51 protein-coding genes (1 of these 51 running past the window's edge) are annotated in these 57,671 nt (G+C 59.5%); 31 read left to right on the forward strand and 20 right to left on the reverse strand.

Going from position 1 to position 57,671, the window contains the following annotated elements:
- The 3 genes from rfbC to HZR20_RS12980 all read left to right on the forward strand — a co-directional run.
- A partial coding sequence (rfbC, locus tag HZR20_RS12970) for a dTDP-4-dehydrorhamnose 3,5-epimerase (RefSeq protein WP_220132789.1) occupies positions 1-552 on the forward strand: 552 nt, incomplete at its 5' end.
- A 62-nt stretch (positions 553-614) separates the two neighbouring features.
- Positions 615-1,844: a DegT/DnrJ/EryC1/StrS family aminotransferase gene (locus tag HZR20_RS12975; protein ID WP_181687165.1), complete on the forward strand. Its 1,230-nt coding sequence runs from the start codon at positions 615-617 to the stop codon at positions 1,842-1,844.
- Positions 1,845-2,732, forward strand: a complete 888-nt coding sequence (locus HZR20_RS12980) for an SDR family oxidoreductase (RefSeq protein ID WP_181687166.1) — start codon at positions 1,845-1,847, stop codon at positions 2,730-2,732.
- Positions 2,733-2,756: 24 nt separating this feature from the next.
- On the opposite strand, the gene HZR20_RS12985 is transcribed toward HZR20_RS12980, so the two are convergent.
- The 3 genes from HZR20_RS12985 to HZR20_RS12995 form a co-directional block, all read right to left on the reverse strand.
- Positions 2,757-3,674: a glycosyltransferase family 2 protein gene (locus HZR20_RS12985; protein ID WP_181687167.1), complete on the reverse strand. Its 918-nt coding sequence runs from the start codon at positions 3,672-3,674 to the stop codon at positions 2,757-2,759.
- 64 nt (positions 3,675-3,738) lie between these two features.
- Entirely contained in the window at positions 3,739-4,629 is an 891-nt protein-coding gene (locus HZR20_RS12990; protein WP_181687168.1) for a hypothetical protein, read from the reverse strand.
- 89 nt (positions 4,630-4,718) lie between these two features.
- Positions 4,719-5,588, reverse strand: a complete 870-nt coding sequence (locus HZR20_RS12995; RefSeq protein ID WP_181687169.1) for a hypothetical protein — start codon at positions 5,586-5,588, stop codon at positions 4,719-4,721.
- A 103-nt stretch (positions 5,589-5,691) separates the two neighbouring features.
- Here HZR20_RS12995 and HZR20_RS13000 point away from each other — a divergent pair, with 103 nt between their 5' ends.
- The 4 genes from HZR20_RS13000 to HZR20_RS13015 all read left to right on the forward strand — a co-directional run bounded on the left by HZR20_RS13000 (position 5,692) and on the right by HZR20_RS13015 (position 8,679).
- Positions 5,692-5,901 carry a hypothetical protein gene (locus HZR20_RS13000; protein ID WP_181687170.1) on the forward strand — a complete coding sequence of 70 codons (210 nt, stop codon included), beginning with the start codon at positions 5,692-5,694 and terminating at the stop codon, positions 5,899-5,901.
- Positions 5,888-6,085, forward strand: a complete 198-nt coding sequence (locus tag HZR20_RS13005) for a hypothetical protein (protein ID WP_181687171.1) — start codon at positions 5,888-5,890, stop codon at positions 6,083-6,085. Before HZR20_RS13000 ends, HZR20_RS13005 begins: the two co-directional genes overlap by 14 nt.
- Positions 6,085-7,002: a hypothetical protein gene (locus tag HZR20_RS13010; protein WP_181687172.1), complete on the forward strand. Its 918-nt coding sequence runs from the start codon at positions 6,085-6,087 to the stop codon at positions 7,000-7,002. The genes HZR20_RS13005 and HZR20_RS13010 overlap by 1 nt, the downstream gene beginning before the upstream one ends.
- A gap of 93 nt (positions 7,003-7,095) precedes the next feature.
- Positions 7,096-8,679, forward strand: a complete 1,584-nt coding sequence (locus tag HZR20_RS13015; protein WP_181687173.1) for a glycosyltransferase family 39 protein — start codon at positions 7,096-7,098, stop codon at positions 8,677-8,679.
- Here HZR20_RS13015 and HZR20_RS13020 read toward each other — a convergent pair.
- Both HZR20_RS13020 and HZR20_RS13025 read right to left on the reverse strand, forming a co-directional pair.
- Positions 8,676-10,112: an oligosaccharide flippase family protein gene (locus HZR20_RS13020; RefSeq protein ID WP_181687174.1), complete on the reverse strand. Its 1,437-nt coding sequence runs from the start codon at positions 10,110-10,112 to the stop codon at positions 8,676-8,678. The genes HZR20_RS13015 and HZR20_RS13020 overlap by 4 nt on opposite strands.
- On the reverse strand, positions 10,112-11,422 hold the full coding sequence (locus HZR20_RS13025) for a sulfatase (RefSeq protein ID WP_181687175.1): 1,311 nt from the start codon (positions 11,420-11,422) through the stop codon (positions 10,112-10,114). Before HZR20_RS13025 ends, HZR20_RS13020 begins: the two co-directional genes overlap by 1 nt.
- 183 nt (positions 11,423-11,605) lie before the next feature.
- Between HZR20_RS13025 and HZR20_RS13030 the strand changes: the two genes are divergently transcribed.
- The 5 genes from HZR20_RS13030 to HZR20_RS13050 all read left to right on the forward strand — a co-directional run bounded on the left by HZR20_RS13030 (position 11,606) and on the right by HZR20_RS13050 (position 19,537).
- Positions 11,606-14,680 (forward strand): oligosaccharyl transferase, archaeosortase A system-associated, encoded by a 3,075-nt coding sequence (locus HZR20_RS13030; protein WP_181687176.1) that lies wholly within the window; start codon positions 11,606-11,608, stop codon positions 14,678-14,680.
- 5 nt (positions 14,681-14,685) lie between these two features.
- Positions 14,686-15,669, forward strand: coding sequence for a DUF368 domain-containing protein (locus tag HZR20_RS13035; RefSeq protein WP_309484937.1), 984 nt, complete (start codon positions 14,686-14,688; stop codon positions 15,667-15,669).
- Positions 15,670-15,733: 64 nt separating this feature from the next.
- Positions 15,734-16,804, forward strand: a complete 1,071-nt coding sequence (locus HZR20_RS13040) for a glycosyltransferase family 4 protein (protein ID WP_181687177.1) — start codon at positions 15,734-15,736, stop codon at positions 16,802-16,804.
- An 81-nt stretch (positions 16,805-16,885) separates the two neighbouring features.
- Complete coding sequence (locus tag HZR20_RS13045; protein ID WP_181687178.1) at positions 16,886-18,361, forward strand: sulfatase; 1,476 nt, start codon at positions 16,886-16,888, stop codon at positions 18,359-18,361.
- A gap of 150 nt (positions 18,362-18,511) precedes the next feature.
- Positions 18,512-19,537: a hypothetical protein gene (locus HZR20_RS13050; protein ID WP_181687179.1), complete on the forward strand. Its 1,026-nt coding sequence runs from the start codon at positions 18,512-18,514 to the stop codon at positions 19,535-19,537.
- Positions 19,538-19,547: 10 nt separating this feature from the next.
- Here the strand turns inward: HZR20_RS13050 and HZR20_RS13055 are convergent, their stop codons facing one another.
- Both HZR20_RS13055 and HZR20_RS13060 read right to left on the reverse strand, forming a co-directional pair.
- Positions 19,548-19,706, reverse strand: a complete 159-nt coding sequence (locus HZR20_RS13055; protein WP_181687180.1) for a hypothetical protein — start codon at positions 19,704-19,706, stop codon at positions 19,548-19,550.
- A gap of 73 nt (positions 19,707-19,779) precedes the next feature.
- The gene (locus HZR20_RS13060) at positions 19,780-19,962 is read right to left on the reverse strand and encodes an HEWD family protein (protein ID WP_181687181.1); all 183 of its coding nucleotides are present in this window, start codon (positions 19,960-19,962) and stop codon (positions 19,780-19,782) included.
- A 133-nt stretch (positions 19,963-20,095) separates the two neighbouring features.
- Here HZR20_RS13060 and HZR20_RS13065 point away from each other — a divergent pair, with 133 nt between their 5' ends.
- The 5 genes from HZR20_RS13065 (at position 20,096) to purM (ending at position 25,153) form a co-directional block, all read left to right on the forward strand.
- Positions 20,096-20,671 (forward strand): class I SAM-dependent methyltransferase, encoded by a 576-nt coding sequence (locus HZR20_RS13065; RefSeq protein WP_181687182.1) that lies wholly within the window; start codon positions 20,096-20,098, stop codon positions 20,669-20,671.
- Between the two features lie 26 nt (positions 20,672-20,697).
- Positions 20,698-22,203, forward strand: a complete 1,506-nt coding sequence (locus HZR20_RS13070; RefSeq protein ID WP_181687183.1) for a TraB/GumN family protein — start codon at positions 20,698-20,700, stop codon at positions 22,201-22,203.
- Positions 22,204-22,205: 2 nt separating this feature from the next.
- Entirely contained in the window at positions 22,206-22,823 is a 618-nt protein-coding gene (locus HZR20_RS13075; RefSeq protein ID WP_181687184.1) for a metalloprotease, read from the forward strand.
- 63 nt (positions 22,824-22,886) lie between these two features.
- Positions 22,887-24,056 carry a GNAT family N-acetyltransferase gene (locus HZR20_RS13080; RefSeq protein ID WP_181687185.1) on the forward strand — a complete coding sequence of 390 codons (1,170 nt, stop codon included), beginning with the start codon at positions 22,887-22,889 and terminating at the stop codon, positions 24,054-24,056.
- A 47-nt stretch (positions 24,057-24,103) separates the two neighbouring features.
- Positions 24,104-25,153: a phosphoribosylformylglycinamidine cyclo-ligase gene (gene purM, locus HZR20_RS13085; RefSeq protein WP_181687186.1), complete on the forward strand. Its 1,050-nt coding sequence runs from the start codon at positions 24,104-24,106 to the stop codon at positions 25,151-25,153.
- Positions 25,154-25,323: 170 nt separating this feature from the next.
- Here the strand turns inward: purM and HZR20_RS13090 are convergent, their stop codons facing one another.
- Together HZR20_RS13090 and HZR20_RS13095 are read right to left on the reverse strand one after the other, a co-directional pair.
- The gene (locus tag HZR20_RS13090; RefSeq protein WP_181687187.1) at positions 25,324-25,866 is read right to left on the reverse strand and encodes a CBS domain-containing protein; all 543 of its coding nucleotides are present in this window, start codon (positions 25,864-25,866) and stop codon (positions 25,324-25,326) included.
- 49 nt (positions 25,867-25,915) lie between these two features.
- Positions 25,916-26,290 (reverse strand): DUF555 domain-containing protein, encoded by a 375-nt coding sequence (locus tag HZR20_RS13095; RefSeq protein WP_181687188.1) that lies wholly within the window; start codon positions 26,288-26,290, stop codon positions 25,916-25,918.
- Positions 26,291-26,561: 271 nt separating this feature from the next.
- Here HZR20_RS13095 and HZR20_RS13100 point away from each other — a divergent pair, with 271 nt between their 5' ends.
- Together HZR20_RS13100 and psmB are read left to right on the forward strand one after the other, a co-directional pair.
- Entirely contained in the window at positions 26,562-26,738 is a 177-nt protein-coding gene (locus HZR20_RS13100) for a hypothetical protein (RefSeq protein ID WP_181687189.1), read from the forward strand.
- Positions 26,739-26,816: 78 nt separating this feature from the next.
- Positions 26,817-27,539 carry an archaeal proteasome endopeptidase complex subunit beta gene (gene psmB / locus HZR20_RS13105; RefSeq protein ID WP_181687190.1) on the forward strand — a complete coding sequence of 241 codons (723 nt, stop codon included), beginning with the start codon at positions 26,817-26,819 and terminating at the stop codon, positions 27,537-27,539.
- Positions 27,540-27,564: 25 nt separating this feature from the next.
- Here the strand turns inward: psmB and HZR20_RS13110 are convergent, their stop codons facing one another.
- From HZR20_RS13110 to gyrB, 4 genes are all read right to left on the reverse strand, one after another.
- Positions 27,565-28,728 (reverse strand): NAD(P)/FAD-dependent oxidoreductase, encoded by a 1,164-nt coding sequence (locus HZR20_RS13110; protein WP_181687191.1) that lies wholly within the window; start codon positions 28,726-28,728, stop codon positions 27,565-27,567.
- A 125-nt stretch (positions 28,729-28,853) separates the two neighbouring features.
- Positions 28,854-29,387 carry an Rrf2 family transcriptional regulator gene (locus HZR20_RS13115; protein WP_181687192.1) on the reverse strand — a complete coding sequence of 178 codons (534 nt, stop codon included), beginning with the start codon at positions 29,385-29,387 and terminating at the stop codon, positions 28,854-28,856.
- A 443-nt stretch (positions 29,388-29,830) separates the two neighbouring features.
- Entirely contained in the window at positions 29,831-32,302 is a 2,472-nt protein-coding gene (gene gyrA / locus HZR20_RS13120) for a DNA gyrase subunit A (protein ID WP_181687193.1), read from the reverse strand.
- Positions 32,299-34,212, reverse strand: coding sequence for a DNA topoisomerase (ATP-hydrolyzing) subunit B (gyrB, locus tag HZR20_RS13125; RefSeq protein ID WP_181687194.1), 1,914 nt, complete (start codon positions 34,210-34,212; stop codon positions 32,299-32,301). Before gyrB ends, gyrA begins: the two co-directional genes overlap by 4 nt.
- Before the next feature lie 271 nt (positions 34,213-34,483).
- Here gyrB and HZR20_RS13130 point away from each other — a divergent pair, with 271 nt between their 5' ends.
- The 3 genes from HZR20_RS13130 (at position 34,484) to HZR20_RS13140 (ending at position 39,160) form a co-directional block, all read left to right on the forward strand.
- Positions 34,484-35,545 carry a TrmB family transcriptional regulator gene (locus HZR20_RS13130; protein ID WP_181687218.1) on the forward strand — a complete coding sequence of 354 codons (1,062 nt, stop codon included), beginning with the start codon at positions 34,484-34,486 and terminating at the stop codon, positions 35,543-35,545.
- A gap of 70 nt (positions 35,546-35,615) precedes the next feature.
- Entirely contained in the window at positions 35,616-38,051 is a 2,436-nt protein-coding gene (locus HZR20_RS13135) for a DNA topoisomerase VI subunit B (RefSeq protein ID WP_181687195.1), read from the forward strand.
- The gene (locus HZR20_RS13140; protein WP_181687196.1) at positions 38,048-39,160 is read left to right on the forward strand and encodes a DNA topoisomerase IV subunit A; all 1,113 of its coding nucleotides are present in this window, start codon (positions 38,048-38,050) and stop codon (positions 39,158-39,160) included. Before HZR20_RS13135 ends, HZR20_RS13140 begins: the two co-directional genes overlap by 4 nt.
- Positions 39,161-39,166: 6 nt before the next feature.
- On the opposite strand, the gene HZR20_RS13145 is transcribed toward HZR20_RS13140, so the two are convergent.
- Positions 39,167-41,602, reverse strand: coding sequence for a DUF7282 domain-containing protein (locus HZR20_RS13145; RefSeq protein WP_181687197.1), 2,436 nt, complete (start codon positions 41,600-41,602; stop codon positions 39,167-39,169).
- Position 41,603: 1 nt separating this feature from the next.
- Complete coding sequence (locus HZR20_RS13150; RefSeq protein ID WP_181687198.1) at positions 41,604-43,268, reverse strand: type II/IV secretion system ATPase subunit; 1,665 nt, start codon at positions 43,266-43,268, stop codon at positions 41,604-41,606.
- Positions 43,269-43,473: 205 nt separating this feature from the next.
- Here HZR20_RS13150 and HZR20_RS13155 point away from each other — a divergent pair, with 205 nt between their 5' ends.
- From HZR20_RS13155 to HZR20_RS13175, 5 genes are all read left to right on the forward strand, one after another.
- On the forward strand, positions 43,474-43,890 hold the full coding sequence (locus HZR20_RS13155; protein WP_181687199.1) for a DUF5793 family protein: 417 nt from the start codon (positions 43,474-43,476) through the stop codon (positions 43,888-43,890).
- Between the two features lie 121 nt (positions 43,891-44,011).
- The gene (sucC, locus tag HZR20_RS13160; RefSeq protein WP_181687200.1) at positions 44,012-45,157 is read left to right on the forward strand and encodes an ADP-forming succinate--CoA ligase subunit beta; all 1,146 of its coding nucleotides are present in this window, start codon (positions 44,012-44,014) and stop codon (positions 45,155-45,157) included.
- Positions 45,154-46,023 carry a succinate--CoA ligase subunit alpha gene (gene sucD / locus HZR20_RS13165; protein WP_181687201.1) on the forward strand — a complete coding sequence of 290 codons (870 nt, stop codon included), beginning with the start codon at positions 45,154-45,156 and terminating at the stop codon, positions 46,021-46,023. The genes sucC and sucD overlap by 4 nt, the downstream gene beginning before the upstream one ends.
- A gap of 83 nt (positions 46,024-46,106) precedes the next feature.
- On the forward strand, positions 46,107-46,274 hold the full coding sequence (locus HZR20_RS13170; protein ID WP_181687202.1) for a hypothetical protein: 168 nt from the start codon (positions 46,107-46,109) through the stop codon (positions 46,272-46,274).
- A gap of 53 nt (positions 46,275-46,327) precedes the next feature.
- A complete protein-coding gene (locus HZR20_RS13175) occupies positions 46,328-46,990 on the forward strand; it encodes a glycerophosphodiester phosphodiesterase (protein WP_181687203.1) in 663 nt (220 codons plus the stop codon).
- Between the two features lie 44 nt (positions 46,991-47,034).
- Here the strand turns inward: HZR20_RS13175 and HZR20_RS13180 are convergent, their stop codons facing one another.
- Entirely contained in the window at positions 47,035-47,772 is a 738-nt protein-coding gene (locus tag HZR20_RS13180) for a hypothetical protein (protein WP_181687204.1), read from the reverse strand.
- Positions 47,762-49,201 carry a serine/threonine protein kinase gene (locus HZR20_RS13185; RefSeq protein ID WP_181687205.1) on the reverse strand — a complete coding sequence of 480 codons (1,440 nt, stop codon included), beginning with the start codon at positions 49,199-49,201 and terminating at the stop codon, positions 47,762-47,764. Before HZR20_RS13185 ends, HZR20_RS13180 begins: the two co-directional genes overlap by 11 nt.
- Before the next feature lie 149 nt (positions 49,202-49,350).
- Between HZR20_RS13185 and HZR20_RS13190 the strand changes: the two genes are divergently transcribed.
- Both HZR20_RS13190 and HZR20_RS13195 read left to right on the forward strand, forming a co-directional pair.
- Positions 49,351-51,618 (forward strand): methyl-accepting chemotaxis protein, encoded by a 2,268-nt coding sequence (locus tag HZR20_RS13190; RefSeq protein ID WP_181687206.1) that lies wholly within the window; start codon positions 49,351-49,353, stop codon positions 51,616-51,618.
- Between the two features lie 3 nt (positions 51,619-51,621).
- Positions 51,622-52,335 (forward strand): bacteriorhodopsin, encoded by a 714-nt coding sequence (locus HZR20_RS13195; protein WP_181687207.1) that lies wholly within the window; start codon positions 51,622-51,624, stop codon positions 52,333-52,335.
- Between the two features lie 419 nt (positions 52,336-52,754).
- On the opposite strand, the gene hisD is transcribed toward HZR20_RS13195, so the two are convergent.
- The 3 genes from hisD to fer form a co-directional block, all read right to left on the reverse strand.
- Positions 52,755-54,029, reverse strand: coding sequence for a histidinol dehydrogenase (gene hisD, locus HZR20_RS13200; protein WP_181687208.1), 1,275 nt, complete (start codon positions 54,027-54,029; stop codon positions 52,755-52,757).
- 90 nt (positions 54,030-54,119) lie between these two features.
- Entirely contained in the window at positions 54,120-54,731 is a 612-nt protein-coding gene (locus HZR20_RS13205; protein WP_181687209.1) for an ArsR/SmtB family transcription factor, read from the reverse strand.
- Positions 54,732-54,857: 126 nt separating this feature from the next.
- The gene (gene fer, locus HZR20_RS13210) at positions 54,858-55,490 is read right to left on the reverse strand and encodes a ferredoxin Fer (protein WP_181687210.1); all 633 of its coding nucleotides are present in this window, start codon (positions 55,488-55,490) and stop codon (positions 54,858-54,860) included.
- A gap of 594 nt (positions 55,491-56,084) precedes the next feature.
- On the opposite strand from fer, the gene HZR20_RS13215 reads away from it, so the two are divergent.
- Together HZR20_RS13215 and HZR20_RS13220 are read left to right on the forward strand one after the other, a co-directional pair.
- A complete protein-coding gene (locus tag HZR20_RS13215; RefSeq protein ID WP_181687211.1) occupies positions 56,085-57,071 on the forward strand; it encodes a PLP-dependent cysteine synthase family protein in 987 nt (328 codons plus the stop codon).
- Positions 57,068-57,671: the 5' portion of a cystathionine gamma-synthase gene (locus HZR20_RS13220; RefSeq protein WP_181687212.1), read on the forward strand. Its footprint extends 578 nt past the window's final position; only the first 604 of its 1,182 coding nucleotides appear in the window; it begins with the start codon at positions 57,068-57,070; its stop codon lies off the right edge, out of view. The genes HZR20_RS13215 and HZR20_RS13220 overlap by 4 nt, the downstream gene beginning before the upstream one ends.

Here is a 57,671-nt window from a genome sequence, read left to right on the forward strand (position 1 = left end):
CGCATGGCGTTTGAATTCAAATCTCTGTCATTGCCAGGAGTACAAGTCGCTATTCAAGATGTCTACAGAGATGAGCGTGGATATCTCCTTGAATCGTTTGATAAATCAGTGTTTTCAGATGCTGGAATTGGAGAAGAATTCGTCCTTGACTTTTATTCGAAGTCTCAGAAGAACACCATTAGAGGACTTCATATTCAGGATGGACCAGCTGCGCAAGCGAAGCTTGTTCACGTGATTGAGGGGAAAGTGTTTGATGTCATCGTAGATGTCCGGCGGGATTCGAATTGCTTCGGTGAGTACATAACGCGAACGCTTTCAGGGAAGAACAAGGAAGTGATCTATGTCCCTGAGGGGTTCGCGCACGGTTATCTAGTACAGGAGGACGATACCATCGTCCACTATAAAGGATCTCATGAGTACACGCCAAAGCACATCTGCGGACTCGCCTGGGACGATCCGTATCTCGATATAGAATGGCCGATAGACTGTGAGCCTATTGTCTCTGATCAGGATGCGAACTGGCCCACATTGGAAGAATGGCGTAATGATTAGCTGAAAGTTCAGCAATGATACTTTCGGAATATATTTAGGTGAGCCATAGACACGAATGAGCTATGCCTGATGAATCCAACGCGTCAACTGACACGGATATAGAAGGCGTATTATACGCGAAGGCGACATATGGAGAAGAAGAGAAGCAAGCAGTTCAAGATGTCCTCGAAAACCCCGAGCAGTTAGTCGGAGGAGACTATACTGAGATGTTTCAAGAGGAAATCGCAACTGAATTTGGGAAAGAACACGGAGTCATGACTAACTCGGGGTCGTCCGCCAACATGCTGGCGATAGAATCTCTTTCACTCCCCGAAAATTCAGAGATAATCACTCCTGTCACTACATTTTCAACGACGGTTGCACCGATCGTGCAGAACAACCACGTTCCCGTTTTTATCGATATCAGTATAGGGGATTACCAAATTCAAGTCGATAAGGTCAAGAAAGCAATCACAGACGAAACAGCAGCAATTATGGTCCCCGCATTAGCTGGAAATATCCCGAACTGGCCACGCCTTCGCGAAATCGCGGATGAACATGATTTATATCTGATTGAGGACTCTTGTGATACGATCGGAGCAACAATTCAAGGGAAGCCCACAGGGAAATTTACTGACGTGTCTACTACCAGTTTCTACGGTTCACACGTGATCACTGCATTTGGCGGTGGCGGAATGGTTAGTTTCAACGATGTAGAACATGCCAACAAGGCCAAGAAGCTCCGTGCGTGGGGACGAAAGTCTGCGGTTGATGAAGACATCACTATTGATGAACGGCTTGAAACTCAGTTGGGAGACATCACCTATGACTCCAAGTTTGTCTTTGATGAGGTTGGATATAACTTCTTGCCGCTAGAAGCGAGCGCCGCTTTCGGCCTCCGTCAACTGGAAAAACTCGAAGGCTTCGCAGAAAAACGCAGATATAATTTCAAAAAGTTGACGAAATTCTTTGAACAGTATAATGACTGGTTCATCCTCCCAGATGAACGAGAGGATGTTAAAACTGCCTGGCTGGCATACCCACTGACGATTACCGAGGAGGCTCCATTTGACCGTGTTGATGTGATTAAACATCTCGAAAGCAGAAACATCCAGACTAGGTCCCTCTGGACAGGCAACATCCTCCGGCACCCTGGATTTGAAGACATCACGCATCGGGTCCCATTCGACATCCCGAACGCCGATATCGTAATGAAGAATGCGTTCGTCATTGGCTGTCATCAATCACTCACCGACGAAAAGATAGCATACATGGAGCGAGCGTTTGAGGATCTCTTCGAAAAGAAGGCATAGATGAGGATTCTCGTAACTGGGGGTTCGGGGCTTGTCGGATGGGATCTAGTAAAACGTGCAAGTGAGAAAGGGCACAAGGTTTTCTCCACATACTATTCAAGTGATCCTGATACAAATATTGGTGAGCGACTTTACAAGCTTGACGTACGTGACCAAGCGACAGTTCGTCAAGTCGTTTCGTCGGTCCAACCCGACGTGGTTGTCCACTCCGCTGCGATGACTGATGTTGACGCCTGTGAACGCAATAAGGAGAAAGCAGCTGAAGTAAACGTTAATGGTACGAAGAACGTAGTGAGGGCCTGTGAAGACACTGAATCCCACCTTCTATTTTTCTCGACAGGATTCGTGTTTGATGGTGACCAAGAGATTTATGACGAGCCGGATTCCCGAAACTCTGTCAATGTTTATGGAGAGACAAAAATCACAGCCGAGAACCTTGTCTTCGATTCTGATATCCGGCATACCGTTTGTCGTATCGATCAGCCGTTCTGCTGGTCAAAGCCATGGCAATCCAAGACGTTCGTTGAGTGGACACTGGACCGGCTGAGACGAGGGGAGCCGTTCCCAGTATTCGAAGACTGGCACAACACGCCAGTGTACGTCCCGGACTGCAATGAAATGGTCCTTGATCTTCTCGAAGATGCCAAGACAGGGACTTGGCATGTCGTTGGTCAGGAATTCTTGAGTCGCCACGAGTGGGCAAGGATTATCGCGACATCATTTGGCTACGATCCGGACATGGTGCAACGCGGCCACTCCGACAAGGCATCACTCCCGGCAAGTAGACCGAGTAACCACCTCACAAACGGCAAGTTGGAGCGCGCGACAGGTCAAACGATGCGATCAATTCACGACGCTCTTGAGACCATGGTCACGATCCAGCCATAGTCGCGGGCACACGATTGACACAGCTTAAGTCGCTTGCTGGAGTATCTTTACAGGGAATACGATGGTCCGGCGGAGAGTAAATAAGGGCGCCAATTGGAGCGCCGATAGGTATGAGCTAGCCGCGGCCCCAAGTTCTCCGTCTGCGAGGTCCGCCCGAAACATCAGTAACAAGAGAAACGCTGCGCGTTTGTCGTGATACTGCTCCAGCCACGGGTGGTGATTGAGGACCTTGTCCGTTAAATGTAGCCGATCCGTTAGCAATTTCCGACTTGCATTGGAGGCATTTTTCTCGTGGTAACGTTTGTCGAGTAGAGGAGAATTGATAACTGAGACATCATATTCAGCGGCGACCCGGAACAGGAACTCTCGGTCGTTGGCCCCATAGAGGCTCGTATCGTAACCACCCATTTCGTCATAAACTTCAGATCGGGTAAGTTCAGTCGTCAACGGGAGCGGCCCCGCTTCCGTTGTCCAACATCTATATAGTTCTCTGACGAGCTCTTCGGTTGATTCCGAATCGATCCCGTCGCGAAGGTCTCGGATCCGGATTGGTACTCCGTCTGCATTGATGTGACGGACGTTCGTAAGCGTCATCCCAAGCGATGGTTCCTCCTCCATCCGCTTGACCTGAGCGGCGATCTTCTCCGGATGCATTGCATCGTCTTGGTCAAGGATCGTCACGTAATCCCCACGCGCCGCGTTTACCCCGGTGTTCCGAGCGGCGGAAATTCCCCGATTCTCGTCATGCCGAAGCACGCGTAGCGGTACGTCAAGGTCGTCTCGAACACCTTCAAGAACTTCGGTGGCAGGCGTTCTCGATCCATCGTCAATCACAACAATTTCGATTTCGGAGTGGGTCTGGGCATCCACACTCCGGAGTGCAGATTCCACATACGCTTCGCCCTGATAATAGGGCAAAACGACGCTCACAAGTGAGACCATTCAGGCTGACGTTCTACTCGCCGATTTATAGGTTTCCGGGTTACCTTCCGACCATACTCGATCTTCAGTTGAGGATCCAATTGTATAGCCGTTCCAGCATGTGTTCCTCGTTTAGGGGCAGTGTCTTCCGCTTCGCGTAACGCCATACGCCAGAAATATACGAGTAGTCTGTCTCCTGTACCAATTCCCAGAGGTCAATATCCCGCATAAACTTCTCGTATCGACTGGCCTTGTGTAGGTTCGCGAAGGCATGGTAATGGAGGACGACAAGGTCAGCAGGGGCGCGCAGACGGAGATGGAGCGGGTAATTGTAGCGGTTGTCCAGCGTTTCCACATCGCACTCCTGTGAGAGCAATCCGAGGGTAACCTGATCTGTGTGCCACTCGTAGGGGATATCCGGATAGATTGTGTCAACGGCTTCCATCCATCGCCGCCCGAAGTCGCCGGTACGTGTGAGAACGAATCCGGCGTTCCAGTAGGGAGGGATTGAACGGTGATCGAACGTGCTCTCGTGGCTCCACTTCGGGGCAGGGAGGGCGAGATCGCCAGCGAGGGCACGCCATGTCGCTTCGGACTGTGATTTCCGTCCCCAGAACTGCTGGCCCACATCCACGGGCTTGAGGTAGAGATCGGCGCCACTTTCGTGAGCGGTCACTTCGTCCAAAACGAGCGTATCAGTATCTAGCAGCAGCAGATAATTCTCATCAGCGATCTCTTCTGCGGCAGCCAGCGCATCGATCTTCGTTGAGATGCCATAGTCGGGAATTGTCTGTTTCCCCTGGATGACTGTGCCGAGATCCCGGAGGTCGTCCTCGTGAGCAGGCGATTCCGCCTCAGGCACGAACGCGTATATTTCGGCGTCGGGATTGGTACGGGCAATAGAGCGAGCGAGATAGAGTCCTTGCTCGTCGTATGTCCCCTCACCGGCGGCAAAGACGAAGGCCAACGATGTCATTAGTTAGACTCTATGATGAGAGTGTTTATTGCTGTTGCCTTCATCGGTGTCGATGCTATAATTGCCCCTAGACGTCTTACTCGCCCTTCTCACAGATCATCAAGGTCCGGATGACTTGTCACTTTCTTTTTCCGTCCAGCGCGATTACGGTTCTCCATCCACTTCTCGTGACGGACTAACACGACAATCGGGACTTGGGGTATCTCCGCAACTTTCGCAATCGCAAGTCTGTGTCGCCCGTCAACGAACAATAGTTCTCCATCTCGTCCGATATCTACGGCTATCTCGTGGGAGAACCGCTCAAGAAACCCCTTTGGATCACCTGAGTTATTGAACCCTGGATCAACAGTGTCAGACTGCTTTCTGAGATCCATTTGTGTCATATACCCGTTTTTGATGATCTCTTCGTAGAGCGCGTCCAGTGATTCGTATCGTTCTCGGAGATCTCTTTCAGATGTTGGCCAGTCGTATGACTCGTTGTCAATCCGATCCCGGACTCGTTGGTACAACTCAGTTTCTTCCCACGGCATTCCAGACCGAAAGTGGTTCTTGAAGGACTGATAGAGGACAGAATTTGAAAAACGATCCGCGATGGAAGCAGACTGTGCCGCCTTCGGATTATCTCTTGGGTCTTGTCGGTCCCACTCACCATTTTCTACTCGGCCGAAATGATATTCTCGATGCTCCCACGGGGGGAATTGACGGCCAGTGTATTTCTCGATTTGATCGGGACATACCCACAGAATTTTGAATGGGTCTGGTGGATATTCGTATTGGCGGAGGTTCTGTCCAAACTTCCAGCGATAATATGACGGTGCGAGACGCCAATAGAGATTGGCAGCGGGAGTGACAAAATTGAGTGGTGAGGTTCCGATGAAGGCCCGCTCGTATAGACGAATAGCCAGCAAATCGGACCCCCCATGGTCAAGATTTTCTCGGAGCCAGCGTTGTATTTTCATGAAAGCCTAAAAACTATGACAACGCAAGAGGATTTCGCTATCAGCATCTGTCCGATTCGGTTCGTTCCGAAGACTCTATAACCCATATTGATCAACTAGGACCGTGAACGTCCTCGTATTCGAACTTGCGAAAACTGAGAACGCGGGGTTGGATTTGATTTCCCGTGATGAGATCATCGTTGAGGACAATGTTGGGGAAGGAGTCCATGTTCACTGGCGAAATATCCGCGTTGAGATGTCGATTGATGACTTCGGTACGTTCACTGAGGAACTTACAACGGCGCTAAGGAGGCTAGACGATGGGAATTATTGAGGAAACTTTAGCGGAGTTTGAACTTTCCGACGGTACCGAGTACACGGTTGAGTATAACGCGGACGGCACGATTCACATGCATATTGATAGTCTTCGGATCGTGTTTTCGACCGAAGAGTTTGAGCGGTTCGTACGGACTGTATCCGAGGGGCATACAACCCTCGACGAGATGAAAGAAGAATAATGACTGAGTTTGACGTCGACGACCAGTCGAAAATAATCGAACTCTTCAATGCGCTTGAGGACGAAAACGTGCAGTACGTCGTTCCGCGTGGGTATAGAAATCTCCCCAAGCAAGTCCCTGGAAACGATGTCGACATCGTCGTGGCCGAAGACGACTACGATCAGGCAAAGATAGCCAGTCGGTCAGTAGGGTTCGAAGATCGCTCTATTGTAAAGGGAGGAATGAAAGGTCTTCTCTCTGGAATTCTCTCGGATCCGATCGGTGCAATTCGGTTCGCGTACCGTAACCCAAGAAATGTGTTCGGAATTCTCAACCAGACGCTAACTTCAACTGAGAATACACCCGCGTCCGGGAAGCTTTCACGAGTTTTCGAAACAGTACGGATTGCTCGAAATAATCCACGAGAGACTGCTGAGCTCGTTCTGAGATCACCTGGTAGCGCTCTCGTAAAACTCAAAGAGCGTTTGATTGACGGAGAGGAGAAAGGGACAATAGGCGGGGGATATTCGAGCATCAAACTCCGGAGCGGTGATGTAACGCTTCACTACGTCAATCATCTCGTGTACGAATCCCCGATGGACGGGTCGATGGTTCGCGTCGATCCACGTCTTGAGACTGCTCTCTTTGAAGGGCGAAAGCGGACAGATGCGGGATTTTTTGTCCCCTCTCCGCCCGACGAACTTTTGCATCTCGTTTGTAGAGGGCTCTTTGACTATGGAGGGGAGTTTCCAGATTACTACGTTGAGCGCTGTGATACACTAAAAGACCAGGTTATCCGGAGTCAGGTTCTAAACCATGACTTCAAAGATCGCCTTGATTTGGCCTTTTTTGGGGCAGCTCCTGTGGTATACAACCATATTTCGAATGGCGACTATGACGAGCTACTGGAATCGTTGATTCAATATGACGAATACTAACGTGGCGTCCGACATCTCGAAGCAAACACCATGATGAGACCGGTACGATGTACAACCAGCAGCGTCGTCCAATCGATACGAGGCCATGGCGAAGTGTACGCGATTACGGCGCTGCTCGCGTTACGATATGCGACAGTCCTTGAGGGCGGCGTGACGATGGACGAAGTGTTCTACGCCCAGTCTGGCCTATCTATGTTCGAGGGGTATATGTATGGTAACCCAACGCACATGCATGCTCCTCTCGCGAAATATTTCATCGGCCTCTCACAGGCCATCTTCGGGGCGTCAACAACCGCGATTAGAGCCCCGGTCGCTATCTTTGGAATCGCTTCTGTCGCCGCGACCTACTGGGTTGGGCGGTACGCAGTCGGCCGGTCTGTAGGGACCATCGCCGCTGCGCTACTGGCGCTGTTGCCTGCGTACAATTATTACGCAACTATGGCGATGCTCGACGTTCCACTCGCGCTGATCGTGACCCTACTGTTCGGGGCAACTGTTTGGTGGGTCCGGAACTCTTCGGGGTGGCGCGGTGCTGGACTTGTCGGTGGGCTGACTGTCCTAGCCGGTGCGACAAAGGTCCAGGGAGCGATTTATGTCTTCGGTGCCGTCGCAGTGGTCGTGTGGATGCTCATCAAACAACGAGAAGAATGGCGCGCGATCGCAGGGGGGTTCACTGTCGGCGCCACGCTGACCTTCCTCATCGTGTACTTCCCGTTCGCATTCTCACCTGCACCCGGGTACTACGGCGGGGCTGATCCGCCGCAGATAGCACAGTCGTTGTTCTCAATCCCTTGGATTGGCGGTGTTTCGTTCGCATTCGCAGCGGCGATCGTACACAACCTCGATCACCTTGCGAACGGCCACCGGACGATAGTCGCAGGCCAGGTGTATTACTATCCACCAGTGTGGGCTTTCGTGTACTGGATTACTTCGTACGGCGGCGTTCCGTACTTAGTAGGGCTTGTAACCGCGGTAACGGCCCCCCCAAGGCGGTTCGGTGATCGTGGTGTTCGGATCGGGTTAGCTGGGTTCCTTCTCGGCCCGCTTCTCATACATACGCTATTGTCTGTGAAACTGGAGCGCTATCTTGTCCCGCTGTATCCCTTACTTTCGATAGCCGCGGCTTGGGGAATCGTTCAAACTGCAAATACGCTCGTTGACGTCAGACAAGATTGGTTTGACGTACTTCCATCTGTGCGGTCCATGACAACTGCCGCTGTCATCATCCTTTTCGTCGCCGCTGTATTTCCGCCCGCTTTTGCGACGACCGTGATTAGTGATCCAATCCAAACGAATACGGGGATTGATGACGCATCTGATACAATCGTAGAGAGTGCTGACCGACACGAATCATCGACTGCGGTTGTCTCGAATCCTCTCCCATACCGGTGGCATCTAGGCGAGCACCGAGTTAGCCGGTTCACCAAGAATGTTCACGAAACAAAGCAGTTCGATACAGAGAACCGACCAGTGACACTCGTCGGAACCGACTACAACGATATCGAAACTGTCCTCAACGAATCGCAGCCGTGTGTGGTCGCTGTCTCAAAGCCATGGATTGAGAAGACCCCTGAAACAAATCCTGTCAACAGATATCTCCAGGGACACGAGCCCGTCAAGTCGACAGGAGATATTAGAGTTTTCGAGACCTGTTCACGGACGTCTAATGCCCGCTAGGTGAGGTACTGAGCACGCGCATCAGAGAGAATTTGCCTGGCGGTATGCATGAAGATATCCGAGAGAGAAACGAGTACAACTGCGTAAATCACTGCTCCGAGGCCGACGAGAGCGAGGAGATCAAACCAAGACGCAACGCCCCACCATTGATGAATCATCTTGACGACTATGAACATCACACCTCCTGCGATAGCTTCGTAGACAACCGGCCTTGGGAGGGGGTCGTACGCTACTTCTTTGCGCGCGACAGCTGTCATAGTACCGAATTTTGTCCCTTCAGCAACGATAGTTGCTGCTACAACACCGATTACCCCGATTTGATAAACGAGAGCGATACCCAGCGTTAGGTTCACTACAAGCGTCACGCCGTTGAGGTAGAGCATGAGATCAGGACGGTCAATCCCCTCAATAACTGACGATATCTGTGAAGACTGCGTTCGGATTATTTGGTATATCATTAGGCCGACCAACAGGGGAGCGGCATGTCGATATTCCGACCCAAACACAGTAACAACTATCGACTCAGGCATCGCAAGTGCACCGAAGAACATTGGTATTGCAAGTAACGATGCGAATACTACGTTGTTCGTCACTTGCTGGGCGATTTCTTTATCTTGGCTTTCCCTAGAACTCACTTCTGAGAGGAGTCCAGTTCCCATCACCATTGACAGAAGAGTGGCGGGGAGCGAGAGTTGGAGGGCGATTTTGTACTGGCCAGACGCGCCCGACCCCAACACGGCCCCGAGGAGAAGAATGTCAAGCTGGCCGTACGCAGATCCGATGAATCCATTTGGAATCGAGAACTTCGCGTATGAGAGAACATCACGAACTGTCTGTCTACTCGGTATTGATAGCCTCGTATTGAGGACATATAGCGAGATAGGGACCATTGCTAGCGAAGCAACAGCAAGCCCATACACCATGCCGGCGACACCCAACCCGAACGAGACAAGGAACAACTGTAATGGGATTGTGAATATCGACCGGACCATGTCGAGAACTATTGACGTTCCGAAATGTCCAGTTCCTGAAATTAACGGCTGAAGAATTTTGAAAAAGATAAGTCCTATGAACACAATTCCGGCTAAAACCGTGCCGTTTTGAATATCAAATACATCAAGATACGGACTGGCTACAAACAATATACCGACGGTCCCAGCACCGATTAGTGTGGTACCACCAAGGCCGATCGTTAGTATTGCCCCGTTGTCGCGGTCGTGTTCGGAAATCCGCTTCTGGCAAGCAGTTCCGAGGCCGCGAATAGGATTATCAAGGATGTTCGCGACCGACACCAGAACGTGGTACGCGCCATAAACTGCGGGGCCGAGCGTGCGGGCGAAGACGATACTGCCAAGGAATCCAATGACCATCAGGATGACTTTCGCCACAAACCCCTTGGATACTTCTAGCCCAAAACCACCCTCTCGACTCATTACTTGTATCCTAAGTGCTCAAGTCGATTGTTCAGGTCGTCACCAATCTCTACACGGTCGCTGGCAGTCGAATCATGCTTAATGGCCTCAACGAAGTCATCGACAGCTTGGAGATGCTCATCGGCATCGCACTTACCGTACAGGTTCACCTGTTCATCGGAATCTGTGGTGAGATCGTACAGTTCTTCAGTGCCGGCCGCTATATCTCGAATGTATTTTTCGTCATCTGTCCTAGTCATTAATCGTGCGCTGTCAAGGTCGGTTCCCTTGTTACCGGCCCAGCCGCCGAGGACTTGGTCTCGGCTGCTCTCGCGGAAATCTTGACCGCGATAGGTATCAGGGGCGTCAACACCAGCAATGGACAGCAAGGTTGTAGGGACGTCGTTCAGGCCGACGAGTTGGTCATGGACATCGTTCCCTTCTGTACCACCGAGGAGGAGCGGGACGTGAATATGTTCCTCGTAGAATCGGTTCTTGTGCCCGAAATTCTCGTGTTCATAGAATTCTTCACCGTGGTCAGCGGTGACTATCCACGTTGCGTTTCTGATTCCGTTAATCAATCGACTGATCTGAGCATCGGTATATCGAATCTCACTATCGTACAGCGCGATCAGATCATCCCAGTCGTCCTTCGTGAGTGAATCTGGATTATCAAGGACTTGTTGCCGGAGGCGTACACCGCGCCGCTGAGAGAGATCCTCACCGAACACCTGGTGTTCCTCCGGTGGAACGTAAGGGTGGTGGGGGTCCATATAGTGCACCCATAGAAACCATGGTTCCTCTGCAGTTTCCACCCACTCTAGAGCTTCGTCGGTGAGTTCTGTTGCATTCTGATAGTACGATCCTACATCGATCCCTGTGTGTTTTTCCGTCTTCTCATGAGCCCAAGAAAAGAAATCGTGTATCGGTCCGCTGAGGTTATTAGAAACATATCTTCGGAGACTGGCTAACTTACTGGGGTCTTCCTCAAGGTCACTGAATGTGTCGAACCCTCGACCATACCCGAATTTCGAGGATAGATATGGATTCGAGTGAAATCCTCCCGTTGAGTAACCGTTCTCGGACAGCGGTTCAGCAATAGGTACCTGTTTGTTTGAGAGATGGTCAAAACCTCCGTACAGCAGTCCGTGTGTAGACGTCATAATCGATGGGAAAGAAGGGCGTGTCGCACATGCGTGGGAAAACGCATTAGTGAATTGGTGCGATCGAGACGCTAAATCGTCAATATTTGGTGTTGTCTCACGTTCGTACCCGTAACAACTCATGTGGTCGGCACGGAGGGAATCTACAGTGACGAGAGCAAGATTCATTGTTAGACTCGTAGCACTCACCAAACTTATTACCTGCTGAATCCCACGGGATATCGCTGGCCTTCGGTGGTCCCGCCGATTTTGCGATCGACAACTAACTGGGGAGCTTCCATCGACTTCATAAGGCTTATGCGCGCGTTAGCAGTTTCTCCGTCCAATGAGTCCTCAGAGGGTTCTCGCTCCATGAGTGTGGCTGATGAGTGGTTCGACGAAGAAGCGCCCGCCGGACGAACCCTGAACTGGCTGTTGAGTTGGTATCACGTACTCGTCGTCGCTGGCCTGTTCGGGTTTATGTTCTGGCTGCGGGCGCGAACGTGGGAGAGCTTCATCGTCAACGGCGACGTGCTCTTTAGTGGCAACGACGCGTGGTACGAACTCCGCGAAGTCGGCTACACGGTCGCAAACTGGCCGAATACGATGCCCTTCGACACGTGGACGCAGTTCCCAACTGGCGTCGTCGTCACGCAGTTCGGGACCTTTTACGACCAGATCATCGCCACGACTGCACTGATCATCGGCCTGGGCAACCCGAGCGAGCACCTCGTTCGACTCGTCCACCTGTTCTTCCCGGCCCTTCTCGGTGCAGCAGTCGTCGTTCCGACATATTTCCTCGGGAAGGCAGTTGCCGATCGCCGTGGCGGGATCATCGCCGCAGTCTTGGTCGCCCTCTCGGGCGGGGAATTCCTCCGGCGGAGTCTCGTCGGCTTCACCGATCACCACGTCGCGGAAGTGTTCTTCCAGGTCGTCGCCATTCTTGCGATACTCATAGCCCTTCGCGTCGCCCAGGAGGAAAAACCGATCTACGAGCTGTTCGTCGACCGAGACTGGGAAGCGCTGCGACGGCCCCTCAGTTGGGCCGCTATCGCGGGAACGGCACTCGCCCTCTACATTTCAGTCTGGCCGCCGGGCGTCCTGTTGATCGGTCTGCTCGGCGTCTACGTGACGATCCAGCTGCCGATCACGTACCTTCGCAACGAAAGTCCGGAACACATCTCGATCGTCGCTTCAGTGATCTTCCTCGTTGCCGCAGTCCTCTCGCTGGCTTCGATCGACGAGGTCGGCTTCGGGATGATCTCACGCACGCTGGCACAGCCTGGACTCGCGATTGCCGGTGCTGTCTGGGTCGGCGTGCTTTCATGGCTGGCCCGTACGTGGGACGAGCGTGACGTGTCCCGCTGGGGATATCCGGCCGTCGTCTTCGGGAGTCTCGTCATTGCCGTGCTCGTCGTCGCCCTCATCCTCCCCGATTTCTTCAAGTACTTCCTCAGACAGGTCCTCCGGTTCGTCGGCTTCGCGTTCAACCCACACACCGATGCCGCAGTCACGATCGGCGAGGTCCAACCGCTTCCGATCGGACAGGCCGACACATTGATTTCCTGGCTGGGGGTGACACCGATCGTCGGTGGGATCGGCGTTCTCCTCGCGTTCGTCCACCAGTACGTCGCCGACGAACTCGACCCGGCGTATCTCTTCGTCGCGCTGTGGTTCGCCTTCTTCGTCGCCGCAACGTTCACCCAGCAGCGCTTCGCCTACTACCTCACCGTGCCGGCGGCCGTCATGACGGCGATGGTCGTCGTGCGGCTGTTCCGGTACCTGCGATCGATCAGCGACACCGACGACGTCGAGACCTACCAGGCGCTGCTGGTCAGCGGCGTCGTCTTGTTGCTCGTCGTTCCGATGGTGTTCCCCGCCCCCCTCGCGATCAACGCCTCGGCGAACAACGGCCCAGGTGGTGTGATGGGCTGGCAGAGCAGTCTCGAATACATGGAAGACGAGACGCCAGCGGTCGGTAACTTGGGCGGGGCTGGCAACGCTGAGGAGATGGACTTCTATGGCACCTACGAACGCACTGACGACTTCCAGTATCCCGACGGTGCCTACGGCGTGCTGTCCTGGTGGGACTACGGCCACTGGATTACCCAGGAGGGCGAACGTATTCCGGTCGCCAATCCGTTCCAGGCTAACGCGCAGGAGGCAGCCTCGTTCCTCGTCGCACAGAACGAGACCGACGCCGAGGACGCGCTCGCCGTCGTCGGCGAGTCCGAAACGGACGCAAAGACCCGCTACGTCATGGCCGACTGGAAGATGGCGACGACCAACGGCGGCTTTGGCGGCTATCGCTGGGGCAAGTTCTTCGCGCCGCCGAACTTCCTCGATGACGTCGACGAATCGACGTACTTCCAGCGCGTCCGCGCGCCTGCCCAGACCCAGCAGGGCCTCCAACTGACGAACCGATACTTCACGCTCCAGAAACAGCCGTATTACGAGTCGATGGTCGTTCGCCTCTACCGGTATCACGGCAGTGCCGCCTCGCCGACGGATGTCCCAGGCCTGGAACTCGGCGGCGCAACGGTGGTCACGGACTGGCAAAACTACCGGGGCGCCGCACTCCCAGAGATCTCGCAAAATGGAACCGGTCAGACGGTGAAAATCTTCCAGAACCGGAGCGCCGCCGAGGAATTCGTCGCGAACGATAGCACCTCTCGGATCGGTGGCATCGGCAAGATTCCGAGCGAACAGGTCTCAGCACTACAACACTACCGACTCGTCCAGGCGAGTGATCCGACAGTCGGACTGTTCTACGGCCAGTTCAGCCAGTTCATGGCGAGTCAACCGGGCATGGCCGTCCTCGCACAGAACCAGCAGATCCAGACGGGCATCGGAATGCGGGCACTCGGTCTGGCACGCGAACCGTTCGACTCTCACACGAAAGTCTTCGAGCGTGTCCCGGGCGCGACCGTCGAGGGTGACGGCCCGACGAATACGACCGTCACTGCGTCGGTCGAAATGGAGATGCCAAACGCCAACCAGACGTTCACCTACAAACAGCACGCCGAGACCGACGCGGATGGTGAGTTCACAATGAGGTTGCCGTACTCGACGGACGGTTACGAGAACTGGGGGCCCGAGAACGGCTACACGAACGTCTCCGTCCGCGCCAATAGTTCCTATCAGTTCAGCACGTCGACGTCCTTCAACGAGAGTGGCTCCATCTACCGCTACACCGCGACTGAGAACGTCTCCGAGGCACAGGTCATCGGCGTCGACGAGGAGCCAGTCGAAGTCGACCTCGAACGCCAGGTACTCGGCGAGTTCGATGACGAAAACAGCAGTGACGCCGGCAACGAGAGTGCCGAGTCACTGACACCGCTGCAGTCGCCGGATGACGACCCCAACGATTCGCCGACGGAGCCAACAGACGGGGCACAGCCTCCAATCCCTGCCCTGGACGCTCGTAACGCACCTGCTGGTCTCTGAGAGCCGTGACCGACCAAACTGCCACCGATGGCCGGGCCCAAGAGGAGACTACTCTCGAAGCCTGGGTCGTCGTCTATCTGAAAGGCATCGCCATGGGCGCGGCCGATTCAGTCCCCGGCGTCTCGGGCGGGACGATCGCATTGATCACCGGCATCTACGAGCGACTGATCAGTGCGATCGCATCCTTGGATCCACGTGCCGCAAGACACCTGCTGCGCGTCCACCGGACGAGCGGCCGCCGGGCGCTGAAAACGCGGCTGCTCGCGATGGACGTACCGTTCCTGATCGTTCTGGGGACAGGGGTTCTGTCGGCACTGGTCCTCGTTTCGCGGGTGATGCATACGGCGATCACGACCGCACCGGGGCTGACCGGGGCCTTCTTCTTCGGGCTCATTGCAGCCTCGGTCGTCGTCCTCCGGGAGCTATTCGCTCTGGACTCGCCCGGCAGGATCGCCGGTGGCGTTGTCGGGTTCGGGATGGCGTTTCTCGTTGCCGGAGCCACCCGCGACACTGGCGGAGGCGATCCGCTCCTTCCGGTCGTGTTCGGCGTCGCGGCGATCGCCGTCTCGGCGATGATCCTGCCGGGGGTCTCGGGGGCGTTCTTCCTGTACCTGTTTGGCCTCTATGAACACCTCACCGGCGAACTAACGGCGTTCGTCGACGGCCTCATCGGACTCGTAACCGGGACCTGGACGGTCGAGGGCGTCATCGCACCGGCGACGTCGGTGGCCGTGGCCGGCGTCGGTGGGCTTCTCGGACTGTTAGCCTTCGCACGGGTGATTCGATGGGCACTGGATACCTATCGGGCAGCGACGCTGACGTTTCTCATCGCCCTGATGGTGGGCTCACTTCGCAAACCAGCCGGTGACGTGCTCGGGGCCTCGGCGGGCGCAGGACCGACATGGCTTGCAGGCGTGCTCGTCGCTGGCGGCGTCGGGGGCGGTGCTGTCCTGGCGCTCGATTACTACACCGAATCGCTGGCGTACTGATCGGTGAAACCGTTTTCGAGCACGAGTCGGTAGGATTTTCCCACCACCCTGCCTGCCAGGGGACATGCGCGCGCTGAACTACCTCGATATCGAGCGGTATCTCGGCTCTAGCGGAATCACGACGGCAGCCAGCCAACAGCGAAAAGCGTTGACCGAGCAGGGCGTGACCGTCGAGACGTCCCCCTGGAACGGCCGAAATCCGTTGACTGCCGGCCTCTCGAATCTCGGCGAGGATTCACTGTGGGCCGAGTTCGACGTGGCTCACTGCAACCTCGTCGGGCCGGGGTCGATCGCCGTCGCCAGACACGCCAAGCGACACGACATTCCGCTGATCCTCCACTCACACGTCACTCGCGAGGACTTCCAAGAGAGTTTCCGCGGTTCGAATCAGGTTTCGAAACCCTTGGGCTGGTATCTCCGATGGTTCTACTCGCAGGCTGATCTCGTCCTCTGTCCGAGCGAATACACGAAAGACGTGCTCGAGTCGTATCCTGTCTCCGGGCCGATCCGCCCGATTACCAACGGCGTCGATCTGGACGCTCTCGAGGGCCACGAGAAGTTCCGTGCCTCGGCTCGCGAGAAACACGATCTCGACGGCGTCGTCGTCTTTTCGGTCGGCCAGGTGTTCGAGCGGAAAGGCTTGACGACGTTCTGTCGCGTTGCCCAACAGACCGACTACGACTTCGCGTGGTTCGGGCCCTACAGTACGAGCCCGCTGGCCTCGGAGACGGTAACGCGCTGGACAGCCGATCCGCCAGCAAACGTCACCTTCACGGGATGGGTCGAGGATATCCGTGAGGCCTTCGGCGCCGGGGATATCTATCTGTTCCCGACCAAAGCCGAAAATCAAGGGATCGCCGTGCTGGAAGCGATGGCGGCCGAGAAGGCAATCGTTCTCAGGGACATTCCAGTCTTTCGAGAGTACTTCACCGACGGCGAGGATTGTCTGATGGCCAGTACCGACGCGGAGTTCCGCGAGGCAGTCGAGCGGCTGGCCGAGGACCCCGATCTCCGGGAGCGCCTCGGCGAGAATGCCCGCGAGACGGCAGCAGCGCACAGTCTCGATCGGGTCGGCGAACAACTGGAATCTATTTATCAGGGCTTGCTTGACGGACGCGATCCAGCGACGCTTTGAGGGGCAGGTCGACAGTAGTCGAACGTCACAGCGGAACCCGGATCGCGATTCTCAAGTGGCCCCGCCCACTTTGCACGGCCGATGAGCACCGGTGGGCCCCAGAACGTCCTGTTCGTGGTACTGGATACGGTCCGGAAGGACCACCTCACTGTCTACGGGCACGATCGACCGACGACGCCGAATTTGGACGCCTTCGCCGAGGAAGCCCGGATTTACGAGGAGGCCGTCGCGCAGGGGCCGTGGACGGTCCCCTCCCACGGATCGATGTTCACCGGCACGTACCCAAGCGAACACGGCGCGACCCAGGAGAACCCGTATCTCGAAGGCGAGCAAACGCTGGCCCAATCGCTCGCTGGGGCCGGCTACGACACCGCCTGTTACACCTCGAACGCCTGGATCACGCCATATACCCACCTCTCGGACGGATTCGATCACCAGGACAACTTCTTCAAACTCCTGCCCGGGGACTTCTTGTCTGGCCCGCTGGCTCGGGGCTGGAAGGCACTCAATGACTACGACGCTCTCCGGAAAGCCGTCGCCGGCCTGATCAACGTCGGCAACTACTTCCACAAGTACTTCGAGAGCGGGGACGGCGACTCGAAGACGCCACGGGCGATCGAACGGACGAAATCGTTCATCGACGACGCTGAAGGCCCTTTCTTCTCGTTCGTCAACCTGATGGATGGCCACTTGCCGTATCACCCACCCGAGGAATACCGCGAGGAATTCGCGCCCGGTGTCGATCCCGACGAGGTCTGCCAGGACACGAAACTGTACAACGCCGGGGCTTACGAGATCGACGACGACGAGTGGGCGGACATCCGGGCGCTGTACGACGCCGAGATCGCCTACATGGATCACCATCTCGGGGAACTGTTCGATTGGCTCAAGGAGACGGGTCGCTGGGAGGAGACGACCGTGATTGTCTGTGCCGACCACGGCGAACTGTTCGGCGAACACGACGTCTACAGCCACGAGTTCGCCCTGTACGAGCCGCTGATCAACGTCCCGCTGCTCGTCAAACACCCCGAGATCGAACCGGGCCGCGACGAGGAGACGCAGGTCGAACTGCTCGATCTCTATCACACGATTCTCGACGCGACGGGTGTCGATCCACTGGGGACGAGCGTCGAATCGACGCGATCGCTGCTGTCCGCCGATTATCGCGAGTTCACGGATGGCGAATTCTCGTTCGCCGAGTACCATTTCCCCGTCATCGAGTATCGCAACCTGCAGACGAAGGCCTCTTCAGTCGGCGTCGAGATCCCCGAAAACTCCCGATTCGACTCGCGGATCCGGGCCGGCCGTCGCCCCGACGCGAAGTACATCCGCAACGAGTGTATCCCGGACGAAGCCTATCGGATCGACGGCGATCCATACGAGGAGAGCAACGTGATCGACGACGACGATCCGGCGATCGAAGCCGTCGAGGCGGCTCTATCCCGCTTTGAGGAGGGCGTCGGTGGCGAGTGGTCGGCTGTCGATGCTGAAGACGTACTCGAAGACGTGGGTGAGGAAGCCAGAGAGCAACTCGACGCGCTGGGCTACGTCGAGTGACACGGATTGGGGGCGGACGAGGGGCGGTGTGGGAACGATCCTGAACGCGACGGATAGTCAGTACTAACTACATCGCCGCGGTCCACCGACGCATGTGGCCTTCGAGCAACGCAGTCACGCAGGTGTATCGTCGCCAGTGGGGAGGGACGGATGGTCGCTGACGCCGGCCTGTTCGCGCTTGACGTCCTATTGGTCGCGTTCGCCGGCGGGGCGATCGGTGCCACCGTCGGCGCGCGAGCGGCATTGAGCCTGGCCGGCCTGACCATCGTCGTCGGCGAAGTCGGGAACTTCCTGACAGGGGCCGCAACTGGATCCCCAGCAGGGACCACAATCACCGCGCTGATCGGCTACGGCCCGGCGCTCGGTCCCCACGTCGCCTTCGCCGGCGGGGTGGCGGCCGCTGCGTACGTGGGGCGCGCCCAAGCCCCCGAGCCGTCGTTTTCCTACCATCGCGCGAAGGATCTCTCGACGGCCATCGGGGTGCGACCGGACGCTATGCTTGCCGGCGGGGCCTTTGGCGTGCTCGGGTACTGGATCGCGACGCTGGCCCGAACGGCGGCGCTCCCGGTCGAACCAGTTATGTTCAGCGTGGTCCTGACGGGCCTCCTTGCGCGGGTCGCCTTTGGCTACCCACTGTTCGGTTCGCTTGCCACTGGCCTCCTTGACATGACGCCCTATGAGCGAGGCGAGATCAGGACGGCACTGGCTGACCGCACTGACGACGAGAGCGAAACCACCAGATTGGCCGTCGAACCCTGGACGCCACAGCAGTACGGCTGGCAACGACAAGCTGTCCTGGGACTCGTCGTTGGACTCTTTGGGGCGTACGTTGCCCACGTGACGGCCAGCTACTATCTCGCCTTCGGAATTGCTGCTGCCTCGCTACTATTCCTGGTTGCGGGCCAGGAGCAATTTCCAGTTACACACCATCTCGCGCTGCCCGCGAGTATCGCTGCGCTGTCGCTTCCCGGCGCGGACCCAGAACTCGTGTTGCTGGTCGGTGCAGTCTTCGGAGTCATAAGCGGGTTGACCGCAGAATTCGCCCAGCGAGTGCTCTACGCTCACGCGGACACGCACGTCGATCCGCCGGCGATTGCGATCGTGGTGACGACACTCGCTATCGGACTACTGACCGGGATCGGCGTCTTCGAACAGGGACTGATCCCGCCTCTGTAGGCGTCGGTGTTCAAATCTCCTGTGCACCGATCCACCGCTCGCCGTCGCCCGTCGGACACCAGGGTTCGTGATTGTCGGCACAGGTTTCGTCCAAGGCCCACCCGCACGTACAGTGTGTGCGGGTCGACTGATCGAGTCGGTGTCGACACAGCTTACACTTTGCTACCATGTCATGTCGTACAAACTCCTCGAATATAATACTAACCTAACAAATCAATAGAGTAGTATAACGCGAGGGTGATTCAGGCGTCAGCGATGGGACTGTACGTGCCGTTGATGTCCCATTCGTGCAGACAGTGGGCTCGCCCGACTTTTCGATCTCCGTCTTCTTCCAGCGCCCGCCAGACCTGGCGACCCACGTCCCAGACTTCCCGCCGACCACACCGTTCACACGCCCGCTCACGCGGTGGCTCGATTTTGGTCATAGCTGAATCAACGTGACACGTCCATATGAATGTCGCGACAAGGCTCGTCGGACCGTGTCCGGATCGGCCCGAATCACGATCACCGACGATTGGTAGCCCTTGGCTTTTGAATGTGGCCTCCGAATCGCTATGTATGGGTCATCACACGTTCGATCCAGCGGGGGCCAGGCGACTCGAAGACGACACCCGGTATGCGTATCTCTCGGTCGACGAACTCCTCGCGCTCTTCGAGCCTGACCCTGCCGACGTCGTGGCGGATTTTGGGAGCGGCACGGGATTTTATACGCGTTCGATCGCACCACACGTCGCACGGATCGTTGCGGCTGACCTCCAGCCGGCGATGCACGCGGCCTTCGCGGAGTTCGGGATTCCGGAAAACGTCGATCGCGTCACGGCGACAGCCGGCCAGATCCCGATCCGGACCGATCAGCTGGATGCTGTCTATTCGACGATGACGTACCACGAGTTCGCGGGTGAGGCGGCACTAGCCGAACTCGCTCGCGTCCTCGCGCCCGGTGGCCGACTCGCGATCGCGGATTGGTCGGCCGAGGGGGCTGGACAGCGTGGCCCGCCGGTCGAAGAGCGCTTCGACGCCGAGACCGTCGTCGAGCAGCTCAGCGAGGCCGGATTTACCATTAATCGCACAGCGGATCGCCGCGAGACGCTGGTCGTCGCTGCCCGCCTCCCGGAGACATCCCGACAATCGTAAGGAACTCCGGGGCGGTAGGGTGGACGATGAGCGATCACGCGGGACCGGCGACGAGCGAGGCCGGGACGGGATCGATTCGCCTCGTTGGGACAGCACACGTCTCCGAAGAGAGTGCCGAACGCGTCGAGGCGGCCGTCGCCGAGGACAAGCCTGACGTCGTCGCGGTCGAACTCGACGAGGGTCGATACCGACAAATGAAAGGGGAGACGCCGGAGGACATCGAACCCGGCGATCTCCTCGAAGGCAATACGGTCTTTCAATTTCTGGCCTACTGGATGCTCTCGTACGTCCAGGCGCGGCTGGGCGATCGATTCGACGTCTCGCCCGGTGCAGATATGCTGGCCGGCATCGAGACGGCGGAAGAACGCGGTATCGACGTAGCACTGGTCGATCGAAACATCCAGACGACGGTCCAGCGCTTCTGGCGACGGCTCACGACTGGCGAGAAACTCAAACTGTTTGGCAGTATGCTTGTCGGGATCGCTGGGCCCTGGACGGCTGCCTGGACGATCGGACTGACCGTCGGGATTTTCGGGGCAATTGTGGTCTCGGTGCTCGGTGGCGTCTCTGTGCTGGGTGGGGCTGCGTCGCTCCTCGGTCCGTTCGCAAGCGTGGCGAACTTGGCGATGTTGGCCGCCGTATTCGGCGGTGCGATCGCCCTCCCGTTGGTGTTCGTATTTACCCGCGTTGGTGAGGCCGAGGAGGATGTCGAGGAGTTCGATATCGAGGATCTGACCGATACAGATGTCGTCACGGCGATGATGGAGGAGTTCCGGCGGTTCTCCCCAGGCGGTGCGGAGGCGCTGATAGACGAGCGTGACGCCTATATCGCTCACCAGCTTGTCGGCCTCCGGGAGGCAGGCGCGTCGGTTGTGGCCGTCGTCGGTGCTGGCCATCGTGAGGGAATCCAGCAGTATCTCGACGATCCCTCGACGCTGCCGCCGATGGAGGAGTTGACGGGAACGATTTCACGCAGTCGCTTCTCGTTGTATCGCCTGTTCGGGTATCTGTTCACGGTCGGATTTGCGGCGTTTTTCGGCTTGCTACTATTGGGTGGGGCCGAACAGGGCTGGTTGCTCCGGCTGTTCGCTCTGTGGTTCGTCGTCAATGGCGTGATCGCTGCGGTGCTTGCCAGACTGGCCGGAGCCCACTGGACGAGTGCCGGCGTCGGCGGTGCCGTCGCCTGGCTGACCAGCGTCAATCCGCTGCTGGCACCGGGCTGGTTCTCGGGGTACGTCGAACTCCGGTATCTGGACGTCAACATCGGTGATATCAACCGCCTCAACGAGTTGCTGGACGACGAGGAGTTGCCGATCCGGGAACTGCTCGCCCGAATGCGTGAGGTGCCACTGTTCCGGCTGATCTTGATCGTGGCGCTGACGAACGTCGGCAGCTTCATCGCCAGCGTCCTGTTTGCGACCACTGTCCTTCCCATCATGTTCGCCGAGGTCGGTGGCGTCGATCAGGTCGCCGCCCACATGCTCGACGGCGCACGGAATGGCGCTGAACTGCTCTGGAGTCTCGTCTCGTGAGCATGCAGCTTCGATTCAGTCGTCGTGAATTGCTTGATCTGTTTGCCGCCTGGGTCGCACTGAGTGTCGCGTTCACGCTGTTTCTCAATCCGTACTTGCTGCAGGGCGCGACGGTCGGACTCGTCGATGACGTGCTCGGGGAGTTCACTCGCCACTTCGTCACGAGCCTCGGCACGGTCGGCGTCGCGTTCGTCGCCCACGAACTCGCCCACAAAGTCGTCGCCGTCCGCTTTGGCCAACTCGCCGCGTTCCGGGCAGATTACGGGATGCTCCTGCTTGCGGTCGTCTCGGCGCTGGCCGGATTCATCTTTGCCGCACCCGGAGCAGTCGTCCACCGTGGACGGATCACGCGTCGGGAGTCCGGCCTGATATCGCTTGCCGGACCAGTGACGAATCTCGTGCTCGCTGCCGCATTTTTGCCAGTGGCACTGATCGCCGGCCCGCCGATCGCCGACGCCGCAGCACTGGGTGTCACGATCAATCTGCTGCTCGCCGGGTTCAACATGGTTCCGTTCGGGCCGCTCGACGGCAAGACCGTCCTGGCGTGGAATCGGATCGTCTACGTAGCTGTCGCCGTGCCGTCGATCGCGCTCGCCGTAATCTCTCTGTTTGGCCTGTAAACGGGCCCTCGACGATCCGGCGTCGAACGATGCGCTCTTTTTGCCCGCCTGCAATCGTTGGGCATGGTCGAGTATCGCCCAGTGGCCGGCGAGGACATGGATGCCATGCGACGAATCCGTCAGTACGGCTTCCACGCCGAAGCCGGTCCAGCGCCCGACGATGACGGGCCGACGATCGGGAAACCGTTCGGGCTCTACGACCACGATTCCCTCGTGAGTATCGCCCGCCACTACACGTTCGAGGCGCGACTCCGAGGTGAGTGGATCGACCTGGCTGGGCTCGGTGCCGTCGCCACGCCGCCGGAACACCGCGGCGAGGGGTACGCCAGCCAGTCCCTTCAGGCGTCTGTCGATCACCTGGCCGAGGAAGGGATTCCGCTGGTCGCACTCTGGCCGTTCAAGACGGCCTTCTACCGACAGTTTGGGTGGACGACGGCGAATTACGTCCATCACTTCGAATGTGAGGCTGACACCCTCACCGATCTCGAATCGGGCGGCGGGAGCTTCGTTCCCGTCGAGCCTTCCGACTGGGAGACACTCAAATCAGTGCACCTGGCTGCTGGCGAGGGTGAGACGCTATCGTTGGACCGGAGCGAACAGTGGTGGACCGATCGGATTCTCCGCAGCTGGGAGCAAGATCGTCGCCACGCGTATCGCTACGATCGCGACGGGGCGCCGGCCGGGTATCTCGTTTACGAGGTCGAGGATGGCACGGTGTCCGTGACGTACATGGGGGCCGTCGATCACGATGCATTGAGGGCACTGCTTTCCTTTCTGGGCCGTCACGGGGCACAGGTCGGCGACGTCGCCTTCGAGCGGGTCGAGGGGGCCGAACTGCTCGACGTCATTTCTCAGCCCCAGGAAGTCGAGTGCACACTGAAACCGGGGCCGATGGTTCGCGTGACAGATGTGACGATGGCCCTCGAACGGACGCCCTATCCCGACGCCGTCGAGGCCGACCTCACGCTTTCCGTGACGGACCCACTCGTCCCCGATAACGAGGGGTGCTACCGCCTGCACGTCGCTGATGGCACTGGCGTCGTCGACCCCGCACCCGACAATGACCCGGATGTCCGGCTTGAGGTCGGTGCACTTTCGGGCCTCATTGTCGGGGCCAGAGACGCGACGGAAACGGCACGTGCCGGCACTGTCGAGTTCGTACGGCCAGGTGTCGATCGAACGCTCGACAACCTATTTCCCACGGAACGCGTCTATCTTCGAGAATTCTTCTGAGGCCGACAAACGGTGGGCTTTTGCGGCCGCCGCGCACTCACTCGGGTATGACCGACGACGAGACAAACACGGGGACCGACGACGATGGGGCACCGGCCGACACAGCTGAGGATCCACCGGCAGAGTCGACCGACGAGGGATTGACCTACGCCGAGACGGGCGTCGATATCGACGCGAGCGAGGCCGCCACGTCTGCATTAATCGGGGCCGCGGGTGACTTCGACGGTGATTTCGCCGGACTCGTCGACATCGGCGAGCAGTACCTCGCGCTGGCGACCGACGGGGTCGGGACGAAACTCCTCGTCGCCAACGCACTCGACGATTATTCGACGATCGGCATCGACTGCATGGCGATGAACGTCAACGATCTGGTCGCGGCGGGCATCGAACCGGTCGCATTCGTCGATTATCTCGCCGTCGAGGAGCCGGACAGCCAGGCCAGTGAGCAGATCGGCGAGGGACTGGGAATCGGTGCCGAACTCGCCGACGTGGCGTTAGTCGGCGGCGAGACAGCCGTCATGCCCGAGGTGATCGACGGTCTGGACATCGCGGGGACCGCCGCCGGCCTCGCGCCGAAAGACGCACTCTTTTCGGGGGAAGCCCAACCGGGCGACGCGATCGTTGGGTGGCCATCCAGTGGCATTCACTCGAACGGGTTGACACTCGCCCGCGAGGCCGTCACCCGCAAGCACGAGTACACCGATCCATTCCCACCGACCCCCTCGAAATCCATCGGTGAAGAATTGTTGGAGCCGACCCGCATCTATACGGACGTTCTCGGGCCACTCCGCAAGCACGGGGCCCACGCGGCCGCCCACGTGACCGGTGGCGGCTGGACGAACCTCACCCGGATGGGACCCAATCGGTACGAGATCGAGGAACCCTTCGAAGCCCAGCAGATTTTCCAGTTCGTGCAGGCCGAAGGCAACATCGAGGATAGCGAGATGCACCGGACGTTCAACATGGGGACTGGATTCGTCGCAACATTGGATCCGGACGATGCGATGCGTGTCGTCGAGGCAACTGATGGTCGAATCATCGGCCGCGTTGTCGAGGACGACCACGCAGTGTCAATCCGGGGCCTCGAGCTACTCTGACGCCGCCGCTTTTCGGCTCGCAGTCACTGGACGGCGATTACGTCCAGTAGTCTCGTCGCGTCCCGTAGGGTATGACGTCAGCTCGCCCGACTTGCCGTTGGTCGAGGAGTCGCTTTCTCTGTCTTCAATGCTTGCGGATTATCGAACTGAAAAATGGCAGATGGTGACCGTTAGCTGACGTGGGCCGCGATGTCCGCGTCGGTGATGATGCCGATCGTTGCTCCGCTTTCGACCACCAGAACTGCGTCGTGGTGATCGAGGTAGGTGTCGACCTCGTCGAGCGTCGCGTCGCGTTCGACTGTCGTGATCGACTCGTGCATCACTTCCGCAACAGGGAGTTCGCCGACGTTGTCTTCCGGTCGCTGGCGGATGTCGCCGTTCCCGATGAGGCCACTCGGTCGGCCATCCCGGATAACTGGCACTTGCGAATATCCTTCGGCATCCATCAACTGTTTTGCCTCGTGGACGCTGTCGTCCGGCGCGACGCTGACGATCGGTGCGTTCATCAGATCGTCTGCACGGAGGACGCCGCCCTCTGCTTCACCAAGCGCGTTGACGATCCGCCGCAATGTCGAGAGGCGTGGGTCGACATCGCCACCTTCGATGCGGGCGATCAAGGGCTGAGAAACGTCGGCCTTGTCTGCGAGTTCGCTTTGGGTAAGTCCGAGATCAGTCCTGCGCTCGCGTAGATCATCCGGCGTTGGCAGATCCATACCCGCTAATAACCGAAAGTAATACAAAAAACCTCCGACGGAACCCGCCTCAGGCGTCGGTCGCTGTCGGATCCTCGGCGTCGTCCTCGAATTCGACCGTCTCGACGACTTTCAGCGGGACGTCTCTGAGTGCGCCGCCGATTTCGCTCTTGGCGATGCGCTGGGCGTGTTCGATACTTTCGGCGTTGAAGACTTTCATCTCCAAGACGAGACCCACCAGTGCTGTATCGGCAGCGATGAACGCCGAGTCGAATGGTTCGCCACAGGCGGGACAGGTCGTGGCACCGACTTCGACTTCCACGTAATCCATATCTTGGTCGTTGAGCCGCTTCCCTGCTTCGCTGACGGCAACGCCGATTGCGTCATCGATCTCCTCGACATCACGAACCAGCCAGGCTGCTTCCATTGCCACGAGGTAGTTCATGTATGAACCCAACCGGCGCGCCTATTCGTGCTTTTTGATTTCCCCCCACCGCGCACGTCACGCCAATAATGATCATAACTTATGGATACGTCGTTGTGCGCCAATCACCCTATTATATATCGCCACCGGCTGATTCCTATTGAGTTGGACCGAATCCAAGCTAGGTTTAATCGCAATACGGCAGCCCTCTTATCCGTCATTATCTATCCAACTACCATCGATACGGCAATAACGCTTTTATATTATCAAGGAGCCACCTCAGACGAGGACAATGGAAACGTACCTGTACCGCGCCAGCCTGTTCGTGCTGTACCAACTGACACTGCTCGTTGGCATCCTCCTGTTGCCGATCGCACTGCTCGCTCGGCGCGTCGGATTCAATCTGCCAGTCGACCGACTCGTCACTCGCGTCGGGAACGCTTACGACCGAGCTGCCGACAGGTCGTGATCCACGAACGCAACCGGTACGTGAACGCAGCTAGGCTAAAGCGTGGTTTTATGACCGCCGGGACGGTAGGCGGTCGGTATGCCCGGACATGGCTTCGACCCTGATTTCTCACTCGACAGCTCTAGACAAACCCCTGGCATCGGGACGCCAGTCTACGAACCGGAACTCGGGTCACTCCCTGAATCGGGTGCCAACGGTGACGTCAACGAGACGGGGACGACGACAATCGGTATCACGACGTCTGAAGGCGTTGTCGTCGCGACCGACATGCGAGCTAGTCTCGGTGGGCGATTCGTCTCGAACAAGCGCGTCCAAAAAGTCGAACAAATCCATCCGACAGCGGCTCTCACCCTCGTTGGGTCGGTCGGTGGTGCCCAGTCGTTTATCCGGTCGCTCCAGGCTGAGGTCAACCTCTATGAAGCTCGCCGGGGCCGTGACATGAGCATGCAGGCGCTGGCGACGCTGGCCGGTAACTTCGCGAGAGGTGGCCCGTTCCTGGCGATCAACCCAATTCTCGGTGGCGTCGACGACGACGGCCATCACGTCTACTCGATCGATCCTGCTGGCGGGGTCATGGAAGACGCGTACACCGTCACCGGGTCAGGCCTGACTGTCGCCTACGGGACGCTTGAAGATCGCTACGAGGAAAACATGAGCAACGACGAGGCAGTCGAGGTCGCCACAGCGGCGATCCAGGCAGCCACCGAACGAGACACAGGCTCAGGGAATGGCATCTATGTCGCAAAGATCACCGACGAAGCCGTCGACATCAAGGGATACCCTGACTTCGAGGACGTGTAACGGTCTGCCAATCGAACCCCATTTTCTACATTTTTCCCCAAGCCGAGACGGCCCGGGACAGCGACGACACGTCGGCGATCCATCGGGTTGCGATGACTTTTTTCAGCAACTTGGCCGCGACCCCACCGAACGTTTCAATCGGCGAGTACAGGACGTTCGTTGCCACGGCATCCTCGCCGACGGAAACGACCGTGCCCTTGTCCTCAAAGCGCCATTCCTTCAGCGGCTGGCCCCGAAGCATCCGAGCGATGTTTGCACCGGCGACGTCTGCGGCCTGCCAGGCGGCCTGGGCCGTTGCTGGAGCCGGCTCGTCGCCGGGTTGGTCGACCAGTGCCGCATCACCGATCGCAAAGACCCGATCGTCGTCCGTCTGAAATGTGGTTGTCGTCTTGAGGCGGTGACTCTCGTGGTCTTTTGCCAACGTGATATCTTGCATCTCTCGCTGGCCCGTGATCCCCCCGGCCCATATCAACACGTCGTATGGAACCTGCTCACCGCTATCGAGCAGTAGTTGCTCGCTGTCGACATCTTCGACGAACTCACCGGTCTGGACCGTGATGTCCCGTTCCTCGAGGCGCCGTTGGATCGCCCGCTGGAACGATCGCTGCTCACCAGGGAGGACCGAGTCGAGTCCTTCGACGAGGATTATTTCGATCGGTGCATCGTGATCGTCTCGGTAGCCAGCAACCTCACCGGCGACCTGCACGCCGGTTTGTCCAGCACCACCGACGACAACCCGTGCGGGTTCCGTAGGTGTGGCCGTCGTTGCTGCCTCCACGACGGACTCGTGGATTTCCAAGGCATCATCGAGACTCTTCAGCGTCAATGCGTACGTCTCGAGTCCCTCAATGCCGAAAAACGCTGTCTGACTCCCGACGGCAACGAGCAAGTAATCGTACTGTAGGGTCTCGCCGTCAGCGAGTGTCAGTGCTCTGTCGTCGGTGTCAACAGACGAGACATGCCCATTACGGAATGTCGTGGTCGGCGACTTGATTTCATCAACCGCGATCGTGATGTCGTCACGGACGCTCGGGTCTCGAATGCAGCGATGGGCTTCGTGGAGAATGAGATGATAGGGGTGCTCCGACACCCACACGAGGTCGACACTGTCGTCGAGTTCGGTTTCGAGCCGCTGGATCGCCCCCGCCCCGGCATAGCCAGACCCGAGGACGACCACCGTCTCTGTCATACCACCGTGTCAGCGACGACCGGATACAAATCCTTTGAAATCGCGTCGTTGCGGGAAGACGACGCAGTTATGCCCGTTTCGGACGCGGTGAGATTACCCGGAGATCGCCCCGTCGCCAGGTCTCGTTAGTGTTCGGGGGTTTCGGCCGGTGCGACCATGTCGTCAATCGTCAAAATGAGCTTGTTACTGGTGTCGTCTTTCCCGTCAAGTGTCCCCACAATCTGGAGCTTCGAAAGCGGTGTCGGACCGACGGTGATGCTGTCGCCTTCGTCATACTCTGAGAGCGAGCCCTGCAGGGTCACTTCGGCACGGCAGTTTTCGGGGTGGTGAACGCTCGCGAGGTTGATCTCGGCGACATTTGCTTCGTCACTCCGCTCGCCGTTGTGATACAACGGTACCTCGGCGGCGTGATCCATGTCCTGGATCTGGAGTGCATCGTATGCCGTCGCCGTCGGTTTGTACCCGCCTTTCGGTCCGGGGACGCCTTCGACGAGTTGGAGCGCTTTCAGCGACTGCATCTGGTTGCGGATCGTCCCCGGATTTCGATTGACTTTCTCGGCGATTTCCTCGCCTTTGACAGCGTTTTCAGTGTCCCGGTAGAGATTGGTGAGTTCCTGAAGAATGTTTTTCTGGCTAGGCGTGAGTTCGATTGATGACATAACTCATTTTTCGTGATAGCCGGTCTTAAATGCGACGGTGACACCTGATTCTCGATAACGTCTCTTGGTAGCCCTTACCTCCCCCGATTCTCGGTGACTGTCTCACCCAGTAATCCGCTTCCAGCCGATGATACGAATCTTGATGAGTTTATCGTCAGTGTGCGATTGACGTGACTGGATGGATGCCATTTGTGTGGTAACTGTACGCCCTGCTGAATAGTTTGAATTCATATATTATATCCGTGTCTGAATGACTCTGAGATCGATTCCGAACAGTGGAAGTTATCTTGGCAAATAGCTTCGCAACGAGCAGCTTGAGATCGTCGTAACGGCGGACTGCACGTCACATTGTCGCTCTCATATGAGATCCCAATGCAGTATGCCGGATCTCGGAGGGGGGTTGTCGCTCCGATGTCACCAGCGACGGGTCGGAACGCCCGTTGCTAGCTCGTCTCGTCTTTCGACCCGGGGATGACATCCACGGTGGCGACTGCATCACCGGCTTCGACATCCATGATCGTTACACCCATGGTGTTGCGCCCGACGGCCGAAACGTCGTCGACCGGACAACGCATGATTTGGCCTGTCGCGCTCATGACGACCAGGTGGTCGGACTCGTCGACGGCTTTCACAGCCGTGACAGGTCCGTTCCGATCACCAGTTTTGATGTCGATCAGTCCTTTGCCATATCGCGATTGGGTCCGATACGCAGAGAGAGGTGTCCGCTTGCCAAATCCGTTCTCGGTAACGGTCAACAGCGACCGGCCGTCGCCATCCTCGGTGGCAACGAGCCCGGCGACGACGTCGTCGTCTTCGAGATCGATGCCTCGGACGCCGCGGGCTGTCCGACCCATCTGTCGCACTTCCGTTTCGTCAAAGCGGATCGTCATCCCGCCCTCAGTTGCGATGACGAGGTCCTGCGTGCTGTCAGTGACGGCCACGTCTACTAACGCGTCGTCGGCTTCGAGTTTCGCAGCGATGATACCCGTCGAGAGGATGTTCTCGAATTCCGAACAGCAGGTCCGTTTGGCGTACCCCTGGCGAGTTACCATCGTGATGCACTCGTCGTCGTCGAACTCATCGGTACTGACGACAGCGGTGATCTCCTCGCCGTCGTCTAGATCCAGCAAGTTGATCGCCGACTTCCCGCGGGCGGTGCGTGACATCTCGGGGATTTCATAGGTCTTTAACCGGTAGACCTGGCCCTGATTCGTAAAAGCCAGGAGATAGTCGTGGGTGTTCGCCCGGAAGACCTTCGAGACGCGGTCACCCTCCTTGGGATCCGCCCCGATAATCCCTTTGCCGCCCCGTCCCTGTGGATCAAAGCGGTCTTCGGGCATCCGCTTGATATAGTCGTCTTCGGTGATGACGACCAGACAGTCTTCTTCCGGGATGAGGTCTTCACGCGTGACTGTCCCGTCGTCTTCGACGATGCTCGTCCGGCGATCGTCGTCATACTCGTCTTTGACGGCCCGGAGTTCGTCTTTGATGACGTCGAACAACTCTCCTTCGTCGTTCAGGATCGTCTCCAGGCGCTCGATTTCGGCCTGGACCTCCTCGTACTCCTCTTTGACTTCGGTGGCCTCCATCGACGTGAGGCTCCCCAACTGCATCCGGACGATGTGCTGGGCCTGTTCCGTCGAGAAGTCGAAGGTCTCCTGAAGGCCGGTTTTCGCAGCGTCCCGGTCGTCTGAGTCCCGAATGAGGTCGACGACCTCCTCGACGTTCTCTAGGGCCTTCAGTCGGCCTTCGAGAATGTGGGCCCGATCCTGGGCTTCGCCGAGATCGAATTCGGAACGCCGGCGGACCACTTCTTTGCGGTGGTCGATGTAGTGCTTGAGCGTCTCTTTGAGCGTGAGGACCCGTGGTTCGCCATCGACTAAAGCGAGGTTAATCACGCCGAAGGTCGATTCGAGATGGTTGTCCAGCAGTTGGTTTTCGACGACATCCACGTTCGCGCCACGTTTGCATTCGATCACGATGCGAACGCCGTCCCGGTCGGATTCGTCCCGGAGGTCCGAGACACCCTCGATGAGTCCCTCGGTGACATCGCCGGCGATCCGCTCGACCATCCGGGCCTTGTTCTCCTGGAACGGGATCTCTGTGATGACGATCCGCGGGCGACCGGAGTCCAACTCGTCGATTTCATATTCGGCGCGGACAGTCAGGCGTCCCCGCCCGGTCGAATACGCCGAGTGGATCGCGTTCTTGCCGACGATATTCGCGCCAGTCGGGAAGTCCGGCCCCTTGACGTACTCCATCAGGTCGGTCACCTCGGCGTCGGGATTGTCGATCAAGTGGACCGTCGCGTCGATCACCTCGCCGAGATTGTGTGGTGGGATATTCGTGGACATCCCGACGGCGATACCCGAGGAGCCGTTTACGAGGAGGTTCGGAAACGCTGCGGGGAGGACATCGGGCTCTTCGAGGCGGTCGTCGTAGTTCGAGGTGAAGTCGACGGTGTCTTTCTCTAAGTCCGCCAACAGCTCCTCGGCGACGGGGGCCATCCGGGCCTCCGTGTAGCGCATCGCAGCGGCCGGATCGCCGTCCATGGAACCGAAGTTCCCCTGGCCGTCGACCAGTGGGTAGCGCATCGAGAAGTCCTGGGCCATCCGCACCAGGGTATCGTAGATCGCGCTGTCGCCGTGGGGGTGATAATCCCCCATCGTGTCCCCGACGATCGAGGAGGACTTCCGGTGGGATGAGCCCGAGGAGACGCCCATCTCGTGCATCGCATAGAGGATGCGACGATGGACGGGTTTGAGTCCGTCCCGGACGTCCGGCAGTGCCCGGCCAGCGATGACGCTCATCGCGTAGTCGATGTAACTCTGCTCCATCTCGTCTTCGATCCGGACGTTCTCGACGCGTGCGGCGTCGGCGGTCACGCCCGGTGTCTCGGGTAGCTCTGAACTCATATGTCGACCCATTCGGCTTCCGGCGAGTGCTCCTTGATGAACTGCTTGCGCGGCTCGACGGCGTCACCCATCAACACCGAGAACATCTTGTCCGCGGCGGCAGCGTCGTCGATGGTAATCTGCTTCAAAAAGCGGTTTTCGGGGTTCATCGTCGTCTCCCAGAGTTGCTGTGGGTTCATCTCACCCAGTCCCTTGAAGCGCTGGACCTGTGTGGGATTACCGTTGCACTTCTCTTCGACGATTTCGTCCCGTTCGGCATCCGTCATCGCGTCGTAGGTCTCCCCACGGTACCGGATGCGGTACAACGGTGGGCGGGCGGCATAGACGTAGCCGGACTCCAGCAATGGCCGCATGTGTCGGTAGAAAAACGTCAACAGGAGTGTCCGAATGTGAGCACCGTCGACGTCTGCGTCAGTCATCATGACGATTTTCTTGTATCGAATCTCCTCGATGTCGAATTCGTCGCCGATTCCCGTCCCGATCGCGGTAATCATCGCCCGGATCTCGTCGTTCTCGAGGATCCGATCGAGCCGATGTTTCTCGACGTTGAGGATCTTCCCTTTGATCGGTAAGACGGCCTGGTTTTCGGGGTTACGGGCCTGTTTGGCACTTCCCCCGGCACTGTCTCCTTCGGCGATGAACAGTTCGGCCTCGTCCGGATCGCGTGTCTGGCAATCGGAGAGCTTGCCCGGCAGTGCCGTCGACTCTAAGGCACTTTTTCGCCGTGTGAGTTCCTCGGCCTTTTTGGCGGCTTTGCGGGCTTTGGCGGCCTCGACAGCCTTGCGGACGATCGCCTGGGCGACGTCCGGGTTCTCCTCGAAGTACGTCCCGAGGTTCTCGTGCATCGCGCTCTCGACGACGCCCCGAACTTCGCTGTTGCCCAGTTTCGTCTTTGTCTGGCCCTCGAACTGCGGGTCGGGGTGTTTGATGGAGATGACGGCTGTCAGGCCCTCGCGGATGTCATCTCCTTTGAGGGTGTCGTCGAGATCGCCAAGCAGATCGTTGTTGCTGGCGTAGTCGTTGACGACGCGAGTCAATGCCGTCTTGAATCCGGTGAGATGGGTGCCCCCCTCTCGGGTATTGATGTTGTTCGCGAAAGCGTGAATCGAGCCCTGTAACTCGGTGGTCGCCTGGATGGCGACCTCGAGTTTGATGCCCGCTTCCTCGTCGGTAAAGTAGACGACCTCCTCGTGAAGAGCGTCTTTGGTTTCGTTGAGATACTCGACGAACTCCTTGATGCCGCCCTCGTACTGGAAGCGTTCCTCGCTGTCGTCGCGCTCGTCGACGAGAGAGATGGCCACGCCGGAATTGAGGAACGCCAGCTCCCGGAGTCGATTGGCCAACGTCGAGAACTGGAAATCCGTCGTCTCGAAAATGTCGTCGTCAGGGTAAAATCGAATGGTCGTTCCGGTTCCATCCTCGGGTGAGAGGTCTCGAACCCGTTCGAGGGACCCGACCGGTTCGCCGTGGTCGAACGACTGTCGCCAGACACCGCCGTCTCGCTTCACTTCGACGTCTAGGGTCTGGGAGAGCGCGTTGACGACCGAGACGCCGACTCCGTGGAGACCACCCGACACCTGGTAGGACTTGTTGTCGAATTTGCCACCGGCGTGCAGGACAGTCATGATAACTTCGACCGCAGGGGCGTCGTGGTCGTCGTGCTGATCGACCGGAATCCCTCGTCCATCGTCAGTTACCGAGACCGACCCGTCGTCGTGGATTGTGACGTCGATACTGTCACAATGGCCGGCCAACGCCTCGTCGATGGCGTTGTCGACGACCTCGTAGACGAGGTGGTGCAATCCTCTCGTATCCGTAGATCCGATGTACATCGCCGGTCGTTTCCGGACGGCCTGTAACCCCTCCAGAACCTGAATCTGACCGGCACCGTATTCGTTATCGTCGCTCATAAAACACTAGCTCGTTGTTTCGTCTCATGGGTCTTAAACCTCTCGTGCGCGCGCGCACGAAAGCTGATACATGTGAAGAAATAATACAAACAATTTATTTATATTGAGGGCGAACGTCGGTGTATGCTGGGAATTATGTTCGGTGTCGACGACCTTGAAGTCAAAAGGGCGTTGACAGTAATGAACCCCTCGATTCCCGTGAGGGGGCAAGTGGGTGGGGAACGTGCAACCAGTCGCGAGCTGTTCAGAGGTGGCCTACGCGATGACTGAAATCGACGATTCGACGCTTGCGACACAACTAGAGCGATTCGGGCTTTCGGAGACAGAGATACAGACATATCTGGCCGTGCTGGAAAACGGCGAAGCCAAGGCTAGCACGATCGCGGATGCGACCGGCGTTTCGAAACGCTACGTCTACAGCGTCTGTGAGGAACTCGAAGAACAGGGGTTCGTCGAGGTCAACGATCACGTCGTCCCGACGAAAATCCGCGCCAAACCCCCCGAAGAAGTCATTGAGCTTCTCTCGAACCGCCTCGAAGAGATTCAACCGGCTCTCCAACGGCGGTATTCTGCGTCCGAAGCCAGGCCCCAGCGCTTCGATGTGATCAAGTCCCGTGTTACCGTCCTCAAGCGAATCGGCGAGTATATCAGCCAGGCTGAGCGCCGCATCGGCTTGTCGATTCCGTATTCGTATCTCTCCCGCGTCGCGGAGGAACTCCAGGACGCCGTCGATCGGGGTGTCCTCGTGTTGGTGTTGGTGACGAACGCCGAACCAGATCTAGAAGAACTGGCGGGCTACGACCGGCCAATCGCCAGTGTCGTCCGGAGTTGGGACGCGTCTATTCCCGTTATTCTCGGCGTCGACCGGGATCTCGGGATCGTCTCGTCTTCGGAGATGATGACGACGGCCAACAGTGACGAGCAGGCGATTTCGCTAGTACAGGAACGGATCGTCCCGACGCTGTATGGCTCGTTCCTGGCGAATTTCTGGGTTTCGGCCGAGCAAGTGCAGGTTATCGATCCAGCTCCACTTCCCCAAACCTACCAGAGTTTCGAACAGGCAGTCTTCGAAGCCACACTCCGTTTACGGGATGGCGACGCGATCGATGCCTGCGTCGAGGCCTTGCATAGTTCCGAAGACAGCGAGACTGAAACGGTTACCGGGCGGGTAGTCGACACACGACAGGGGATCGTCGATCCGATTAGCAACGAGTTCCCGATCGAGCACTCGTTGATCATCGAGACGGACGAGGGTGAAATCACGGTCGGTGGGACAGGTGCGTTCCTCGAAGAGTACGAGGCCCGGACGGTCACGCTCGAAGCCGCTGATTAGTGACGTTTTCGCCGGCGTTAACCGGCCATCGGGAAGTCTTTAACCACAGGACGGTTGCACTGTCTAAAGGATGTCAGGGAGGCAGTCGACACTCGGCGAAGAGGGGATCGCCCAGGAGTTGGCCGAGAGCCAGCGCTCGATCTCCATCGCTGAATTCTTCGAGAAGAACAAGCATATGCTCGGGTTCGATTCCGGCGCCCGGGCACTGGTCACAGCCGTCAAAGAGGGCGTCGACAACAGCTTAGACGCCTGCGAGGAGGCAGATATCATGCCGGACATCTACGTCGAGATCGAAGATCTCGGCGATTACTATCGCCTCGTCGTCGAGGACAACGGCCCGGGGATTACCAAGGAGCAACTCCCGAAGGTCTTCGGAAAACTGCTGTACGGAAGCCGGTTCCACAAGCGAGAGCAAAATCGCGGGCAACAGGGGATCGGGATCAGCGCGGCCGTCCTCTACTCACAACTGACCAGCGGCAAACCGGCGAAGATAACCTCTCGAACCAAAGGCAGCGAGGAGGCCCATTACTTCGAGTTGATCATCGATACCGACGACAACGAACCTGAGATCAGCATCGACGAGACGACAACGTGGGACCGCCCACACGGTACGCGCATCGAGATCGAGATGGAGGCCAACCTCCGGGCCCGCCAGCAACTCCACGACTATATCAAACACACCGCTGTCGTCAATCCGCACGCTCGCATCGAATTCCTGGAACCGAACATCGATGAACCACTGAAATTCGAACGCGCTGAGGGAGCGGAGCTCCCGGCCGAAACCGAGGAGATCCGGCCCCACCCCCACGGGGTCGAACTCGGGACGCTGTTGAAGATGCTGGAGGCGACCGACTCCTATTCGATCTCCGGGTTCCTGCAAGGTGAGTTCACCCGTGTCGGTGCGACGACGGCCGAGAAGGTACAAAACAATTTCCGGGACCGCCATTTCGGTCGCGAGATGGCCTGGCAGCCCCCACAGGCCCACGAGGGCGACATCGAGGTGGCCGTCCGGGCCGCGGTCGCCAACAAGGGCAAAGACGCCACGAAATCCTTTGCCCGTGAGGTGGCCAACGCTGTCAGCGACCGCGAGCGGATCGCTCATCACGAACTCCAGTCGGTCATCGACGAGGCGGCCGAAGACGCGGCCGATGGTTTCGGGACGACCTTCGGCGCCACGGTCCGGGAGAAGGCCACGGCCGCTGCCTGGGCGCAGATCACCGGCGACACCGACGATGGCGAGCCCCGTGAAACACTCGCTTCGGACCTTTATGGGCTCATTGAAGGGGCGACCAGTTCCCGGAAAGACGACGCCACCCTCAACGGGCTGGCCGACCGGATCGCCGCGAAGTTCGTCGATAGCGACGACGATCGCCACCGCTGTACACGGGACGAACTCGACGATTACGTAAAGCGGGCCGCCGAGAACACCGAGGAGTACGACGACGCGACGATCGGTGATACCGCACGCGAGAACGTCTGGAGGGCGATCTGGGACGTCATGGCGACGGTCCCCGACGAGCCGCCGAACGTCTCGACGGTCGCTTCCGGACGGGACACCGCTTCGGAACTCCTCGAAGCGATGCGAGAGACCGACATCATCTCCCCGCCGACAGACTGTCTGGCGCCGATCACCGAACGACTGGTCGAAGGAGGGCTCCGCAAGGAGTTCGGTGCCGACTTCTACGCCGCGGCGACCCGCGATGCTGCGGTGTCTGGCGGCGACCCGTTCATCGTCGAGGCGGGGATCGCCTACGGGGGCGAACTCGAAGACGGCGGAGCAATCGACGTGATGCGATTTGCCAACCGCGTCCCGCTGGTCTATCAGCGAGGGGCCTGTGCAACGACGGATGTCGTCAAGACGATCAACTGGCGCAATTACGGCCTCGATCAGCCGGGGGGAAGCGGCCTGCCCAACGGACCGGCAGTCGTGATGGTCCACATCGCCTCGACGAACGTCCCCTTCACCAGCGAAAGCAAAGACGCCATTGCGAACGTGCCCGCCATCGAAGACGAGATCGAACTCGCGATCAGGGAGGCCGCCCGCGAACTCAAGTCCTTCCTGAACAAGCGCCGGTCGATGCGAAAGCGTCGGGAGAAACAGGACAAACTCGGGACGATCCTCCCGGAGATGGCGACCAAACTCTCCGAGGTAACTGGCCGCAAAACACTGGACATCGATGACTCGCTGGCCCGGATCATGAACAACGTCCTGATCGAGCGGGAGGTCGAAGACGGCAGCGTCCGGCTGGTCGTCGAGAACAACGACTCGACGAACGCCGAACCGGAGATCACGGACATCGTGACCGTCCAACCGGAAAACGTCGAGACAAACGGTGACGACGCCCGCGTTGTCGAGATGGACGGCGAGTGGTTCCTCAAGTGGTCGCCAACGGTTGGTAGCGGCGACGAGGCAGCACTGACCTACGAGGTCAACGGTGACGCCAGTTTCGACGTTTCGGTGGACGGAATCGAGCGCGAGAAACTGACAGTGGACGGTGAACAATGAGCACTGAATCAGGCGAACAGACGAATGGGGCCGACGGGGACGCACGCGAACGATTGCTCGCGTTGGCGGCACAGTTCTACGATCAGTTCGAACGTGGCGACGTCCCCCACATGGACGTCCCGACCCGAACGAAGACCAACATCGAGTACGATCCAGAGCAGAAAGTCTGGGTCTACGGCGACCGGAAGAGTACCCGCAGCGCCAACAGCGTCCGTGGGGCCCAGAAACTCCTGAAGGTGATCTACTCGATCGACTTCCTCGCAAACCAACTCGAAGAAGACCGCTCATCGACCCTGCGTGAGTTGTACTACCTCAGCGAGTCCTGGGACTTAGACGAAGCCCAGTTCAACTCCCAGGACGAGTCAAACCAGTTGATCGAGGACTTAGAGATCGTCTCGGACGTCCGCCGCGAGGAGTTCCACATGCGCCCCGAGGAATCGGGCGCGAAGGTGATGGGTCCGCTCCGCCTCCGCGAACAAACCAATCGCGGTGACCGGGAGATCCACTGCCAGCACGACGTCGGGCAGGGCGGCTACCAGATCCCCAACGACCCCGATACGATCGAGTTTCTGGACAACGACGCGGAGTTCGTCCTCTGTGTCGAGACCGGTGGCATGCGCGATCGGCTCGTCGAGAACGGCTTTGACGACGAGCACGACGCCATCGTGGTCCACCTCGGTGGCCAGCCCGCCCGCGCGACCCGCCGGCTAACCAAGCGACTCCACGACGAACTCGGCCTGCCCGTAACGGTGTTCACTGACGGTGACCCGTGGTCGTACCGGATCTATGGCTCGGTCGCCTACGGGTCGATCAAGTCCGCCCACCTCTCGAAGTACCTGGCGACGCCGGAAGCCCAGTTCATCGGCGTCCAGCCCGAAGACATCGTCGAGTACGACCTCCCGACCGATCCCCTCGCAGATTCGGACAAAAACGCCCTCGAATCCGAACTCGAGGACCCCCGCTTCCAGACTGACTATTGGGAAGAACAGATCGAACTCCAGCTCGACATCGACAAGAAGTCCGAACAGCAGGCCCTGGCGTCCTATGGACTTGACTTCGTCACCGACACGTACCTCCCTGAGCGCCTCGAAGAAATGGGGATTCTCTGAACGGCATTACTCGTTTTCGGCGTCCTCGGGCGGATCGATATCTGCATCGACAGCTATCGCCCCGTCTCCGGATCGATACGGGTGATCGAGCGAACCGCCCATATAACTGAGTTGTTCGTCACCGTCGGTGTCGAGATGCGGGACGGCCACGAGCGTCGTCTGGGTGCGTATGGGTTCGTCGATCTCGACGACGACGTTTGTATGCTCACCTGGGGGCAGATACGCGGTCTGCCCGACGACCCGACCGTCTTTGGTCCGTTCGTGGATCACCACGAAGCCGCCTTCCGACGTCGAGACGGAATCGATCGACACCGTCTGCCCGATCGCTTGCTGATCTTGCATCGTCAGTGAGGCAACCGGCGAGGAAGCCACCAGGATCAGGACGTACGCGACCGTCAGCAGGATCGCGGCGTGTTTCGCCCCGTCCTTGAGCGTGCCTTCACCGAGTTGGCCGGCGATCAGCCCCGAGAGCACGCCCTGGATGAGCGCGGCGTGCAGGAACACGAGCGTGTACGCTGGCTTGTTCACCTGGCCGAGGCGAGCGAAGGCGGTGACATCGACACCTAGCCGGTTTGACTGGTCCGGAACCGGGACGTTGTTGGGGAGACTCGGCACCAGGACTTCCTGGACGGCGAAAATGATGACCAGGAAGACCAGAAACGACACGTAGATGACCACCAGGTAGGTGAACATCTGCTGGCGGCGTTCCCGGCGCATTCTGAGGTCAGACCGGGCTTGGGTGGCGGCGATCCGTAGCACTGGCCCGAGTTTGCCACTCGCTTTCATCGCGTTGGTCAACAGCGAGACGACTCTGGCGGTCGAAGATGTCCGTACACGCTGACCGAACCGCCGGAGGGCGTCGGCCGCGTTCGCACCCATGGACATGTCCGTCCAGATCCGATTGACCTCGTCCGTCAACATCCCCAGGTCAGTATCACGGACCCGGTCGACACTCTCGACGAAAGACATACCCGCTTCGTTGAGGCTCGCCAATCGTTCGAGGAGTTCCGGTGTGGCGGCCTCGATTTGGTCGATTCGCCGGGTGTACATTTCCCGGACGATGGCGTAGGTCCCGATCAGGAAGATGCTCACCTGCACGATCACGTCGTCGGCGAGCCGAAGGTTGAAGCCGTACTCCGTAAAGGCCGATGGCAGCGAAATCGCGATCCACAGCAGTGCGATCGGGACCGTGACGTAGAATATTCGCGAAGGGTTCCAGAGAACCGTCTGTATCGGCTGGCGCAGGATCTGTTTGACGCGTGCCACTCGGTCGTACAGTGCGAGCTGGGCTCGCCCCGCAGCCGAGTAGACCAGATCCCGCCCGTCGGCACTGGCCATCGCGGTGTCCGGCATGCGTGTCACCGACTCCGATTCACGCTGGATGGCCGCTAGTCCGCTCTCGCGGGCGACTCCGAGCTCCTCTAGCTTCTGGGCCAGGTAGACGACGAACAGGGCATTCGCCAGCGGGACGATGACGTACGCCAGCATCTTCAAGATCGGGAGGGTATCGGTGATCGTCAGGCCGAAGACGAGAAGAATCGTAAACAGGAACAACACCCCGGCCACCAAGGTCGTGACGTATGCCTCGGCGATCGTCGCCAATAATTCCAGTACCTCCGCCTGCCGTTGTTCGGCCTCTTCTTGCAGTCGCTCGTACTGGTCTTCGAGGAACTGTGGGATCTTCTGTCCGCTCGAGAGGACACTCGCCAAATTCTCGGCAAACGTTCTGAACGGGTCGCTGGGGCTGCGGTGGGCGGTCCGGCGCACCGCCGAGATCATATCCCGGCCGAACAGGTCCATCTCCCGGACGGCGACACTCATTTCGTCGGCAGCGTCCCCATAGATCGCCCGATTGCGGCCAAGGGTTCGCATCACTTCCGGGAACGCCATCCCGCCGCGGGCAAGCGCGTAGATGAACGCTACTGTCCGGGGCAGGGCCTCGTTGATCCCGCGGCGGCGGACTTCCGCGTGGCCGGACGGCAACTGCCAGCGCAAAACGTAGGTGAGCACCGCCGAGAGCAAGCCGAACACGACGCCCCCGGCCGTCAGCACGAAGAACACCTGGTTTGGCGACAGGAGGATCTCCATGTCTCGCTGCCCCAGCACCTCACCCATGACTGACGGGAGGCCGGCGAGGACACCGGCGACGATCGGGATCACGACCAGTGCCGCACCGACGGCATAGACGCCGATAACGCCCCCGACGACCGATGCGGTCGCAGTATAGAGGTAGGTCTTGGCAGCGTAGACCCGATAGGTCGAATCCACGTACGCCGATTCGAGCAGTCGCCGTCGCTCGGCGGAGTCGGGCACGTACCTGCTGAAGTATCGACGCGCGACCCGGGTCACGATCCGATCGAGTCGCTTGCTGACCCGGGTTGATGCGACTGCCGCCGCGATTGCAACCGCGACCACGAGCGGCAGATACCCGACGACGCTCATCTCAACGAGGGTCGCTGTCTCCCTCGATCGCGTCGAGGGCGGCTTCTTTGTCGGCGTAGTACCTGTTGACGTGGGCGGTGAACCGCCGGTAATCGGTGACGTCTTGGTCCTGGATGGCGGCCAGGAACCGCTGTCTGTCCTGAAGTTCCTCCAGCAGTTCAGACTGACTCCAGCCACGCTCCTCCCGAATCTCGTCGAGCAGCGTAGAGTTACTCTCGCCGAAGGTGTCCTCGGTCGGGCTCCACTCGTAGACGTTGGCGTAGTCGAGTTCGCCCGTCCGCTGGTCGATCCCTTCGATCTCCGCGAGCACTTTCGCCCGCCGGACTCGCTCCTCGCCGTACCGTGCAAGTACCTGCACGCAGAGGATGTCCAGACTCTGGACCATCGGCCGCGGGACGTTGATCGGTTCGTTCTCTAAGCGATTGATGACCGTCTGGACCGAGTCGGCGTGCATCGTCGAAAACGTCGTGTGCCCGGTGTTCATCGCCTGGAAGAGCGTGATTGCCTCTTGGCCCCGAACCTCGCCGACCACGATGTACTCCGGGCGGTGGCGAAGCGCAGAGCGCAACAGATCGTACATCGTGATGTCGTCTTCGTCGAAGCGCTCGCGGGTGACACTCGAGAGCCAGTTGTCGTGATACAGAGAGAGTTCACGGGTGTCCTCGATCGTGAGGACCTTCGCCCGCGGTGGGATGAACATCGAGACGGCGTTCATCGACGTGGTCTTGCCCGCAGCGGTCCCGCCCGCAAAGAGGAGGGACTTGTTGTGCTCGATCGCCAGCCAGAGATAGGCCAGCATGTCCAAACTGAAGGTGCCGTATTCCACTAGGTCGATGGGCGTGAAGGGGTCCTCAGCGTACTTCCGGATAGTAAACGCCGACCCATGTGGCGTGACTTCTTCTCCAAGCGCGAGTTCGATTCGCGAGCCATCCGGGAGCGTTGTCGAAACCAATGGGTCAGCGACGCTGATGTGTCGACCGGACCGCTGGGCCAACTGGACGACGACATCGTCGAGTTCGGCGGCGTTGTAGGAGACGTTCGTCTCGATGTCAGTGTACCGATCGTGATAGACGAAGATGGGGAGGTCGACCCCGTCACAGGAGATGTCCTCGATCGCTGGATCGTGCATCAGCGGGTCGATCTTGCTGTAGCCCTGAAACTCTCGGTAGAGGTAGTAAAACAGCCGATGGACTGTTTCCGGGTGGACCTCGACGCCGTACTCTTCGAGTCGTTCGCGCAGTTCGGCGAGCAAGGCGCCTTCCGGATCTTCGTCGACGTTCTCGCGGTATAGTAGTGGATCCCGCACGTCTTCGAACAGGCGTTCGAGCAGGTCCCGCTCGAACGCATCCAGATTCGGCTCGGCCACATGGTAGTAGTGTTCGTCCTGTTGGGGATCGTGATTGATCGACGCGAACGCGTACGGCGCATTCAACCAGTATCGCTCCAACTCGTCCATGTTCGGGTCGCCGTCGAACGTGACGAGCTGGTCGTGACGCGTCGGATCGTAATTCTCGGTGACAACCTGTGAGCCCGAGAGGACACGCCCAACCCGTAAGAGCCACGCTTTTGCGCCCGCCACCCGATCAGTTTCTCCGGTGGCAGGGCTCCCGAGACCGGCGCGTGAATCGACATCCGCATCGTCAAGTGAGGGATCAGTATCAGACATTCGTCAGTTGTGACGTAGGACCGCGTCGGTGCCTTATTGCGGGTTGCGAGGCCAACTACTTAAATTCGGCCGGCGGATTTTCAGCGACGAAAACAGGTTGTCGACGAGGACGGGTACGTAGTTGAGCCATCGACGGACGAGTCCGGACTGATCCAGACGCCGCCGCCACTTTCATGCTAATAGAACACATACCAATACACAGTAGATGAAGCGCGAACACTTCGGCCTCACAGCTGTCCCCGAACCCGACGACCACGACCGACCAACAGTGCGTATTACGTACGCTGGCTCGACAGCGTTGCTTCGGGAGCGATTGCAAGATCCCGACGACAAATCCCTCGACGACGATGAGCTCGACGTGGCCTTTCGGCTACAGGACGACAACCGGGGTGTCTTGAGCATTGCCGACCGGCACACGGGAGCGTTCGTCTTCGAGCTCGAAACTGACCTCGAGGCGGTCGATCGTATCGTCGAGGCCGCAGAGGATGTCGAGTGCTACCGGATAGCGATTGTGACTGACGCGGACACCTGGACATACGACAAAGAGACGCTGCTAGTCTACGGAGCCGACGGGCAACTGCTGCGGGCAGCCAGTCTTATTCCGGGCAGCGTCGAACTGTAAATCACATTCCCAACAGGTTCTGCCGTTCGGTGCGTGAATACCCGGCATCATTCGCCGGGAGTTTGGTGTACGATACCAAAAGGCGATATGTTAAAGCGTCCGCCCTCCGCATGGTGGATACATGCGATTGCACGAGTACCAGGCAAAGCGGCTCTTCGACGAGGCAGGCATTTCGACACCGAAGTCGACCCTGGCCAGTTCCGTCGAGGAAGCGGTCGAGGCAGCCGAATCGATCGGGTATCCGGTCGCAATCAAAGCGCAAGTTCACGTCGGCGGTCGCGGGAAAGCCGGCGGGATCGAACTCACAGACACTGCCGAGGAAGCCCGCGAAGCTGCCGAAGATATCATCGGCATGGAGCTGAAGGGCTACACCGTCGATCGCGTCCTCGTCGAGGCGGCTGTCGATTTTATCAACGAACTGTACGTCGGCGTAACGATGGACCGTGGCGCGGGCAAACCTGTCGCGATGGTCTCGACGAAGGGCGGGGTCAACATCGAGGAAGTGGCCGAAAACGATCCCGACGCCATCGCCCGGGAGCACGTCGATCCCGCTTCCGGGCTGCATCCGTATCAAGCCCGCAAAGCCGTCTACGACGCGGGCGTCGACCGAGCGGTTGCGGGCGACGTCGCCGCAATCCTTTCGACGTTGTACGATCTCTGGGACGAGACGGACGGCAGTGACGCCGAGATCAACCCCGTGATGATCACCGACGAGGGGGAGGTCGTCGCCGCCGATGCCGTCTTCAACGTCGATGACGACGCTCTCTTCCGGCAGTCCGAAATTGCCCAATTGGAGGGCGAAACGAGCGGCGACGACCTCGAAGCGATGGCGGGCGAGTACGGCTTCGACTACGTCCGCTTAGATGGCAACGTCGGGATCATCGGCAACGGCGCTGGCCTCGTGATGACGACGCTGGATCTGGTCGATTATTACGGCGGTGCGCCCGCAAACTTCCTGGATATCGGCGGTGGCGCCAAGGCCGGTCGGGTCCGCAACGCCCTGGAGATCGTCTTCGCCGACGACAACGTCGACGCGGTCGTGTTCAACATCTTCGGCGGGATCACGCGCGGCGACGAGGTCGCTCGTGGCATCAACGATGCCCTCGAAGCCTTCGACGAGATTCCCAACCCGGTCACCGTCAGACTCGCCGGCACAAACAGCGAGGAGGGTATGGAAATCCTCAACACCGATCTCGTCACCGTCGAGGAGACGCTGGAGGCGGCAGTCCAGCGTTCGGTCGCCGACGCCGAGGAGGTGGCACAATGAGTATATTGGTCGACGAAAATACCCGCGTCATCGTCCAGGGAATCACCGGCGGAGAAGGGAAGTTCCACGCCGAGCAGATGATCGAGTACGGCACGAACGTCGTTGCCGGCGCAGTGCCGGGGAAAGGCGGTCAGGAAGTTCATGGCGTGCCGGTCTATGATACGGTCGACCGGGCCGCACGCGCGGAAGACGCCGACGCCTCCGTCGTGTTCGTCCCGCCCGCCTTCGCCGCCGACGCCCTGTTCGAGGCACTCGACGCACCACTGGACGTCGTCGTGGCGATCACCGAGGGTATCCCAACGCAGGACGTCAGCGAGGTCTACGAGCAACTCCGGCGAACCGACACGCGCCTGATCGGCCCCAACTGTCCGGGGATCATCACCCCTGGCGAAGCGAAACTCGGCATCCTCCCGGGCAACATCTTCACGGACGGTGACGTCGGCCTGGTCTCCCGCTCGGGGACGCTGACCTACCAGATCGTCGATAGCCTCACCCAGCGCGGGATCGGCCAGACGACGGCGATCGGCATCGGTGGCGATCCGATCATCGGGACGGACTTCATCGACGCCTTGGAACTGTACGAAGCCGATCCCGACACGAAGGCGGTCGTCATGTGTGGCGAGATCGGCGGCGAAGACGAGGAAGACGCCGCCCGGTACATTGCCGAGTACATGGACACGCCGGTCGTCGGGTTCATCGCCGGTCGGACGGCCCCGCCGGGCAAGCGCATGGGCCACGCCGGCGCGATCGTCTCGGGCAGCGGGACCGGCACTGCAGCCAGCAAGATCAACGCCCTGGAATCGGCCGGCGTCCCGGTCGGTGACACGCCCAGTGTTGTCGCTGACCACGTCGAAAACATTCTCTGAGCGACGGGCGTTCGCCGGTTCGGTCACGTAACTCCTCTCGGTTCCGGCGAGACACTATTGGCCTCGCCCGTCCCACTCGTGGCATGGCCGAGTCCGTCAGCAGGATGACGTCACGCGCGGCGATTGACGCCGTGCTCACGCACTATCGCGACCGTGGGATCATCGACTGGACGGACATTCCCGGCCACTACGAACGGCTCGGCTTCGAGACGTGTTGTTCGTACGAGCCAGTACAGCGCACCCTGGCGTGACCTATCACACAACTGGTGGAAAAGCCTAACTCGTGGCCAGACCTGGGTCAGGTATGCGCTGTATCGCCCACCGGGGCTTTGCCGGACTGTATCCGGAGAACACGCTCGCTGCCATCGAACAGGCCGGCGAGCAAGCTGATTTGATCGAACTCGACGTGCGCCGCTGCGGGTCGGGTGAGCTTGTCGTCCATCACGACGAAACCGTCGACCGGTTGACTACCGCGAACGGGCGGGTCGCGGACATGACCGCCACGGAGCTTTCGAGGTTGAACGTCGAAGGCTCCGGCGAGGGTGTGCCGACGCTCGCCGCGGCGATCGATGCGGTCCCCGCGGATGTCGGGCTGGATATCGAACTCAAAGAGCCAGGGCTCCTCTCTGACGTCCAGGACCTCCTTTCGGACGTTGATCTCGAGATTTGGCTCTCCTCGTTCGATATCTCGATTGTCGAGACGGCCAGTGAACAGACTGACTATCCGGTGGTGTTACTCGTCGGGGACTCCTCCGAAGCTGGCATCGAACGGGCCGCTGGACTGGACTGTGCGGGACTGGGGCCTCACTGGCGACTCGTCGATTTCGCCCTGATCGAACGGGCACACCGTGCCGATCTTGCCGTCTATCCCTGGACGATCACCGACGTCGATCGCGCAGAAACCTTCGCGAAGATGGGTATCGATGGCATCATCGCGGACGACCCAGTTGCATGCAGTGCGGAGTGACTGACAGTGCAAACGTGGCTGGCGACAGCCCCGACCCAGGCGAGTTACAAGCGGGCGAGGTTCTGCCGGAGCTTGATGTTCGCCGTCATCAGTGCCGTCGCCGCCATGATGATGAAGACGACCTGAACGTGGAGGACGATCACCGTTTCGATGCCGCCAAGCGTACCCAGGGCCATCGCCGGCACGAACGCACTGAATGCTAAGACTGGGAGCAAATGGCGCAACAGGGTATCCAGCATCGTTCCCTGAACCATCGATCGGGAGAGTTGCGTGCGCCCGTGCCAGTACCCGTAGGTTGCAAAAGCGATCGCCCCGAATCCTTCCAGTGCGACCACTAGTTGCTCGCTGATGCCAATAGCTTCCGCAGCAATCGCTCCGGCGACGACGAGCGCGAACACCGCGACCAGGGGACTCCGAACGACGCTTGCGGTCGTGGCGCGGTCGCTCTCTGCGACCGAGCCTTGGCGGGCGATCAACCGCATTGTGAGTGCCAACAAGAGGACGAAGCCAAGGAACACCCCGTCCCGAACCGAGGGGATGCCCGCCACGACGATCTCGACGATCCCGACGATCCCGTAGATCGCGGCTGCGCCACCGACGAACGCGAGGTACGTCCAGATCGACGCTTGGGATGGGAGGTCGCTCGCTCGGCGATTCCACAACGCATAGACGCAAAACCGGACGCCCAGCACCCCGATCAAGACGAAGCCGATGAAGTAGATGAACGTGAGATTGGGGTTACCGGCGATCTCCTGGAGCGCAACCGCCACGTCACTCGGCATGAGTCAACTCCTCGTGCACGCTCACGACGTCTCTGCGGAAGTCATTGATTGTTTCGTATCGCACCAGGGACCGTTTGGCCATCGCCTTGCCGACGATGTCATCGATCGCGTCGGGCACGTCGACTGACGCCGAGGGCACCGGTGGCTCGCTGTACATGACCTGTTCGCGAATCTGTTCGAACTCACCGGAAACGGGCGGCCGTCCGGTTAGCAACCGATACAGGACGGCACCGAGTTGGTAGATATCCGTCCCGTGATGGATCTGGCCGAATCGCCGATCGTAGTACTCGGGGGCAGCATACCGTGGATCGAGCACGGTTGCCGGCGTGACGTACCACCGATAGACATCGAGCAGGCCGACGTTGTCGAGGGCGGCGGTCCTCGGAACCGCTCCAGCTTCCGTCGGGAGCGCGACGTTCTCGGGATCGATCCCGCCGTGGACGACACCGTGCTGGTGGGCGTATTCGAGTGCGTCGGCCAGGTCGATCGTCAGCGAGAGGGCAGCCGATGGGTCGATCGACCCACTTCGATCCGCCAGGGTCGCGTCCGATGGGTCGGTCGCGGCCCACGGCCGGGGCTGGTTTCCCCAGTGGAACAGCGAAATGATACCCGGGTGATCGGCGACGGCGGCCCACTGGTCGATGGTATCACTGAGGTCTGAAACGAATGGTTTGCTGTCGCTGGTCGGGCGGTGAAACAGCCGGATCGCCAGTGCTCGTTCGACGCCACCGTCCTCGACGAGAACGCGTGCAATCTCCGCGTAGCGACTCTGTTTCCGGCCCGAGAGTACCATCAGGTCCTCAAAGCGACTCTGCTCGATGATCGTTGTGAGTCGATCGAACAGCCGGTTCCACTGTTGTCGTTCCCTCGCTTGACCCGATCGCCCACCAGCGCTCGCTTGGTGGTCGTCGACACCGTCTTCGGGGGCACTCCCGGGCTCTAGCGGTTGGTCCGCATCCGGATGGCGCTGTGGGTCTGCTGGATCGATCACTTGTCGGTCCGGTGCAACTGACTGGGGCCCGAACCGTCTGCCCGGTGGTCGGACACGGCCGACGTCCTCGTGACGCGCCTCCCCGTCCTCTGCTCCAGTCGGCCCTCCAACAGCGGTGGTGTCGCGGCGTTCCTGGATTGCTTCATCGACGCGCTCCGGGAACTGCGAGGCGACGTAATCGTAGGCGAATTTCGCCTCTGCTCGACTCGCACTGTCGAGTCGATCCCCCAGCCGTCGAACGATCGACGGAATCGATTCAGGGTCCGTAGCGGCAAGCAGACAGAGCCCGAACGTTCCAACGAGTCTGGTCTGGCGGTCCTCGTCGTCGAGGTAATTCAGCAAGACCGGGAGGTCTCCGATGCCGCTGGTGGAATTTGAGAGGAGCTCTCTCAGTATGTCTTCGGGCTCGTCGCCGCTTGGATCGTCGCCTTCGGCCATTTTCAGCTCCAATTGCGGTGAAATTCGGACGCTTTGATAATGACTGTTGGGGGTCAGTGGCGTGAGGACGGTGACATGCTGTGTTGAGGTTATCACCGCTGAAAATTGGGTGCGGGCATTTACGGTACGGTGTGGCGTGATTTTCCACAATGTCAGCAGACAGTTCCGGACTGCTTCCGGCGTTCGTTCGCGAACGTTATACGGCGCGGCTGGGGGCTGCGCTCGCGTTCGCGATCGTGGTGATGCTCGCCTTTGGATTGGTCATCAGCGCACAGGCGACCGGGCAACTTCGTTCGGATGTCGACGACGATCTGACAACCCAGGCGAACGCCCAGGCGGCCCAACTGGATACGTGGGTATCGGCAGTCAAACAAGACGTACGGACCACAACGCAACTGCCGGTCTTTGCGTCGGGCGAGACAGATCGGGTCCGAGACCGTCTGACCGCGATGGTCGAAGGCAATACCGTCCCTGACGACGTCGTTGCTGTCCACTATTTAGACACCGAATCGATGGCGTTCCTGACAAGCTCCAGTGATGCGATGATCGGTGTCAATCCGGCCGATCAGGGGGCGGCCTTTGGGACCGATCCACCCAACTTCGACAGCCCGGACGACGTCTACGTCTCGGAACCGTTTTCGGTCCCAGTAGTCGATCATCCGATCATCGCCGTCATCTCCCCGATCGAGGGTGCCGAGGATCGGGCCCTCGTCTATATGACCGATCTTGAAGCACGCGCGAATGCCCTGTCGGCCAGTGGGGAAACGGAGACAGTCGTCGTCAACGACGCTGGCCGATACGTCGCACACCCGAACGCAAGCAAGATCCTGACGCAACATACTGGCGGAGACACCGATCTCGCGGCCGGTGAGACGGCGTTCTCGCGGAGCAACGGGATGCTCATGGGGTCGAGAAAGCTTACGAACCAGCAGGACTGGACTGTCATGGTTCACACAGCCGTCGAAGACGCCTACGCCGTCTCGAATCAGATCAACGCCGATCTCCTTGGGCTGGTGTTGCTCGCGATCATCAATCTCGGGTTGATCGGCGTGACAATCGGCTCGAACACGGCACTCTCGTTGCGCCGCCTGGCTGGCCGTGCCCAGGAGATGGGTGACGGGAACCTCGATGTCGATCTCTCGACGGACCGCGAAGACGAAATCGGCACGCTATACGAATCGTTCCGCAACATGCGCGATTCGTTGCGCGAAAAGATAGACGAGGCCCAAAGCGCGACCGAAGCGGCCCAACAGGCCCGGGAAGACGCCGAAGCCGAACGGGCGGAGATGGAGGCCCTATCCTCGCATCTACAATCGAAGGCCGCTGCCTACGGCGACGTCCTCGATGACGTTGCCGATGGGGATCTGACCAGGCGAGTCGATCCTAACAGCGAGAACGAGGCGATGGAAACTGTTGGGAAGGAACTCAACGCGACACTGGATGCCCTGGAATCGACCATCGCCGACGTCGAATCCTTCGCCTCGGAGGTCGCCCAGTCCAGCGATACCGTCAGACAAAACGCCGACCGCGTCAGCGACGCCAGCCGGCAGGTCAGTCAATCGATCGACGAAATATTCGACGGGGCGAGCGAGCAAAGCGAGCGCTTACGGGACATTGCCGACGAGATGGAGACGCTCTCGGCGTCGGCCGAGGAGGTCGCCAGTTCGGCCCAGGAAGTGGCCGCAACGTCCAGAGAAGCGGCCGAAGTCGGCGAGACGGGCCGCGACGCCGCCGAAGACGCCATCGAGGAGATGAATGCGATCGAAGACGAGACAGAACGCACGCGACAGGCGATCAACGATCTCGCGGCCGACCTCGAAGAGATCGGCGAGATCGTCGACCTGATCACACAGATCGTCGAGCAGACGAACATGCTGGCGATCAACGCCTCGATCGAAGCCGCCCATTCGGGCGGTGGCGAGGGCTTCGCGGTGGTCGCTGACGAGATCAAGAGTCTCGCCGAGGAGACCAAAGACGCGGCGGGCGACATCGAAGCACGCATCGAAGCCATCCAGGAACAGGCCGACGAGACAGTTCACACCATGGAAACGACCAGCGAACGGATGGGCGACGGTGTCAAGACAGTGACCGAAGCCGTCGAATCCCTGGAAACGATCGTCGAACACGCCGAGGAAGCCGACCGTGGCATCCAGGAGATCGACGATGCGACCGAGGACCAGGCACATACGGCCCAGCAGGTCATGACGATGGTCGACGACCTGACGGCGATCAGCCACCAGACCACCGAAGAAGCCGACACGGTCGCCTCGGCGGCCGACGAACAAACTGACTCGATTGCAGAAGTCTCCGAGTCGGCAGGCGAATTGCGCCGGCAGGCAGACGAGTTACAGTCGCTGCTGGACCGCTTCGAGGTTGACGGGACGAACACTACCACCGCGACGGTGGGGGAGGACTAATCCATGGTCGAATTCGACATTACGCTCTGGTTCACGCTCGGGACAGTGGGAATGGCGTTGGGAAGTATCGGCCTCGGGTACGGCTTCCTGGTGCTCCCCACCGAGTGGCGGCGCAGCTACGCCGACGTCGTTGTCGTGACGCTTATCGCGACAGTCGCCTACGGACTGATGGCGCTCGGGATCGGCGATATAGGGGCCGCTAACGGGGCGACAGTGTCGCTCCCGCGGTACGCCGACTGGCTGTTGACGACGCCGCTGCACGTGATCTTTATCGCCGTCATCGCCGGTGCGGATCGCCGGCTGACGCTCACGGCTGCTGGCTTGCAAGCCGCGACGATCGTCCTCGGATTTGCCGGGGCACTCGTGACGAGTCCTTTGAAGGAACTGTTCTTCCTCGCCGGGAGTCTGGTCTTCGTCGTCGTCGTCTACTTGCTGGTCGTCGAGGCTGCCGAGAGTGCCGATCAACAGGACGTCACGACCGCCGGACTGTACCGGAAACTCCGGAACTTCGTGATCGTGCTCTGGCTGATCTACCCGGTTATCTGGCTGGTCGCGCCGACAGGCTACGGACTTATGGATGCCGAGACAAGTTCGCTGGTCATCACGTACATCGACGTCGTGGCGAAGGTCGGCTTCGGGCTCATTGCGCTGAACGGGTTACAGAGTCTGCAGTCGTTCGGTGTAGATCGCCTCGGCCAGTCGCTGGCCGAGGACTGAGGCGGCACGAACGTGTGGCGCTCTGCTGATCGAGCAGACGTGCACGAACGCCGCGATTCTCAGGGTTGATGAGGTGACGCAGCGACTCGCTCGGATCTGCGTAACGAGTTGGGTGCCTGGTGAAGGACCACCACCGGCCGATCTAACAGTGTCGTTGCCCGGGAGCAAAGCGACCGCAGTTGTGGTTGCTATCGACGGGTTCGACCACGGACAAGGACCGCTCGCCAGTATCGATCGTGCGGGGCTGTATCACCGATTCGAACAGCAGAAACACTCACCGCAAAACTCGGCGAGCAGTTCGAACCCCCCAGCCTTCCATCGCAAGGTCGAGGCTGGACAGCTCGGCCAGAAGAGCGGTGAGAAATTTCGCCGCTGGGAAAACGACCAGCCAGCCGATGGTACCGGTGACAGCGAGTGAGTCAGTCCTCGAAGCGCGTTTCGACGCTGTGTGCATGGGCTTCGAGTCCTTCAGCCTCGGCCAGCGTCGTAATCGTCTCGCGAAGATTTTCGAGTCCGTCTTCAGAGAGTTGCTGATAGGTTGCCGGCCGAATGAAGTCATCGACCGATAGTCCACTAGCGATGTTGGCCGACCCGCCGGTCGGCAGGACGTGGTTAGTCCCGCTCGCGTAATCGCCGGCCGCAACCGGCGTATATTCGCCGACGAACGCACTTCCGTAGTGCCTAATGCGATCGAGGAGGTCGCGTTCGTTTTCGGCCCGAACGTAGATGTGCTCGGGTGCGTACTCGTCACTGAATTCGACGGCTGTGTCCATCGAATCGGCGACGAAGACGCCGCTGGCGTCGTTGGCGAGGGCCTCCCGGACGATGTCGGATCGCTCGCGCTCGTCGGCCTGCCGTTCGATCGCCGCGGCGATGGTTTCAGCGTGTGTCTCGTCCGTGGTCACCGCAACGACGCCGGCGTTGGGATCGTGTTCGGCCTGGGCAACCGCTTCCGCGGCGACGATCTCGGGGTCGGCGGTGTCGTCGGTCAGCGTCAGCACTTCGCTCGGCCCGGCAAGCATGTCGATCCGGACATCGCCCCGGACCTCGGCCTTGGCCGCGGTGACCCATCGGTTCCCGGGGCCGACGATCACGTCGACCGACTCGACGGACTCGCTGCCGTAGGCCAGCGCAGCGATGGCCTGTGCGCCGCCGATCTGGTAGACGGCGTCAGCGCCGGCGGCGTGCATCGCCGCCAGCGTGACCTGGTTGATCTGCTCGGCGGGCGGGGTCGCGACGGCGACGTGTTCGACGCCAGCAACTTTCGCGGGGACGACTCCCATCAGCACGCTGGAGGGATAGGCTGCGGTCCCACCGGGAGCATAGACCCCTGCCGATTCCAGCGGATAGTATTTCCGCCCGAGTTCTCGCCCCTCCTCGGTCTCGACTGTCCAGTCTTCGGGGACCTGTCGCTCGTGGAAGGCGCGGATGTTGTCGGCGGCCGTCTCGATGGCCTCGCGTACCTCGTCGTCGATGGACTCGTAGGCCTGGGTGGCACGGTCGGTAATCTCGAAGTCCTCGACTTCGACACCGTCGAAGCGTTCACAGAACTCAAGGAGTGCGTCGTCTCCCTCATGATGGACGCGGTCGACGATCCCGGCGACGTCTTCCCGGATTTCGCCGATACCGGAGTCTCGCTCGAAAAGCGCACGTCGCTGCTCGGCGTCGAGGGCGGAAACGGACTGTACGTCCATACCGAGTGGCGATAGACAGTCCTCCCCAAAACCACTTGCTATCCGTGCCTGAGTCCCTGATTATCGTCGGTGGGGATTCCCCGAAACGGGTCAGCGATTTCGGACGGTCCACCAGGCACCAAGGGCGACGAGCAGGAACGTGCCACCGAGGAAGAACGCGACCGCCGGGTCGGTCAGCAACGCTAAGAGCCCCTCTTCGGACGCCGACTCTGTCGTCTGGATGCCGATCTGTCCCCCGGATTCCTGTGACGCGGATCCATCGAGCCAGCGATTTGCTGCGAATCCGAACGCCACTGCCCCGCCAGCCAGGACGCCGACACCTGCAAGGACGCGAGCGACCGCACGCTTCAACAGCGACTGGTCTTCCTGCTCGCCGGCCACCAGTACCAGGGCCTCGCTGGTCGGGGCGTAGACGTTCATCTCGTTGCCCTTTGCCGAGTAATCGGTCCCGACAGATTCGATTAGGTCGGCACCCGCTAACTTTTCGACGTGGTAGTGGACGTTCTGCAGCGATGTCCCGATCTCTTCGCGGATTTCCACCGGCGTCGACGGGTCCTCGTAGACAAGCGCCAGGACTTCTCGGGCTGTCTGGGAGGACAGTGCAGCGAACGCTTCGTCGGCAGCCTCGTCGGCGAGCCCTAAAACACGTGGTTCGTCCGCGGTTTCGGTCCGTTCACCGCGGCGTGGCAGTAGCGTACCCATTACGCCACGATACTGTGTCCACGAAAAAGGGGTTGGCGGTCACTCAAACAGCTCTTTGATCGATGGTCCCGGTAGCCCAACGTGCCCTCTTGTCCCTTCAAACAGTGCTTTGACCGTCTCTAGCCATCAGTCAGTCGCTCGCCCGTCAAACGGGCGTGGTGGCAATCGGAGGTCTTCGATCGACGGCAGGTGTTTGACGTTGTAGACGAGTCGCAGTGTGTCCGTCTGTGGTTCGCCAACGCAGGATAATCGGATGCCACGCTCGATGGCCTCCTCCGGAAGGATGTGATTGACTGGCTGGGAGAGCTCTCCCTCAAGCACGGCGACAGCGCAGTTCGCACAGGCTCCGCCACGACAGGAGTACGGCCAGGAGAAGCCACCTTCTTCGATCGACTCCAGTAATGGGGTGGTTTGGTCGACATCGATTCGTCCGTACTCGTTCCCGGTGATCCCGGCCGCTCGTGACTTCTCGAAGAGATCGGGGTCTTCGAGGCTCCAGCCCTGATCGACGATTGCCTCGTAATCGACGAATTCGACATCCGTCCGAGTGACAGTTTCCGCCACTGGGTCCGAGACGGACGGCTGGGCTTCGTATGCACCATCGAGCAGTGTCTCGTAGGCCGCCTGGACGCGGCGAAACTCCGCGATCGAGCCACCCTGGTCGGGGTGGGCCTCCTTGACGCGCTGTCGATACGCGCTGTGGATTGCATCCTGGGCTGTGCCAGGGTCGACGCCCAGTACTTCGAAGGGTGACGGCACGGCACACACTAGTCAAAATTGCGTGTTAAACCTTCGCGTGGCGGAAATTCACCTGTGTCCGGTACAGCCCTTCGTGCGACAGACTTCCTGCCTCGGGCATCGATTTGCCGACCAGTATGTGGTTGTACTCCAACTCGAACGTGATGTTACCCCCAATCTCCCGGTGTTCTCCGCAGTTGTCCTCGCGATGATCGGTGTTGGATTCATGACCGGGCTGTTCTGAGTCGCCCTTGATGGGTCCATTACTAGCCACACAACTGTCGACTGTACTCTCTCGCCAGTTGATCCACAGTTACGAATCCAACCTGACCCGGCCACTCACCGTCGGACTTCGAAAGGGAAATTGCAATAACTCGGCATCGCCTACCGGTTTGTATGGATCGGCCACAGATGAGCCAGGACGCGTCTGCGATCGACCGATCGCGATCGGTCCATGGCTCCGGTCCGTCAGATCCGAAACAGAGCTACCGCCGGGGGTCCGTTGGGGGGCGCCGAGTTTCGTTCGGCGCTGTTCGGGCCTGTTGTTGTCGCTGTTGACTACTTGTTCGTCCGGACGGATCGACGTCGACTACCCTCAAGCGATACCACACAGACATGACAACACACGACACATCGAAGGCATCGGTATTGGACACCATCGGCGAGACGCCGCTGGTCGAACTCGACGCGGCCCCGGGAGCAGTCCCGGTCTACGCCAAGGCCGAGACGTTCAACCCCGGCGGGAGCGTGAAGGATCGAATCGGAAAGCACATTCTCGAAGGATTGCTCGATCGTGGCGAGGTCGAACCGGGCGGGACGATCGTCGAGCCCACCGCCGGTAACACCGGTATCGCCTTGGCGATCGCTGCGACCCAGTTAGATCTCGATGCGATTTTCGTGGTCCCGGACGGCTTCAGCGTCGAGAAAGAGCGATTGATGGCGGCTCTCGGCGCGGAGATCGACCACATTTCCGGCGACGGCGGCATGGCCGCGGCCACCGAGCGCGCCCACGAGATCGCCGACACGTTCGACAACGCCGTCGTCCCCCAGCAGTTCGCGACGCCGTTGAACGTCGAGGCCCACTACCACACGACCGGCCCGGAAATCCTCGACGCGCTCGACGGCGAGGTCGGAGCGATTGTCATTGGCATCGGCTCCGGGGGCACGTTGACCGGAATCGTTCGTGCCGTCCGCGAGCAAGTCCCCGATGTGCACGTCGTCGCCGTCGAACCCGAGGGCTCGACGTTTGGCTCGTTGCTCGGCGATGATCGCGAGGAGGGCCCGTACAAGATTGAGGGGATCGGCACGCACGATCCCGACGTGACCGAGTTGCTCGAACCAGCGGAGATCGACGAGTTCTTGCCAGTCAGCGACCGGGACGCCCACGCCGAAGTACAGCGACTCGCTACCGCAGAGGGGCACCTCGTCGGATCGAGTTCCGGCGCGGCGAGCGTCGCGGCTCGACAGGTGGCCGAGGAGATCGCAGCCGACGAGCGCGACGCGCCGTTCGACACCGTCGTGACGGTGTTCCCCGATGGGGGCGAGCGCTATCTCTCGAAGAACATTTACGGGTCCTTCGAGGAGTGGGAGGAGAAATCATGACTGGCGACGGGTTCGATCCGGACGACTTCGAGACGCGGGCGATCCACGCGGGGTGGGAACCTGACCAGGAGACTGGCGCGATCATGCCGCCGATCTATGCCTCCTCGACGTTCGCCCAGGACGCCCCCGGTGAGGATCGCGGCTACGAATACTCCCGGACGGGCAATCCCACGCGGACGGCCCTGGAAGACAATCTGGCCAGTCTCGAGGGCGGTGAGTACGGCCGGGCGTTCGCCAGCGGGATGGCCGCGATCAACACCGTGTTGAACCTCCTCGAAGCAGGCGATCACGTCGTCGTCGGCCGTGACGTCTACGGCGGCACCCACCGGCTGTTTACCGGCGTCTACGAGGATTACGATCTCGAGTTTTCCTTCGTCGACGCAACTGATTCGGATGTCGTGGCCGAGGCGATCACCGACGAGACCGCACTTGTCTGGATCGAGACGCCGACAAATCCCCTGATGCAGATTGTCGATATCGAAGCGGTATCGGCGGTCGCGAGCGAGCGTGACACGTTACTCGCCGTGGACAACACCTTCGCGACGCCGTATCTCCAGCGCCCGCTCGAACACGGCGCTGACATTGTGGCCCACTCGTTGA

This window comes from Halorhabdus salina, assembly GCF_013839425.1.
Classification (GTDB): domain Archaea; phylum Halobacteriota; class Halobacteria; order Halobacteriales; family Haloarculaceae; genus Halorhabdus; species Halorhabdus salina.

Bases quoted from the DNA above. Each gene is read 5' to 3' on its own strand.
- HZR20_RS13010 (WP_181687172.1), top strand. From the start codon at position 6,085: ATGACTGAGTTTGACGTCGACGACCAGTCGAAAATAATCGAACTCTTC.
- gyrA (WP_181687193.1), bottom strand. From the start codon at position 32,302: ATGAGTTCAGAGCTACCCGAGACACCGGGCGTGACCGCCGACGCCGCA.
- HZR20_RS13055 (WP_181687180.1), bottom strand. From the start codon at position 19,706: ATGGTAGCAAAGTGTAAGCTGTGTCGACACCGACTCGATCAGTCGACC.
- HZR20_RS13195 (WP_181687207.1), top strand. From the start codon at position 51,622: ATGGTCGAATTCGACATTACGCTCTGGTTCACGCTCGGGACAGTGGGA.
- HZR20_RS13025 (WP_181687175.1), bottom strand. From the start codon at position 11,422: ATGAATCTTGCTCTCGTCACTGTAGATTCCCTCCGTGCCGACCACATG.
- HZR20_RS13065 (WP_181687182.1), top strand. From the start codon at position 20,096: ATGGGTCATCACACGTTCGATCCAGCGGGGGCCAGGCGACTCGAAGAC.
- HZR20_RS12995 (WP_181687169.1), bottom strand. From the start codon at position 5,588: ATGAAAATACAACGCTGGCTCCGAGAAAATCTTGACCATGGGGGGTCC.
- HZR20_RS13215 (WP_181687211.1), top strand. From the start codon at position 56,085: ATGACAACACACGACACATCGAAGGCATCGGTATTGGACACCATCGGC.
- HZR20_RS13110 (WP_181687191.1), bottom strand. From the start codon at position 28,728: ATGACAGAGACGGTGGTCGTCCTCGGGTCTGGCTATGCCGGGGCGGGG.
- HZR20_RS13100 (WP_181687189.1), top strand. From the start codon at position 26,562: ATGGAAACGTACCTGTACCGCGCCAGCCTGTTCGTGCTGTACCAACTG.
- HZR20_RS13050 (WP_181687179.1), top strand. From the start codon at position 18,512: ATGGTCGCTGACGCCGGCCTGTTCGCGCTTGACGTCCTATTGGTCGCG.
- HZR20_RS13040 (WP_181687177.1), top strand. From the start codon at position 15,734: ATGCGCGCGCTGAACTACCTCGATATCGAGCGGTATCTCGGCTCTAGC.
- HZR20_RS13170 (WP_181687202.1), top strand. From the start codon at position 46,107: ATGGCCGAGTCCGTCAGCAGGATGACGTCACGCGCGGCGATTGACGCC.
- HZR20_RS13185 (WP_181687205.1), bottom strand. From the start codon at position 49,201: ATGGCCGAAGGCGACGATCCAAGCGGCGACGAGCCCGAAGACATACTG.
- HZR20_RS12980 (WP_181687166.1), top strand. From the start codon at position 1,845: ATGAGGATTCTCGTAACTGGGGGTTCGGGGCTTGTCGGATGGGATCTA.
- HZR20_RS13080 (WP_181687185.1), top strand. From the start codon at position 22,887: ATGGTCGAGTATCGCCCAGTGGCCGGCGAGGACATGGATGCCATGCGA.
- HZR20_RS13020 (WP_181687174.1), bottom strand. From the start codon at position 10,112: ATGAGTCGAGAGGGTGGTTTTGGGCTAGAAGTATCCAAGGGGTTTGTG.
- sucC (WP_181687200.1), top strand. From the start codon at position 44,012: ATGCGATTGCACGAGTACCAGGCAAAGCGGCTCTTCGACGAGGCAGGC.
- HZR20_RS13175 (WP_181687203.1), top strand. From the start codon at position 46,328: ATGCGCTGTATCGCCCACCGGGGCTTTGCCGGACTGTATCCGGAGAAC.
- HZR20_RS13135 (WP_181687195.1), top strand. From the start codon at position 35,616: ATGTCAGGGAGGCAGTCGACACTCGGCGAAGAGGGGATCGCCCAGGAG.
- HZR20_RS13180 (WP_181687204.1), bottom strand. From the start codon at position 47,772: ATGCCGAGTGACGTGGCGGTTGCGCTCCAGGAGATCGCCGGTAACCCC.
- HZR20_RS12990 (WP_181687168.1), bottom strand. From the start codon at position 4,629: ATGACATCGTTGGCCTTCGTCTTTGCCGCCGGTGAGGGGACATACGAC.
- psmB (WP_181687190.1), top strand. From the start codon at position 26,817: ATGCCCGGACATGGCTTCGACCCTGATTTCTCACTCGACAGCTCTAGA.
- HZR20_RS13095 (WP_181687188.1), bottom strand. From the start codon at position 26,290: ATGAACTACCTCGTGGCAATGGAAGCAGCCTGGCTGGTTCGTGATGTC.
- sucD (WP_181687201.1), top strand. From the start codon at position 45,154: ATGAGTATATTGGTCGACGAAAATACCCGCGTCATCGTCCAGGGAATC.
- HZR20_RS13045 (WP_181687178.1), top strand. From the start codon at position 16,886: ATGAGCACCGGTGGGCCCCAGAACGTCCTGTTCGTGGTACTGGATACG.
- HZR20_RS13090 (WP_181687187.1), bottom strand. From the start codon at position 25,866: ATGGATCTGCCAACGCCGGATGATCTACGCGAGCGCAGGACTGATCTC.
- HZR20_RS13140 (WP_181687196.1), top strand. From the start codon at position 38,048: ATGAGCACTGAATCAGGCGAACAGACGAATGGGGCCGACGGGGACGCA.
- HZR20_RS13150 (WP_181687198.1), bottom strand. From the start codon at position 43,268: ATGTCTGATACTGATCCCTCACTTGACGATGCGGATGTCGATTCACGC.
- HZR20_RS13060 (WP_181687181.1), bottom strand. From the start codon at position 19,962: ATGACCAAAATCGAGCCACCGCGTGAGCGGGCGTGTGAACGGTGTGGT.
- HZR20_RS13075 (WP_181687184.1), top strand. From the start codon at position 22,206: ATGCAGCTTCGATTCAGTCGTCGTGAATTGCTTGATCTGTTTGCCGCC.
- HZR20_RS12985 (WP_181687167.1), bottom strand. From the start codon at position 3,674: ATGGTCTCACTTGTGAGCGTCGTTTTGCCCTATTATCAGGGCGAAGCG.
- gyrB (WP_181687194.1), bottom strand. From the start codon at position 34,212: ATGAGCGACGATAACGAATACGGTGCCGGTCAGATTCAGGTTCTGGAG.
- HZR20_RS13205 (WP_181687209.1), bottom strand. From the start codon at position 54,731: ATGGGTACGCTACTGCCACGCCGCGGTGAACGGACCGAAACCGCGGAC.
- HZR20_RS13115 (WP_181687192.1), bottom strand. From the start codon at position 29,387: ATGTCATCAATCGAACTCACGCCTAGCCAGAAAAACATTCTTCAGGAA.
- HZR20_RS12975 (WP_181687165.1), top strand. From the start codon at position 615: ATGCCTGATGAATCCAACGCGTCAACTGACACGGATATAGAAGGCGTA.
- HZR20_RS13145 (WP_181687197.1), bottom strand. From the start codon at position 41,602: ATGAGCGTCGTCGGGTATCTGCCGCTCGTGGTCGCGGTTGCAATCGCG.
- HZR20_RS13070 (WP_181687183.1), top strand. From the start codon at position 20,698: ATGAGCGATCACGCGGGACCGGCGACGAGCGAGGCCGGGACGGGATCG.
- HZR20_RS13155 (WP_181687199.1), top strand. From the start codon at position 43,474: ATGAAGCGCGAACACTTCGGCCTCACAGCTGTCCCCGAACCCGACGAC.
- HZR20_RS13005 (WP_181687171.1), top strand. From the start codon at position 5,888: ATGGGAATTATTGAGGAAACTTTAGCGGAGTTTGAACTTTCCGACGGT.
- hisD (WP_181687208.1), bottom strand. From the start codon at position 54,029: ATGGACGTACAGTCCGTTTCCGCCCTCGACGCCGAGCAGCGACGTGCG.
- HZR20_RS13030 (WP_181687176.1), top strand. From the start codon at position 11,606: ATGAGTGTGGCTGATGAGTGGTTCGACGAAGAAGCGCCCGCCGGACGA.
- HZR20_RS13190 (WP_181687206.1), top strand. From the start codon at position 49,351: ATGTCAGCAGACAGTTCCGGACTGCTTCCGGCGTTCGTTCGCGAACGT.
- purM (WP_181687186.1), top strand. From the start codon at position 24,104: ATGACCGACGACGAGACAAACACGGGGACCGACGACGATGGGGCACCG.